Consider the following 56,570-nt stretch of genomic DNA (forward strand, 5'->3'; position numbering starts at 1 on the left):
CGCCGTACTACCCGTATCAGCCGCCCGGCGGGTACCCGCCTCCCTACCCGTATCAGTACGGTGCGCCGGTGCCCCCGCCCGCCCCAAAGAATGGTCTCGGGGTAGGCGCGCTGGTGGTGGGCATCATCGCCGTTCTGTTCTCCTGCACAGTCTTTGGCGGGTTTATCGGCGGCCTTGTTGCGGTGATCCTCGGGATCGTCGGCGTGCGAAGGGTCACGCGCGGGGAAGCCAACAATCGCGGTGTGGCGATCTCCGGCATCGTGCTCGGAACCCTTGCCGTGCTGTTGTCCACGGCGATCCTGGTGTTCACGCTGGTTTTCATGAAGTCAGCCGGTCTGACCGACTTCCTCACGTGCGTCTCCAATGCCCAGGGTGACCAAGTCAAGGCAACCCAATGCCAGAACGACTTCGAGAAGCGGATGAATCAGAAGGCCGGTACTCCCGCGCCCTGACGTTTACCGCGCGGGTGGATCGGCGGGCAGCACGTGCTCGCCGACACGATCGGTGGCCAGGCTGAGCGAGGAGATGTACTGCTTCTCGCCGTCGGGACCGGGCTTGGCGGAGGCGAGCATATCGGGGCGCTCAAACTCGATTCCGCTGACGGCACAACGAAGTAACTCATCCGACGGGTTCCCGTACTCGTCGTACATCGGCAGGTCGATACCGTCGTCGGTGCGACGCAGGTAGTACTTTCCGCGTGTCGCGACCGCGAGAATGGGCGGCAACACGAAGGCGATGACGACGGCCACAATCGGCGAGTAGGGCCGGATCGCCTCGCCGAACACTCCGAAGAAGACCAGGATCGAGATGCCCGCCGACAGCAGCATCGAGACGAATCCGACCGGATTGACGTCGTAGAGCATGCCGCGCCGGAATTCCGGCTTCATGGGCGAGAGCTTCAGGACGTACTTGTTGATCGCGATATCGGTGGCCACCGTGACCACCCAGGCCATACCGCAGTTGGCGTAGAACCCGAGAATGGTATTGAGGAAGTCGAACATGTTGGCTTCCATCAGCACCAGGGCGATCACCAGGTTGAACAGCACGAAGACCAACCGGCCCGGGTAGTGCTTGGTGATACGGGTGAAAGAGTTCGTCCAGGCCAGCGAACCCGAGTAGGCGTTGGTGACATTGATCTTGATCTGGCTGATCACCACCAGAATCACGGCCAGCGTGATGGCGAGCCAGTGCGGCATCATGTTCTGGTAGATCTCCAGGAACTGGTGCACCGGCTGATTGGCCACGGCAGCGCCGCCGGCCACATTGGCGATCAGATACACCGCCAGGAACAGCCCGATCACCTGTTTGATGGCTCCGAACAGCACCCAGCCCGGCCCCGCCAGCAGCATCGCGGTCCACCAGCGGCGGCTGTTTTCGGGCGTCTTGGGCGGCATGAACCGCAGGTAGTCGATCTGCTCGGCGATCTGGGCGATCAGGGACAGGCACACGCCCGCGGCGAGCATGATCGACCCCAGATTGACGCCTTGTGCCTCCTTGCCACCGTAGGCGAAGAAGCTTCCGATCGAATCCGGGTGACGCACCACGAGATAGACGAACGGGATGACCATCATGACGAGCCACAGCGGAGTGGTCCAGACCTGCAGCACCGAGAGCGCCTTCATCCCGTAGATGACCAGCGGAATGATGATGATGGTGGAGGCCGCATATCCGATGGGTAGCGGCACGCCAAGCCCGAGCTTCAGGCCCTGGGCCATGATCGAGCCTTCGAGCGCGAAGAATATGAATGTGAACGTCGCGTAGATGATGTTCGTGACGATGCTGCCGTAGTAACCGAATCCGCTTCCGCGCGTGATCAAGTCGAGATCGATGTTGTAACGGGCGGCGTAGTACGAGACCGGGATTCCGGTCAGGATGATGATGACCGCGAACAACCCGATCCCCCACAGGGCATTTCCGGTGCCATAGGAGATTCCGATGTTGGCGCCGATCGCGAAGTCGGCCAGGTAGGCGATGCCACCCAGGGCGGTCACACCGACAACAGCCGGGCTCCACCGTCGAAATCGCCTGGGCGCAAATCGGAGGGTGTAGTCCTCCAAGGTCTCCCGCAGTGCCGCGCTTTCGGCGGCATCGTGGGTGGACGGAGCAGACGAAACGGGTGCGGATGCAGTCGTATCGAGAGTGTCGGTCACGCGGACAGCCTGTCGAGCGCCCAAGTCGTGCGCATTTTCCGGACGTTAATGTCCTGTTACGCAGGCGCTCCAGCCGGTGTTTTCGGGCGCAACCGTGGGGTGAACTCCAGGCTCAGCAACGCGAATGCGACCAGCGGCACCGTGGACATCTGCACAAGCACGTAGCGCCGATCCCCCAGCGCGTGGAATTTGCGCAGGTAACGGTACAAAGACTCTAGGGCGATCAGCGGATCGAGTACGTGAATCGCCGAGTAGCAGAGCTCCTGCACGCGAGTGCGGTCCTGCTCGGCGAAGATCTCCGGGAATGCCGCGAACGCCAGCGACAAGCGACGGGCGCCTTCGGTCTTGGCAAGTGCGATCATGTCGATGGTCAGTCGTTCGTCGATCCCGTTCGGTGCACCCGGGCGCCGCCACGGCACATCGAGAGAGACATCGGTGCCGCCCCCAGTGGTGGCGTAGCGGTGAAACCCTTGCACCACACCGCGATCATCCCGGGCGACGATCAGCCGAATGCCGGGATAGCGCCCGAGTAGCGCACCGTCGAGGATCATCGAGAATCCGCGCTCGAAGCGGCCTCCATGCGAAAGTTCCATCACCTGTTGCAGTTCGGCGCGCAGCCCGTCATCGAGACCGCGCTCGTCGACGATCTCTGTGGTGACCCCCGCGTTGTGGGTGCGCTGCATGCCCTGGCGCAGATTCCGATACTTGCGGCCCACCATGTCGAAGGCTTGCACATCGACCACGACATCACGACCCACCGCGATGGCGCGGAGTGAATGCCCCAGGGAATGCGGGTCACTCCACAGCGATAGCCGACGCTCGCTGCACCCCAATATCGCGATGCGCCAGCCATGCGAGCGACACATGGCCGCGAATTCCTGAACCAGGGACGGGAACCGGGATTCGTCACCGATCGGATCTCCACCAACCACGGCAAAACCGGCGCGTGTCCGGTACGCGATGGCTGCGGTGCGATCGGCGTTGAAGTAATACGACTTGAGCGAGTGCATCGCGAAGGCTGCCAACGGGTCGTCACCGGTTCTGTCCACCAGTGCACCGACCTCGGCCAGCGCCTCGGGCTGCGCCGGCGCCGATGTCGGCCACATGAGGATGAGCCCGGCCGCGACGACCAACGCATCGCCGGCGTGCTCGAACTGCAGGACTCCGGCCCCCAACGCGACCAGCACGGATACTCCCGCCCACGCCGCATGACCGTAGGTGACCGGTCGCCCCAGAAAGATTCCGCGAGCGATGAATCCGACGCACAACAGAACGGTGAGCGGCCAGAGGATTTCATCGAAATCGGGTTGCTTCGGGTATCCGGAGTGGGCGACCAACAACACCAGCCATCCCGCGACCACCAGCACCGCGGCGGCACTCACCAGCCGCGCGGGCCTCGAATCGCTGTGGACGGCAATGCGTTCGGCAATACGCACGTGGGTGGTTGCGGCCGATGGTTCCAGCATTCAGCCACCTCCCACGGTCTCCCAATACCGACCTTCAAGAATACTCCCGCAGCTACCAGCGGTCGGAGGGATCGCTCTTTCCGATCGCAAACCAGAGGATGGGACCGAAGATCGGGAAGACGAGCACGATGATGGCCCAGGGAAGCTTCTCGCCATTGGGCTTGACCGGGTCTTTGATGATGGAAATGATGGTGACGACAGTAAGAACCAGCACCAGTAGAGAAAGAATTCGAATCATGACCGCCCCGGGAAGTGTTTGACAATACCTTCCTGGATAGTACTGGCCAGCAACGCCCCTTCGCGATCGAAAAAACGCCCGGCCCCCGTTCCCCGGCCCGCCGAGGCAACCGGCGACTCGGTTGCGTAGAGCACCCAGTCATCGAAGCGCACCGGGCGATGAAACCAGACGCTGTGGTTGATGGTGGCGGCGAAAATCCGGTCGTAACCCCACGACAGGCCATGGGTGGTGATGATCGAATCCAGCACCGTGGTGTCCGATGCGTAAACCAGTGCCGCGCTGTGCAGAACCGGATCGTCGGGCAGTACGGAGTGGGTCTTCATCCACACCCGATTATGTTCCAGCCGTTCGGATTTCGCCTTGAGAACCCAGGCCGGATCGTTGTCGTAGCGCCATTCGATGGGTTTGAGGGCGGCCACGAACATCGGCACGGTCTCCTCGTAGCCGACCAGGTGCTCGTCGATGGTCGGCAGCGTTTCAGGATCGGCCACCGTCGGCGGTTTCACCGCATGTTCCAGCCCGGGTGAATCCTTCAGGTACGACACCAACGCGGAGGACAGCAACAGGTCACCCTGGACCGCGTCGACGCGGCGATTGGCGAAATTGCGCTCGTCCCGCAATCGCAGGACCCGGAACTCGATGTCTTGCTCGGGGTCGCCACCGTTGATGAAATGGGTGGAGACGGCCGCCAGCGAGAGCTTCTCGGACACGGTGCGCCCCGAGGCAACCACGGACTGTGCCATCAGCTGACCGCCGAAGGTCCGGGGCGGATTGACCGTCGGGTGACCGCCGATGAACAGGTCGGTCTCGGGGTTCTTCAGCTCCAGCAGCGCGAGTAGCTGTGCGAAATCAGGTGCGTTGCTGATGCTCGATCCTCGTCTCTAGTGGTCGTCCTCGCCGATCCGGTGTACGTGGATCAGATTGGTCGAGCCTACTGTCCCGGGTGGAGCGCCCGCGACGATCACCACCAGATCTCCCCGTTGATAGCGCTCCATAGCCAGCAACGCCGTATCCACTTGTTGGATCATGCCGTCGGTGGTGTCCATGACCGGGACGATGAAGGTTTCAGTTCCCCAGGTCAGCGCCAACTGGCTACGTACCTCGGGCAGCGGGGTGAAGGCCAGCACCGGCAGTGGAGTGTGCAACCGGGCCAGCCGTCGCACCGTGTCGCCCGACTGGGTGAACGCCACCAGGGCCTTGGCGTTGAGCCGTTCGCCGATATCGCGCGCCGCATACGAGATGACACCGCGTTTGGTTCGCGGCACGTGGGTCAGCGGCGGCGCGCTCACCGAATGGCTCTCGACCGCGGACACGATGCGGGCCATTGTCCGCACGGCCTCCATGGGGTACTTGCCCACCGAGGTCTCCCCCGACAACATCACGGCATCTGCCCCGTCCAGGACCGCGTTGGCGACATCCGAAGCCTCGGCGCGCGTCGGGCGTGAGTTTTCGATCATCGACTCGAGCATCTGAGTCGCCACGATGACCGGACGCGCGTTCTCACGCGCGATCTGGATAGCGCGCTTCTGCACAATCGGCACATCTTCGAGCGGAAGTTCGACCCCCAGATCGCCGCGAGCGACCATGATCGCGTCGAATGCGAGCACGATCGCCTCAAGGTTGGCGACCGCCTCGGGCTTCTCGAGCTTGGCGATCACCGGCACCCGACGTCCGACGCGGTCCATGATGGCGTGCACCAGTTCCACATCGCCGGGCGACCGCACAAACGACAGTGCGATGAGGTCCACCCCGAGGCGCAGTGCGAACTCGAGATCCGCGATGTCCTTTTCGGACAGGGCCGGCACCGAGACATTCATCCCCGGAAGGGAGAGCCCCTTGTTGTTGCTGACCGGACCTCCCTCGGTGACCCGGCAGACCACGTCGTTGCCTTCGATCGCCTCGACGGTCAAGCCGACCTTGCCGTCGTCCACCAGAAGCCTGTCGCCCACGGCAGCGTCGGTAGCCAACTGCTTGTATGTGGTCGACACCCGGTCCGGGGTTCCCACGACATCCTCGACGGTGATCCTGACCTGCTCGCCTGTCGCCCAATGGGTGGCCCCGGTGGCGAACCGGCCCAGCCGGATCTTGGGACCCTGCAGGTCCGCGAGCACGCCGACCGCGCGCCCGGTCTCGTCGGATGCCTTACGCACCCAGCGATAGTTCTGCTCATGGTCGGCGTGCTCGCCGTGGCTGAAGTTGAGTCGCGCGACGTCCATCCCGGATTCGACAAGCTCACGCACAAGCTCGGCGGAACCGGTCGCAGGACCAAGGGTACAAACAATCTTTCCGCGTCTCGTCACGACTTTTGAGCATAGTCGTGCTGATACCTACTCACGAGTCAGCGCGGACACGATTCACCAAGCGGTTACCTTCACCGGTTTGCGTTGTCAGGAGGCCAATTTCAGACCGATGATGCCGGCAACGATCAACCCCAGGCTCAATAGCCGCCAGGCGTTGGCCGAATCGCCGAACAGCACGATGCCCAGGATTGCGGTACCGACAGCACCAACACCCACCCAGATCGCGTAGGCGGTGCCGACCGGCAAGCTTTTCATCGCAATACCCAGCATCGCGATGCTGATGATCATCGATCCGACAGTGCCGACGGTCGGCCACAGCCGAGTGAATCCCTCGGTGTATTTCAGACCGATGGCCCAGCCCACCTCGAGCAGACCCGCAAGAAGAAGGACCAGCCAAACCATGAGAGATACCTCCACATTTCGGTGAGGCCGTCCCCTGGCGAAGAATTACCGGGTCGTCCCGGTCATCTTCATTGTCTCACATGTCAATCGCGAAGCTGCCGACCCGCTTTATCGCTGACCTTGCCGCCGAAGATCAGGACCGCATCGACGACCGCCCAGATGACAGCGACGATTCCGAACGTCACCAGGCCGATCAGCAGCTGGACAACGCCGAGCAGCGTCTGTCCCAGATAGATCCGACCGAAGCCCAGAAATCCGACCAGGCCCAACAGTTGCAGCAGGCCGGCGATCAGCTTCGACTTATCTGAGTACGGTGCCCCGGTGGCCGGGTCACGCCCGTACGGTGCGGCGGGGTCCACATATGGGGGTGGATACGGGACGCCTGGCGATGGCGGCACCGGCGGAGGTGTTCCGAAAGGAGGCGGCGTGCTCTCGGTCATTTCTCCACAATGCCAGAATTCTCACCGGTCTCGTCGGCCGATTTCTCAGCGGGGTCGTCCACCGGGACTTTCGTGACGTCTTCCTCCCCCGCGTCCGCGACATCAGTAGAGTCCGCGGGTTCCTGAGCGGCAGCCTCACCGTCCGCGCTCGCGGCCTCTTCGGTCTGCGCCGGGGTACCACCCAGGGTCGCCGGGTCCTCACGTCCCTTGGGGGCCAGCAGAATGTAGGCGATCGCACCGAGGAACACCAGTGTCGAAGTGAAGGAGTTGACGCGAATTCCACCAAACTGTGTGGCCGGGTCCACCCGCACCAATTCGACCCAGAAGCGTCCCACGCAGTACGCCGCGACGTACATCGCGAACAGGCGTCCGTGCCCGATCTTGAAGCGCCGATCGACAAAGATCAACAGCGCGAAAACAAGGACGTTCCACAACAATTCGTAGAGAAAGGTCGGGTGGACGACCTGTGCGACCTCTCCGGTGGACACACCGTTGAGATTGAGAACGTCTACCGTGCCGTCGGCCGAGCGCCGGTAGAACAGCTCTAGCCCCCACGGCAGCGTAGTGGGACCACCGGTGAGTTCCTGATTGAAGTAGTTGCCCAACCGGCCGATCGCCTGGGCCAGCACGATGCCGGGAGCGATCGCATCGCCGAAGGCGGGCAACGAAATACCTCGCCGGCGGCACGCGATCCAGGCGCCGACACCACCGAGGGCGACGGCTCCCCAGATACCGAGGCCGCCTTCCCAGACCGCGATCGCCTTGCCCAGACCCTTGCCGTGCGGGCCGAAGTACGTCTGCCAGTCGGTCATCACGTGGTAAAGACGTCCACCGACCAGTCCGAACGGCACCGCCCACAACGCGATGTCATAGATGACGCCGCGCTCGCCGCCGCGCTGCTCCCATCGACGATCGCCGATGACCAGCGCGACGATGATGCCCGCGATGATGCACAGTGCGTAGGCGCGGATCGGGATGGGCCCCAGATGCCAAACCCCTTGGGGCGGGCTGGGGATATATGCCAGATTCACGACTGTCACGGTGTTGTCCCTGCTTTTCCTGTCATCCCTGGGCTTAGGCCCTTCGGACTCCGGTCGCCAACTCTTCAGTCAGGCTACGCACGGCGGTTGCACCTTGGGGGGCGGCCGCCACCAGCGCCGAGCCCACGATGACGCCGTCGGCATATGCGGCGATCTCGGCTGCCTGAGCACCGGATCGCACGCCAAGACCGACCCCCACCGGGATATCGGAGACCTCGCGAACTCTGCTCACCAGTGCGGGAGCGGCATTCGACACCGCGTCGCGAGCGCCGGTGACACCCATGGTGGACGCCGCGTAGACGAAGCCCCGGCATGCACCGATCGTCTTTTCAAGTCTCTCCGGCGTGGATGAGGGCGCGACCAGGAAGATGCGATCGAGGTCATGAGCATCGGAGGCCGCGATCCAGTCTTCGGCCTCGTCGGGGATCAGATCGGGGGTGATGATTCCGAGACCTCCAGCCGCGGCGAGGTCACGTGAGAATGCGTCAACGCCATAGCGCAGCACCGGATTCCAGTACGACATCACGACGGCCTGTCCGCCGGCATCGGTGATGGCGCGGACTGTCGTGAAAACGTCAGCCACCCGAATCCCGTTACTCAGCGCGGTTTCCGCCGCCGCGGCGATCATCGGGCCGTCCATCATCGGATCCGAGTAGGCGATTCCGACTTCGATGATGTCGCACCCGCCCTGCACCAGCGTGGTCATCAGTTCGATCGAGGTGTCCAGGTCCGGATACCCGTTGGGCAGATAACCGATCAGCGCGGCACGCCCCTCGGCGCGGCACTTGTCGAAGACCTCGGTCAGGCGGCCTGACTGCGTCATGCCCCGGCCCCGTTCTGATCCGCGTCGTTCTTGTCCAAGAGGTCGAACCACTTGGCCGCGGTCTCGACGTCCTTGTCGCCGCGTCCGGACAGGTTGACCACGATCACCGCGCCTTCGCCCAGCTCCGTTCCGAGCTTGAGTGCGCCCGCGACGGCGTGTGCCGATTCGATGGCCGGGATGATGCCCTCGGCGCGAGAAAGCAGCAGGAAGGCGTCCATGGCCTCGCTGTCGGTCACCGGGCGGTAATCCGCGCGCCCGGTCTCACGCAGCCAGGCATGCTCGGGGCCCACTCCGGGGTAATCCAAACCCGCTGAGATTGAATGAGACTCGATAGTTTGACCATCTTCGTCCTGCAACAGATACGAGTAGGAGCCCTGGAAAGCCCCGGGCGTGCCACCGGTGAATGTGGCGGCGTGCCTTCCGGTTTCGACACCGTCGCCGGCGGCTTCGTACCCGACCAGCCGCACCTGTGGATCGTCGATGAACGCGTGGAAAATACCGATCGCGTTCGAGCCGCCGCCGACACAGGCCACCACCGCATCTGGCAATCTGCCGACCTGGTCCTGTACTTGAGCCCGCGCTTCCATACCGATGATGCGCTGAAAATCGCGAACCATCACCGGGAAGGGATGTGGGCCGGCAGCGGTACCGAAGCAGTAGTAGGTATTGTGCGCGTTGGTCACCCAGTCGCGCATGGCGTCGTTGATCGCGTCCTTGAGGGTCTTCGATCCCGATTCCACGGACACCACGGTCGATCCCAACAACCGCATTCGCGCGACATTGAGTGCCTGACGTGCTGTATCGACGGCGCCCATGTAGATGACGCACTCGAGCCCCAGAAGTGCACACGCGGTGGCAGTGGCGACTCCGTGCTGTCCCGCGCCGGTCTCCGCGATGACGCGTGTCTTGCCCATCCTCTTGGCCAGGAGGACCTGGCCAAGAACGTTGTTGATCTTGTGGGAACCAGTGTGGTTCAGGTCTTCTCGCTTGAGCAGCAGACGTGCACCGCCCGCGTGGGCACTGAGGCGCTCGGCCTCGTACAGCGGCGAGGGCCGGCCCACATAGTGCGTCTGCAACCGGTCGAGCTCGTCGAGGAAGGACCGGTCGGACCTGACCTTCTCGTACGCGGCGGTCACTTCTTCGATGACGGCCATCAGAGCCTCGGCCACATATCGGCCGCCGTAGGGACCAAAGTGCCCGCGGCCATCGGGATCATGCGCGGTTGGCTCGGCGATCGCAGCACTCATCTGCGGCAGGCCGGTGTTCTTCATAATTGTCTAGCGAGCCGGTTTGGGGCAGGACGGATGCGTGCCCGCGGTCACCAAATCGGCGACGGCTCCGCGCGGATCGCCACTGGTAACCAATCCCTCACCGACCAGTACGGCGTCGGCACCTGCACCGGCATACGCCAGCAGGTCGGCCGTCCCGCGAATGCCGGACTCGGCGATGCGGATGATGCCGCTGGGCAGCCCCGGCGCAATACGCGAGAAGCAATCGCGGTCGATTTCAAGAGTTTTCAGGTCGCGGGCATTGACACCGATAACGGATGCGCCGGCGGACAGCGCACGATCGGCTTCTTCCTCGGTGTGTACTTCCACCAGCGCGGTCATCCCGAGCGACTCGGTGCGGTCGAGCAGCGAGACGAGTGCGGTCTGTTCCAGCGCCGCAACGATCAGCAGGATCAGGTCGGCGCCATGTGCCCGCGCCTCGTGGATCTGGTACGGACTGATGACAAAGTCTTTGCGCAACACGGGAACTGATACGGCGGCGCGCACTGAGTCCAGATCGTCGAGACTTCCGTGGAATCGCCGGCCCTCGGTGAGCACGCTGATAATCCGTGCTCCCCCATCCTCGTAAGCCTTGGCAAGCTCTGCGGGATCGCTGATATCGGCCAGTGCACCACGCGATGGGCTGGCCCGCTTCACCTCGGCGATCACGGCGATTCCCGGTTCGCGCAGCGCGGCCATGACATCGAGTGGCTTGGGTGCTGCTTTGGCGGCCGCCTTCACGGTGGCCAGATCAACAACGGCTTCGCGAGCCGCGACATCAGCGCGCACGCCATCGAGGATCGAATCGAGTACGGTTCCCGAACTCATGACCTCGACGATTCCCTTCTTGCGACGCCCCCGCGCCTACACGCTCGAACTTCACAGAAGGGTAGCCGTTCGAGGCTCACACAAGAAAACCGGGTCAGGTAGGGCCCGACGAACGCTCGGGCGGACCGACGGTGGGGTCCTGTCCATCGTCCAGGCTGTCCCACATCACCCGCTCGCTCTGCGTCTTTTCTCCCAGATCCGCACTGTCTGAGCGTCGCGCGGCCGGAGTCTGATACTTGGTGTCCACGACACCCCGTGCGGCCCGCAGAAGCGTAATGGCGGCCAATACGACCACCACCGCGGCCACCACGGCGGTGGTGGCTCCATCGGAGAGCCGGTCGGCGCCGATCAGGGTGGACACCGGGACGTTCTTGACGTCCGCGGCGCGGGGCCCGACATCACGAACGGCCCATAGGCTGACCCCCAGATAGGCCGCGCCCGCTCCGATCACCGCGACGAGAACCGCCAGGATCCGCAGGGCCCATCCGCGGATGGCCAGAGTCGCGATCGCCGCCGCCACCAAGGCGACCGCCAACGGAACCAAGGCCGCCGACCAGTCGGCGCCGGAAACCAGAATCGTTCGCGGCTCACCCAAACCGTCGAAGGAACGCAGGCGCACCCACGTGAGCTTTGAGGCTCCCCACAGTCCACCCGCTGCGATCAGGAGCAATCCGGCGCCGGTGACCAGCCGCTTGCGGCCCGACTGCGGCGGAGCCGGATTAGACATCCGCGGCGCCCGTGAGGGTTTCGGCAGCGGCGATCGCATTGAGCACAGCGGTGGCCTTGTTCCTGGCCTCGTTGTACTCGTACTCGCCTGTGGAGTCGGCGACCACACCCCCACCGGCTTGCACGTAGGCACGCCCGTCTTTGAACAGCGCGGTTCGGATCGCGATGGCGAAATCGGCGTTTCCGGCGAAGTCCAGGTATCCCAGCACCCCCCCGTACAGTCCGCGACGAGTCAGCTCGACTTCCTCGATGAGTTCCATGGCACGTACCTTCGGCGCCCCCGACAGCGTTCCCGCGGGGAAACATGCGGTGATGGCGTCCAGCGCTGTCTTACCGTCCGCCAGCGATCCCGACACTGTCGAGACCAAGTGCATGACGTGGCTGTAGCGCTCGATATGGCTGTAATCGCTGACCCGCACCGTGCCGGGCGTACATACGCGTCCGAGATCGTTGCGGCCCAAATCAACCAGCATGAGGTGTTCGGAGAGCTCCTTCTCGTCGGCGAGTAGATCCTTGGCGAGCAAGGTGTCTTCCTCATCGGTGGCGCCCCGCCAGCGCGTTCCTGCGATCGGGTGGGTGGTGGCCACTCCGTCCTTGACGGTGACGAGCGCCTCCGGACTCGATCCCACGATCGAAAAAGCTGTCCCGCCATCGGCATCCGGCGCATGCAGTAAATACATGTACGGGCTCGGGTTGGTGACCCGCAGGATGCGGTACACCTCCAGCGGGTCGACATCGGTCTCCATTTCGAAGCGCATGCTCGGCACCACCTGAAATGCCTCGCCGGCTTCGATCTCGCCGACGAGTTTGTCGACGATCGCGCTGTATTCCTCCACCGTGCGCTGGCTGCGATACGCCGGTGCCGGGCGGTCGAAATGGGCAACAGTCGAGGGCAACGGTTGCCCCAGCGCCGCCGTCATCACGTCGAGTCGCGCGACCGCGCCGTCATAGGCCTCGGCCACACGCTCCGGGGTGTCATCCCAGTTCACCGCGTTGGCGATGAGCGTGATGGTGCCTTCGTGGTGATCGACGGCCGCCATATCGGTGGCGAGCAGGAGCAGCAGATCCGGCAGCCCCAGATCATCGACTGTCTGCTCTGGAAGGCGCTCCAGCCGCCGGACGATGTCATAGGACAGGAAACCGACCATGCCGCCGGACAGTGGCGGGAGGTCCGACAGCGCCTCGCCTGCCAGCAGGTCCATCGTGGCCCGCAATGCATCGAGCGGATCGCCCCCGCCGGGCGCCCCCTCCGGGGCAGCTCCGAGCCAGGCGGCATGGCCGTCGCGCACCGTCAGGGCAGAGGGCGATCCCGCGCCGATGAAGGACCAGCGCGACCACGACCGCCCATTCTCCGCCGATTCAAGCAGAAAGGTGCCGGGCCGGTTGGCGCCCAGCTTGCGGTAGGCGGAGAGCGGCGTCTCGCTGTCTGCCAACACTTTTCGGGTCACCGGCACCACCCGATGCACCGCCGCCAGGGCGTTGAACTCTTCCCTGGTCGTGGTCGCGGCGCCACTGACGGTGCTATGCATACGTGTCATTCTCCCAGACCCCCGCCAACGGATTCGGCCATGCCACCAGCGTCAGCGGTGCGAACCTAACCCTCGTATGCCTTGAGGGTCGCGACGAGTCGCTCCAGGCCCGCGACGACCGAGGCGCGCTCGTCCCCGAGTCCGGCCAGGGCCTCGGCCTCGATACGCAGCCTCTCGGGGAACAATTCGTCCACGACCGACCGCCCGCTGTCAGTCATGCTGATGATTGCGGCACGGCGGTCGTTGGCGTTGGCTTCCCGGCGTACGTATCCACGCTCCTCCAGCTTGCGCAGCATTCTGCTCACCCAGGCTTGCGATACACCGAGCTCTTCTGCGACATGGCGCGCGATCACCGGACCCTTGCGGTGCCGGAGCACCACCAGAACGTCGTGCTCGGGCTCGGCGATGGCCGCGGTCGCATAGAGAGGCTCGAGCAACCGGGCGAGCAATCCCGACGCGCGCTTCAGCGAGCCGATGACCTCCATCGGCGATGTGTCGAGCTCCGGCCTGTTCAGCGTCCAGTCACGGGTGGTGATCGAACTCTCGTGGACAGCCATCATGCCTCTCGGTCCAGGTGTGCCAGATAAACGCGGATCGGGCCCAGGCTATCGAAATCGGGGCGTCACCATCGGCGAGCTCGGCAACATGCGCCCGTGATGCGGCGATTTTATTCCTCAATGACTCGCACCAGCTGCTGAGACAAGGATCTCATCGGCGAGATCCACACCTAATACATAACTTGTATAGTATCTGTCACGCATGAGCGCGTTCCCCCACTCTCACCATCCGTCACATGGCCGGGACGAATCGAGCGCGAGGCTCATCGGCCGTCACTCGTGACGACCACGTTCCACACCGCTCGGCAGGCAATGAGGCAGGCCGATGCCCCCGGATGTTGCGGGTCCCCGCTGGTCTTGATCCTCGAAAGGTGCAGCCATGAGCATTTCCAGAAGCCGTCGTGTGGTCAGCAAGATCTGGTTACCCGCAGTAGCGATCGTCATACTTCTTGTCGCCGGGTTGGCCATCAAGTTCGCGCACGGGGTCTTCGGATCGCAGGACCGAACGCACAGCCCCGGGGGCAATTTCGCCGTTGTCCAGTTCAATCCCAAGAACATCGTTTACGAGGTGTACGGCGATTACGGCGGCTGGGCGCGGGTGAGCTATTGGGATACCGACAACAGACCCGTCGATATCGAACTCACCGGACTGCCCTGGACACACACCGAAACAACCGTCTTGACGACCGCGACCGGAGACATCACAGCGCAGGTCGCCGGGCGAAACGTGGGCTGCCGCATCACCGTTGACGGATTGGTGCGCTCGGAACACACCGCGACCGGTGAGCACGCTGGTGTCTGGTGCCAGGTGCTTTCCGCATGAGCGCACACTCCGCCCAGAAACCGCGCTTCGCCAAGGCAATTCGCAAGTACTCGATACTGGTCGTGCTCGCGTGGTTGGCGTTCACCATTGTGATCAATACGGTGGTGCCGCAACTCGAACCGGTAACCGACGCAAATCAGGGTCCGTTGGTGCCGCTCGATGCGCCGTCCTCCAGGGCCTTGATTCACATCGGGGAATCGTTCAAGGAATCCGACAGCAACAGCCTGGCGATGGTCATCCTGGAGGGTGATCACAAGCTGAATGACGACGACCACAAGTTCTACGACGTGCTGGCAAGCAAGCTGGAAAACGACAAAAAGCACGTCCAGTACGTCATGAATCTGTGGGGTCAGGGCACCACTGCCGCGGGTGTGCAGAGTTCCGACGGCCAGGCTGCGTACACGCTCGTGCGCGTCGCAGGTGATCAAGGTTCGACAGTCTCAGACGAATCGATCCGTGCGGTCCGCGAGTTGGTCGCCGAAGTCCAGCCCCCCGATGGGGTAAAGGTCTATGTGTCCGGTTCGGCCCCGTTGTCCACGGACATGCTCCAGGTGGGCAACCAAAGCATGATCCGCCTGATGTACGTGACCATCGTCATCATCACGGTGATGTTGCTCATCGTCTATCGTTCTGTCGCAACGGCTTTGCTGACGCTACTGATCGTGATGGTGGAACTGTCGTGCGGGCGAGGCGTTGTCGCTTTCCTCGCCTATCACAAGCTGATCGGCATCTCTGTGTTCGCGTCGAACATCCTGGTCTCGTTGATTCTGGGTGCCGGAACCGACTATGCAATCTTCCTGATCGGTAGATACCAGGAGGCGCGTCACGCCGGCGAGGATCGGGAGACCGCGTACTACTCCGCGGTCAGAGGCGTCTCCCACGTCATCCTGGGCTCGGGCCTGGCGATTGCCGGCGCGACGTTCTGCCTGCAATTCACCCGCCTCAATTACTTCAACACGATGGGCCTGCCGTGTGCGGCCGCAACTCTCGTGGCGGTCGCGGCATCCCTTACCTTCGGGCCCGCGGTGCTGGCACTGGGCAGCCGCTTCGGGGTATTCGAACCGAAAGTCAAGGCCAGCGCCGGCATTTGGCGCAAGGTGGGTACCGTCACCGTGCGGTGGCCCGGACGTATTCTCGTCGTGAGCAGTGTCGTGGTGATGATCGGTTCGATCACGCTTCCGTCGTATCGGCCCAACTACAACGACCGCATCTACATAGCCGACGACGTGCCGGCGAACCAGGGATATGCGGCCGCCGACCGGCATTTCCCGGTGAGCAAGCTCAACAGCGACATGCTCATGATCGAATCCGACCACGACATGCGCAATTCGACGGACATGATCGCCTTGGACAAGGTGGCGCGCGAGGTGTTCCACACGCCGGGCGTCGCGATGATCCAGAGTGTCACCAGGCCATTGGGCACACCACTGGAGCATTCGTCCTTCACCTACACGATGGGGACGATGGGAACCAAGATCAACGAGCTGATCCCGTTCCTTACCGATCTCACCGACCGGTTCACCCAGATGGCCGACATCACCGATCGCATGGCCGCCCTGATGCGCCAGCAGCAGGACCTGACTGGGCAGCAGGCCGATTCGGCGCATATCTCGCTCAAGGGCGCACAGGAGTTGAAGGACGTCACCGTCAATATGCGGGACACCCTGGCCAACTTCGACGACCAGTTCAGGCCGCTGCGGAACTACTTCTACTGGGAACCGCATTGCGCCGACATCCCGATGTGCTGGGCGATGAGATCGCTGTTCGACATGACCGACCAGGTCGATTCGATGACCGACGCGGTCGATGACAGCCTCAAAGCCGCGATGATCCAGGACGCCGTCACGCCACAGCTGGTCCAGGTCATCGGCAAGAGTGCCGCAGAACTGGACAACATGCGCAAAGTGGTGCTGACCGAGCAGAGCACCATGCGGCCGATGCTGACCCAGCTGAACGAGCTGGGCCGCCAGATGATGGATCTCGGGCACGCCTTCGACAGTTCCAAGAACGACGAGTTCTTCTACCTGCCGCCCGAAGCCTTCGATAATCCGTACTTCCAGATCGATCTGAAGTACTTCGTGTCACCGGACGGGAAGTCCGCGCGCTACATGATCTATCACGACGGTGAAGCGCTCAGCGAGGAAGGCATCGACCACGCTCAGGCCTACCTGCCGGCAGCCAAGGAAGCGCTGAAGGGAACGACGCTGGCCGGTTCGCGGGTTTATCTGGGGGGTGCGGCCGCAACGTACTGGGATATCCAGGACGCCACCAAGACCGACCTCCTGATCGCGGCGATCGCGGCATTCGCGCTGATCTTCCTGGTGATGCTGTTGATCACCCGCAGTGTGGTGGCGGCACTGGTCATCATCGGCACGGTCGCGTTCTCGTACTCGGGTGCCTTCGGCCTTTCGGTTCTGGTCTGGCAGCACTTCCTGGGCATACCGCTGAGCTGGTTGAACCTGCCCATCACCTTCATCATCCTGGTGGCCGTGGGATCGGACTACAACCTGCTACTCATCGCCCGCTATCTGGAGGAAAGCAAAGCCGGGCTGAATACAGGTTTGATCAGAGCGGTGGCCAACTCGGGCAAGGTGGTCACCACCGCGGGCATCGTGTTCGCAACGACGATGATGGCCATGCTCTCCAGCGACCTGTTGTCGGTCGGTCAGCTGGGGTCCATTATCGGGCTTGGCCTGCTGCTGGACACGCTCATCGTGCGATCGTTCATCACTCCCGCGATCGCCCGGCTTCTCGGTCCGCTGTTCTGGTGGCCGCGCATCATCCGTTCGCGTCCAGCACCTGCCCAGTACAGGGGAACGACTGTTGCCACTCATTGACCTGGCTCGCCGATACACGTTCCAGCTAATCTCCCACACCACACCACCGGGCAGGAACACCGTCACATTCTTCGATGGCATGCCGCACCTCATCACGTCGAAGGCATCCAAACCGTTCGACGGTATCGAACATACATTCGATACGTCAACGCCTTTAGCCTGAGGCGGTGGCCGATGAATGCTTGTTCTGCGGAATCGTCTCCGGTGTAGTTCCTGGTGTGCGCGTGGCAGAGGATGCCGACACATACGCCTTCATGGATATCAATCCGGGTTCGGACGGCCATCTGCTGGTCGTTCCGAAGCGGCACAGCAAGGACCTCCTCGAGATCCCGGCCGAGGATCTGAGTGCCGTCGCGGTGGCGGCCCAGCGGATAGCGAAAGCGGTCGTTTCCGAGCTCGGCGCCGACGGGGTGAATCTGCTGAATTGCTGCGGCGCCCACGCATGGCAGACGGAGTTCCACTTCCATCTGCACGTGATTCCACGGTATGTCGACAAGTCCAAAGACCGGCTCGGTCTGCCGTGGGCACCGGGCATCCGCGGTGACGCCTTGACCATCTCCGCCCTGGGAAACCGACTGTCCAACGCGCTGGCGTAGCGTTCGAGTCATGAAACCTGGTGATCGCGTCGCCGACTTCGAACTTCCGGACCAGACCGGCACAACCCGCAGCCTCTCGGCGCTCCTGGCCGACGGGCCCGTCGTGCTGTTCTTCTATCCCGCTGCCAATACCCCCGGCTGCACCGCCGAGGCGTGCCACTTCCGCGATCTGGCAAGCGAATTCAAGGAAGTCGGCGCCTCGCGCGTCGGCATCAGCGTCGACTCGGTAGACAAGCAGGCCGACTTCGCCGATAAGCGCAAGTTCGACTACCCGTTGCTCTCGGACACCGGCGGCAAGGTCTCGTCAGCGTTCGGGGTCAAGCGCGGTCTGTTGGGCAAGCTGGCTCCGGTCAAGCGGACCACGTTCATCATCGGCACCGACAAGACGATTCTCGAAGTCTTCGCGAGCGAGCTCAACATGAACGCGCACGCCGACAAGGCTCTAGAGTTCCTCCGCGCCCGCAAGTAACACGTCGGCGTCAAAGCAACTGTGCGCGCCGGTGTGGCACGCCGGCCCGGTCTGGTCGACTTCCAGCACTAGCGTGTCACCGTCGCAGTCGAGCCGCACCGCGTGCACGTACTGAGTGTGGCCGGATGTCTCGCCCTTGACCCATAGACGCTGCCGGGATCGCGAGAAGTATGTCCCGCGTCGGGTCGCCAGGGTCTGCGCCAACGCCTCGTCGTTCATCCACGCCACCATCAGCACCGTGCCGGTGCCGCGCTCTTGCACCACCGCGGTGATCAGGCCGGCCGCGTCGCGCTTGAGGCGACCGGCAATCCCTGGATCCAGCTCGCTCATCGCACCGTGATCCCTTCCACGGCCATCGCCGCCTTCACCTCGGCGATGGTCAGTTCCCGAAAGTGGAAGACACTGGCGGCCAGCACCGCGTCGGCGCCGGCCTTGACCGCGGGTGAGAAGTGCTCAACCGCACCGGCTCCGCCACTGGCGATCACGGGTACGTCAACCGCTGTACGCGCGGCGGCGATCATCGGAAGATCGAAGCCCGCCTTGGTGCCGTCCGCATCCATGGAATTGAGCAGGATCTCCCCCACACCCAATTCGGCTCCCCGCCTGGTCCATTCGATGGCATCGATCCCGGTGCCCTTGCGGCCACCATGGGTCGTGACCTCCCACCCGGACGGTGTCGGCGCGTCACCCTCACGGACCCGGCGCGCATCCACGCTCAGCACGATGCACTGTGAGCCGAACCGCTGTGCCAGCTCGGCCAACAACTCCGGACGCGCGATCGCCGCAGTATTGACGCCGACCTTGTCCGCGCCCGCTCGCAACAGCACATTGACGTCTTCCACCGATCGCACACCGCCGCCCACCGTCAACGGAATGAACACCTGCTCGGCCGTGCGTCGCACCACATCCAACATGGTTGCCCGACCCGCCGACGAGGCCGTGACATCGAGAAAGGTCAGTTCATCGACGCCCTCGGCGTCGTATGCGGCCGCGAGCTCGACCGGATCGCCTGCGTCACGAAGGTTTTCGAAGTTAACACCCTTGACCACGCGACCATCGTCGACGTCAAGGCAGGCGATGACACGGGTAGCAACACTCATCGGTAGTCCTCCGGATCCCCGACCTCAGCCAGCACTTCCAGGATCTGTTCGTGCACACCGGGCGCGGCCACCAATACCGATGGCGATTCGGGGGTCCAAAGATTGCCGCGCAGATCCGTCGCGTGACCGCCCGCGGCCTCAACCAGTGCGATACCTGCGGCGTGATCCCACACGTGCGCGCCGAAACTCACTGCGCCGCCGAGTATCCCGCCTGCCGTGAACGCCAGATCGATACCGGTGCTGCCGTGCATCCGCAGGCGCGAGGTGATGCGGCTCAGCTTCTCCACCACCGCCAGGCGGTAGCGACCCGGCACCCGCCCCTTCCAGTCGATGTTGAACGTGCCCAGGCCCACCGCAACATCCGCGAGATCGGCACGTGGCAACGGCGGCATCGCAACACCGTTGCGCACCAATGGACCACCTGCGACACCGGTGTACCTGTCCCCCATGAACGGCAGCCAGGTCAATCCGGCGACCGGCACCCCATCGGAGAGCAGTCCCAGCAGAATCGCAGCCATCGGAGAACCCGCCGCGTAGTTGACGGTTCCGTCAATGGGATCCACCACCCAAACCAGACCAGAATCCACTGCCGGACCACCGAATTCCTCGCCGTGCACACCGATTCCGGTGCGGTCGGTAAGCGCCTCCACCACCATCCGCTCGATGGCCAGGTCCTCTTCGGTGGCGAAGTCCTTACCACCCTTGAACACGACACCATCGGCACCGTGCCCGGCCACGAAGCGCTGCGCCGCCACGTCCAGAATCAAGGACGCCTCGGCTACTAGCGCATTCAGATCAGGCATGTCAGGAGACGGCAGCCAGTGCATCCGGCAGGGTGAAACGGCCCGCGTAGAGGGCCTTTCCGACGATCGCGCCCTCGATACCCGCCCCGGTCAGCTCCGCGATGGCCCGCAGGTCATCCAGGCTCGACACCCCGCCCGAGGCGATCACAGGTGCGTTCGCCACACCTGCGACCTGCGCAAGCAGCTCGAGGTTCGGACCGGTCAGAGTGCCATCCTTCGTCACATCGGTGACGACGTAGCGCGAACACCCCTGACCGCGCAGACGTTCCAGTACCTCCCAGAGATCGCCGCCGTCGCTGACCCAGCCGCGGCCCCGTAGCCGGTGCTCACCGTCCACGATCTGCACGTCAAGCCCTACGGCCACGCGCTCGCCGTGGCGCGCGATCGCGGAGGCACACCATTGCGGATCCTCCAGTGCGGCGGTACCGAGATTGACTCGGGCGCAGCCGGTCGCCAGGGCTGCCGTCAAAGACTCGTCATCGCGGATGCCACCCGAGAGCTCTACTTTCACATCGAGCTCGCCTACCACCTGTGCCAGCAGCTCGCGGTTGGAACCACGACCGAAGGCCGCATCCAGGTCCACCAGATGCACCCACTCGGCACCGTCGTTCTGCCACGCCAAAGCCGCATCGCGGGGTGAACCGTAGGTGGTTTCGCTGCCCGCCTTGCCCTGCACGAGGCGCACTGCCTGACCATCGGCGACGTCGACCGCCGGTAATAGAACGAGACTCAAGAGATTCCCTTCACCCAATTGCTCAACAACACGGCCCCCGCATCGCCACTCTTCTCCGGATGGAACTGAGTGGCAGCAAGTGCCCCATTCTCCACTGCCGCGACAAATGGCACGTGATGGGTCGCCCAGGTCACCAGCGGCTTCGCGATCGGTGAGTCGACGGGCGTTTCCAGCTCCCATTTCTGTACGGCGTACGAGTGCACGAAGTAAAAACGCGTGTCGGCGTCCAGACCTGCGAACAGATCCGATTCGGCCGGCGCATCGACGGTGTTCCAGCCCATATGCGGGATCACTGGTGCATCCAGGCGGCTGACCACGCCGGGCCACTGACCGCAGCCCTCGGCGTCGACACCGAATTCGATGCCGTGGCTGAACAGGATCTGCATGCCGACGCAGATGCCCAACACAGGGCGGCCCCCGGACAGTCGCACGTCGATGATCCGCTCACCGTCGATACCGCGCAGTCCCTCCATGCAGGCCGCGAAGGCGCCCACCCCGGGCACGACAAGACCGTCGGCGTTCAGCGCCGCGTTGGCATCGGCGGTCACCGTGACATCGGCACCGACCCGTTCCAGCGCGCGCTGTGCCGATCTCAGATTGCCCGAACCGTAGTCGAGGACAACGACTTTAGGTCCAGCACCGGTCACAGGCTGCCCTTGGTCGACGGCACTCCGGTAACCCGGGGATCGGGTTCCACCGCTTGGCGCAGCGCTCGGGCGACAGCCTTGTACTGCGCCTCGGTGATGTGATGCGGGTCGCGGCCGTACAGCGTGCGCACATGCAGCGCGATCCGGGCGTTGAGCGCCAACGACTCGAACACGTGCGCATTGATGACGGTGTGATAGGGAACCGAAGAACCTGCGATTGTGGTGTGCAGCAGATGATCCGGTTCGCCGGTGTGCACACAGTACGGTCGGCCGGAAACGTCCACCGCGGCGTGGGCCAGGGTTTCGTCCATCGGGATGAAGGCATCACCGAACCGGCGAATTCCCTTCTTGTCACCGAGCGCCTCGGCGAGCGCCTGGCCAAGAGTGATGGCGGTGTCCTCCACAGTGTGGTGCGCCTCGATCTCGGTGTCGCCCTTGGCCGTGATCGTCAGATCGAAACTGGCGTGGGTGCCGAGGGCCGTGAGCATGTGGTCGAAGAACGGCACGCCGGTGTCGATGTGCACCTGGCCGGTGCCGTCCAGGTTCAGTTCCACCACAATGTCCGACTCGCGGGTGGCGCGCGCCACGCGTGCCACCCGATTCCACGCCGATGCCGTCATGAGGGCGCACCTTTCTCTAGGTCCGTCGCGGCCAGATTGTCGCTGACCTTCAAGAACACGTCATTCTCGCTCGCCAACCCGATGGTGACGCGCAGAAATCCCGGAATGCCGACATCGCGGATGAGAACACCCGCGTCGAGATAACGCTGCCAGCTCGCGGCCGAATCGGTGAATCGGCCGAACAGCACGAAGTTCGCGTCACTGGGAATGACCTTGAATCCGCTGGCCGATAACGCTTCCGATACCCGGATACGTTCGGCGACCAACGTCGCAACGCTGCCGAGGGTCTCGGAGCCATGTTTCACCGCGGCACGCGCGGCGGCCTGGGTGAGCACGGAGAGGTGGTACGGCAGTCGCACCAGCAGCAGCGCATCGATGACCGCCGGTGCCGCAGCGAGGTACCCCAGCCGCCCACCGGCGAAGGCGAAGGCCTTACTCATGGTGCGGCTCACGATCAGCTTCGCCGGATACTCGTCGATCAACGTGATTCCGCTTGGCGCTGAAGAGAACTCGCCGTATGCCTCGTCCAGGATCACGATGCCCGGTGCCTCGTCGAGGATCTGCCGCAAGTCCTGCAGCGGAACCGACTGTCCTGTTGGGTTGTTGGGACTCGTCACGAAGATGACATCGGGCTGACGCGCTCGAATCGCGTCGACCGCCGCACCGGCATCGAGCGAGAAGTCTTCCAGGCGCTGAGCCTGCATCCATTCCGTCTGGGTTCCATCGGAGATGATCGGGTGCATCGAGTACGACGGCGTGAAGCCCAGCGCGCTGCGCCCGGGCCCGCCGAAGGCCTGCAGCAGTTGCTGCAGTATCTCGTTGGAACCGTTTGCCGCCCAAACATTCTCGGCAGCGACGGGCACCCCGGTCTGCCCCGTCAGGTATGCCGCCAGATCCGTGCGCAGGGCCACCGCGTCCCGGTCTGGGTATCGGTGCAATTCCGCGGCCACCTCGCGAACCGACGCGGCGACGTCCTCGATCAGACCGTCCGATGGTTCGTGCGGATTCTCGTTTGTATTCAGCCGCACCGGCACGGTCAACTGCGGTGCGCCGTAGGGATTCTTGCCACGCAGGCTATCCCGCAGCGGCAAGTCTTCCAGCCGGGCCGCGCCTCCGATCAGATCGCTCATGATCGCTCGAACCTGCGCCGAACTGCCTCACCGTGCGCAGGCAGATTCTCAGCGTTGGCAAGCGTAATCACGTGCCCGGAAACCTCTTTGAGGGCGGCCTCGGTGTAATCCACGATGTGAATGCCGCGCAGGAAGGTCTGCACGGACAGCCCACTGGAGTGCCGTGCACACCCGGCGGTGGGCAGTACGTGATTGGATCCGGCGCAGTAGTCACCGAGGCTTACCGGCGACCACGGGCCCAGGAAGATCGCACCGGCACTGCGCACACGGGCGGCCACGGGCACGGGATCGGCAGTTTGAATTTCCAGGTGCTCGGCCGCATAGGCATTCACGACCTTGATTCCAGCGCTGAGATCGTCGACGAGCACGATTCCCGACTGGGGGCCGGTCAACGCCGCGGTGACACGTTCGGCATGCACGGTCGTCTCCAGCTGTGCGGCGGTCTCTTTCACCACCGCATCGGCCAGTTTTTCACTCGTGGTGACGAGCACGCTTGCCGCTAACACGTCGTGTTCAGCTTGGCTGATCAGGTCGGCGGCCACATGCACCGGATCTGCCGTCTCGTCGGCGAGGATGGCAATCTCGGTGGGGCCTGCCTCGGCATCGATGCCCACCAGCGACCTGCACAACCGCTTGGCCGCGGTCACGTAGATATTGCCGGGCCCGGTAATCATGTCGACCGGAGCAAGTTCGCCGCCATCGGTGTCGACGCCGCCATGGGCCAGTAGCGCGATTCCCTGCGCACCGCCGACCGCCCAGATCTCCTCAACTCCAAGCAACTGCGCCGCCGCGAGAATCGTCGGGTGGGGCAGCCCGCCGAACTGCGCCTGCGGCGGTGAAGCGATGACGAGGGAACCGACTCCGGCCGTCTGCGCCGGCACGACATTCATCACGACGCTCGACGGGTACACGGCGTTACCGCCGGGAACGTACAAGCCGACGCGTTCCACGGGCACCCATCGCTCGGTCACGGTGGCACCATCGGCGACGGTGGTCACCGTGTCCTGGCGGCGCTGATCGGCGTGCACCGCCCGCGCGCGCAGGATGGCCACCTCGAGTGCGTCGCGCACCGCGGGGTCCAGTTCAGCGAGGGCGCGCTCCCGCTCGGCCGCCGGCACGCGAACGGTCTCGGGGCGGACACCATCGAACTCGGCGCAGTACTGAAGTGCCGCCTCGGCGCCGCGGTCTCGGACCGCTTCGACGACCGGCCGCACCGTCGGGAGCACGGCGTCGACGTCGGTCCCGCCCCGCGGGAGGGCAGAGCGCAGATGGGACGGGGACAGGCTTGCACCACGCATGTCGATACGGCGAAGCAGCGTCGTGCCGCCTGCACCAAGAGCATCTGCTGGGGTGGGTCCGTCGATCACATCCGCCATTCTCCCAGAGCTGCTCAACACCATTTACCACGCAGTCACCGGTTGTGTGTGACGCACGTCTAACTAGACTCGTCCACGAAAAGCCGCACCGACCCACAACGATCGGATCATCGATGTCAGCAAACCATCAGCCCGGCGTGCCCATGCTTCTGCCTGACTGGCTTGAGCGAGCTCAGATCAAGTTCATTAACCCGATCATGGCCCCTATCGCACGCTTTCTGCCTTCATTCGCCACCGTTACGCACTTCGGCCGCACCTCGGGCGCCAAGTACGAAACCACTGTGAATGCATTCCGCAAAGGCAATGTCCTCTCCATCGGACTGATTCACGGCAAGACCAACTGGACGAAGAACGTGATCGCCGCCGGCGGTGCCGACATCACGCTCTTCCGCGGTAAGCAGATTCATGTGATCAACCCGCGCATCGTGGAGCAAGGCCAAGGGGATCCGGGACTGACCCGGGCGACCCGCCAGGTGAACAAGCGCGCGGGAGTGTTCGTCGCCGATATCGCCCAGTAGATATTCATCAGCTGTTGAATTTCTGGGCGAGTCGTGCCCATACTGAGGCGTGTCTGATTTCGAACAGCTGGTCCGTGACCGGTCCTCGATCCGTGATTTCTTGTCGACACCTGTCCCCCGGGATGTTCTGTTGGCTGCCCTGGAGACGGCACAGCACGCGCCATCGAACTCGAACATCCAGCCGTGGCGCGTCGTCATCGCCGAAGGCGCGATACGCGAGCGCCTGAGCGAGTCGTTGGTGGCCTGCGTGCGGAGCAACGGCCTGGGCCGCATGGAGCTTCCCGACGAATACAACGCTCGGCGGTTCGCTGTCGGAGTCCAGGTCTACGGGGCGCTCGGTGTCCAGCGCGGCGATGCCGAGGCACGTTTGGAGGCCGGGCTGCGGAACTTCAGGTTCTTCGGTGCACCCACCGCCGCCATTGTCGGGGTGGACTCACGGCTTGGCCCGGCCGATATCGCCGGAGTCGGCATGTACCTGCAGACTCTTGCCCTGGCCCTGCAGTCGCGCGGGATCGGTTCGTGCATGCAGGTCGCTCCCGCCATGTTTCCCGAAGCGATCCGCCCGGTACTCAAGCTGCCCGAGAGTCTGAATCTGGTCTGCGCGGTGTCCATTGGCTACGCGAATCCCGATGCCCCGGTGAATGCTGTACGCGCCCCGCGCGACCCGGTCAGTGCCAATGTCACGTTCCTGGAATGAGGAACTCCTGCTCGGGACGGCCGGTGGTGCCGTACCGCAACCGCATCTGCAATTCTGAACTTCCCACCAGTGAGGCCAGGTAGCGCTGCGCGGTCGCACGTGAGATACCCACCGCCACAGCTACTTCCGCCGACGACATGGGCGAGCGCGCATCCCGAATCGCATGCAGGACGATCTGCTTGGTCGGCGACGCCGCGGCCGCGGCGCGCGGCACGCCGACACTGGGCCGCAGGGACTCCAGAGCGGCGTCCACCTCGGCGGGGCTGAGCTCGTCACTGTGCAGGATCTTGCGGTACCGGGCGTACGCAGTCAGCCGCGCCACCAGCGAGGCGTTGGCGAATGGCTTCACCAGATAGCTCGCAGCACCGGCGATCAATGCATGCCGGATCGTGGCGCCGTCGACCGCCGCCGACAGGACCATGGCATCGCAGCGCAACTCGCGCACGAAGTCGATCCCGGACCCGTCGGGAAGGTACACGTCGACCAGTGCGAGATCGACGTCGGTCGACCTCGTCACCTCGTGAGCGGCACCGATGCTGTTCGCAGTCGCCACAACCGTGAATCCCGGTACCGCATCGACAATCCCGGCATGCAAGTTGGCCACCCGGAAGTCATCGTCGACGATCAGCACCTTGATCGTGGTTTCGTTCATCCCGGGTCCTTCCCGTCGGTCTCGGTCATCACCGATGGCATCCGCGCACTGAATTCCGCACCCGCAAGCCCGGGGCCTGTCCCCGCTGCCGTCGCCAGCCATACATCGCCGCCCAGCCCCCGGGCGATCTGGCGCGACAATGCCAGGCCCACTCCGCGGCCACCCGGCACTGCGGCATGCTCCTTGGTCGAGATCCCTTCTGCGAAAAGATCATCCGCCACGCATTCGGCAACGCCGTCACCGCTGTCGGCGACACTGATATGCAGCGTAGAACCATCCTGAACCACACCGACCTCGACCCGACGGTGCGGGTCAGCCCCGGTACGTGCCGCATCGATCGCATTGTCGATCAAATTGCCCAGCACAGTCGTGACATCAACGGGATGCACGAGAGTGCCAGATACCCAGGTGTTGTCGCCCAGTGTCAGAGTGACGCCTGCCTCGCGCGCGTTCGCGGTCTTCGCCGCCACAAAGGCCTGAAGATAGGGATCGCCCAACGTCTCGATATCCGGAAGTGCCGCACCCAGCGGCCCGGTACCGAGCAACTCGTCCAGGAGCCGGGCAGCCTCCTGCGTCCGATTTCCATGCACCAGCCCGCTCAGCAGGTGCAAGCGGTTAGCGAACTCATGCCGCTGCGCCCGCAGTACGGCGCTCATCGACTGGACCGCATCCAACTGCCGAGTCAGGGATTCGACGTCCGTTCGATCGCGCACGGTGAGCACCGCACCAAGCTCACGCCCAGCCCGGGTCACTTGCCGTGCGGTCACCACCACAACCCGGTCACCTACCGTTGCCAGAACCGGCGCCGCCGACTTCTCCCGAAGCACCCCGAGAATCCTTGGCGTCAAGCCGATATCGCTATCCGGCTGCCCGGTCACCTCATCCAGCCCCAGCAGACGTTTCGCCTCATCGTTGACGACTGTCGTGCGCCCCTCGACATCCACGGCGAGGACCCCTTCGCCGATGCCGTGGAGAACCGCCGCTTGTTCTCTGACCAACTCGGCCAACTCGGCGGGCTCCAGGCCCAGAGTGAGGCTTCGCCACCGGCGAGCCAACAACACCGAGCCGCCGATTCCGAACAGAAATGCCACACCGACAACGCATCCCGCGATCCTCAGATCCGAGAACAATCTGTCGCGCACAGCGGTGGTCGATACGCCGACACTGACCTCCCCCACCACGGTTGACGAACCAGGCTGCCGGACCGGCACTTTGGCCCGTACGGAGCCTCCCAGCGTCCCCGTCTCCTCGACGACCACATCTCGTCCGGAAAGAGCGCCCGACGGATCGGTGCTGACGGGGTGGCCCAGTCGCTCCTGCGTGGGGTGCGCCAGCCGGAGCCCATGCTCATCGGTGATCACCACGAACAGCGCGTCGCTGCGCTCCAGCACCGCAGCAGCGATGTGTTGCAGCGGCCCATCGGAGAGCTCATCGGTGAGGCCCTGTCCCGGAATGAGCGTGCCCTGCGCATACTCGGTAACCCGTGCCCGTACCTCCGGCATGGCCGCCACCGTTCCCGCGATCGCCAGCGCCCGCTGGCCGTACTCGGAGGAAAGCCGCCGATCGCCCACCGCGGCGAGCACCGCGAACGCCAAACCCAATGCCAGAAAAATCACGGCGACCTGCAGAAGAAGCACCTGCGTGCGCAATCGCAGCACGATGCGCTTCCCGGAACCCATGTGCCCGAGCCTAGGCAGGCCGTGCGCAGAATGCGCAAAACTGACGAAATCCACGATTTGCGCGGGTAGTGCGCACAAGCAGAAATCTGTGACGCCCACCACTTATGTTCAGTCTCCGTCGGCTAGCGAAGGAGAAGGCAATGACGCTTCCACTCATCGAACTTCAGGGCGCAACCAAACGGTTCCCCTCCAATCGAGGCGACGGTATCCACACCGCGGTCCGAGATCTGAACATCGACATCGGCGCCGGGGAATTCGTCGCCGTCGTCGGCCCCACCGGATGCGGTAAGTCAACCACCTTGTCCCTCGTGTCCGGACTTGAACCGCCATCGGCCGGCCGTGTTCTGGTGCGCGGCGAGGACGTATCCGATATCCCCGCAGGGGTGGGCTATATGTTCCAGCAGGATGCGGTCCTGCCGTGGAAGAACGTGATCGACAACGTCGCCCTGGGTCCGATCTATCGCGGCGCGAGCAAGGACGCGGCCCGTGAGAGGGCAGCGACCTGGGTCCGGACCGTGGGCCTGGCCGGGTTCGAGAAGTACTACCCGCATCAGCTCTCGGGCGGGATGCGCAAGCGTGTAGCGCTGGCCCAGACCCTGGTCAACGAACCCGAGATTCTGCTCATGGATGAGCCATTCAGCGCCCTCGATGTACAGACCCGCCAGCTCATGCAGGACGAACTGCTGCGGGTGTGGTCAGGCACCGGAGCGGCGGTCATCTTCGTCACCCACGACCTCGAGGAGGCGATCGTGCTGGCCGACCGAGTGGTGGTGATGACCGCAAGCCCTGCCACCGTCTGTGGTGACTTTCCTGTCACCCTCCCGCGTCCCCGCGATGTCGAAGAGGTGAGACTCACCGACGAATTCCGGACGATCTACCGCGAAATCTGGGAAACACTGCGCGATCAGGTCGAGGCCGCTCGCGCGAAGGGAGAGTCTCGTGTCGCATAGTCTGCTCATTCGTCCGGTGTCCGAAAGCGACGAGGACATCCTCGAGCGCGCCCGTCGCAACAAGCGTCGCAGCCAGATTCGCGTCTGGGGGTTGCGGACCCTGCTGGTGGTGGTGTGGCTGGCCTCGTGGGAGTTGGCCGCCACGCTATGGCTGGATCCCTTCTTCTACTCGAAGCCCTCACTGATCTGGGGCCGATTGATTGAGTGGTTCACCGTCGGCACCCAGTTCGGCTCGATATGGCTGCAGATCTTCACCACTGTGCAAGAGGCCGTTCTGGGGTTCCTGATCGGTACCGTCGCGGGAGTGACATTGGGTGTGCTGCTGGGCCGCAGCCGCTATTGGTCGGAGGTGTTGGCACCGTTCATCAAGGCGCTCAACGCTGTTCCGCGCATCGTATTGGCATCACTGTTCATCATCTGGTTTGGTCTGGGGCTGAGTTCCAAGGTGGCCACCGTGGTGGTTCTGGTCTTCTTCGCGGTGTTCTTCAACGCGTTCACCGGTGCCCGTGAGGTAGATGGAAACGTGATCAACAATGCCCGGATTCTCGGTGCCAGCCCTACCCGCATCCTCACCTCGATCGTGCTACCCAGCGCGACAAGCTGGATTCTGTCGAGCCTGCATACCGCGTTCGGATTCGCCCTGATCGGCGCCGTCGTCGGTGAATATGCGGGCGCTAGCAAGGGATTGGGCCTTTTGATCAGCAACGCCCAGGGCACATTCGACTCTGCGGGCATCTACGCCGGCATGATCATCATCACGGTAGTCGCCCTGCTCGCCGAATGGCTCATCGGTATCGCCGAATCCCGGCTGCTGAAATGGCGTCCCACACAATCCAGTTCGGGTCACGGAGTGTAGTGATGAGAAGACACGTACTCACCTTCGTTCTCATCACCGCTGTGCTGTTGACCGCTGGATGCCGGGACTCCCGGCACATCCCGATGGCCAATGGCAGACCGCAGGTCACCATCATGGTGGGCGGCCTGGAGAAGATCATCTATCTACCGGCGATGCTCACCCAGCAGCTCGGCCACTTCAGGAACAACGACATCGACGTGACACTGCTCAGTGAGCAGTCGGGCGCCACCGCGGAGACCGCGTTGCTCACCGGCGATGTGCAGGCGGTTGTCGGCTTCTATGACCACACCATCGACCTGCAGGCCAAGGAGCAATGCATTACCTCGGTGGTTCAGATGGCAGACGTTCCGGGTGAGGTGGAGCTGGTATCCGCCAGGGACACCGCGACCGTCTCGTCTCCTGCCGACTTCCGTGGCAAGAACCTCGGTGTCACTTCGCTGGGGTCATCCACAGACTTCCTGACGCAGGCCCTGGCAGGGCAGGCCGGACTGAACACCGCCGACTACAACCGGGTCAAGGTCGGTGCGGGACAGACATTCATCGCCGGAATGAACCATGACGGCATCGACGCCGGTATGACCACGGATCCGACGGTGGCGCAGATGGTGAACGCGGGCCAGGCCAAGGTCCTCGTCGACATGCGCACCGAGGCGGGAACACGCCAGGCTCTCGGCGGTCTGTATCCGTCGACCGCGCTCTACATGCGGTGCGACACGGTGAAGGCGCATCCCGAGATCGTGCAGAAGCTCGTCACGGCATTCGTCCAGACGCTGCGGTGGATCAAAGAGCACTCCCCCGCACAGATCGCGGACAAGATGCCACCTCAATATGCGGGCGGAAACAAGGACCTGTACCTGCAGTCGATCGCCGATTCCATCGGAATGTTCAACGGTGACGGGTTGATGAAAACCGAAGGCGCACAGAATGCCTTACGCATCCTCGGGATGTATTCCAAGAATGTGGCGCCCGTGAAGCAGCGTATCGACATCACCGCCACCTACACGACCGAGTTCGCACGGGCCGCACTTCGGGATTGACGCTACATATCCAAACCGATGTCGAGCACTCGGGCCGAGTGCGTCAACGCACCCACCGCAAGATAGTCGACACCCGTCTTGGCGTACGCGGCCGCCGTTTCCAGCGAAAGCCCCCCGGAGGACTCCAGCTTGAGTTGCGGAGCGCGTGCATCACGACGCTGCGCGGCCACCTGGGTCTGCCAGACAGGAAAGTTGTCGAGAAGGACGAGTTCTGCCCCCTCGGCGATGACCTCGTCGAGCTGTTCGAGAGAGTCGACTTCGACCTCACACTCGATGTTCGGAGCGGCCGCGCGGACCGCCCGCAACGCGGCCACCACCGAACCGGCGGCCACCACGTGATTGTCCTTGATGAGTGCGGCGTCGCCGAGGCCGAGGCGGTGGTTCACACCACCGCCGGCACGCACCGCATACTTCTGCAGGAGTCGCAGTCCCGGAAGGGTTTTGCGGGTATCGCGGATCTGCGCGCCGGTTCCGTCGACAGCATCCACCCAGGCAGCGGTGGTGGTCGCGATTCCGGAGAGGTGACACACCAGATTCAGCATGGTGCGCTCGGCAGTAAGCAGATCGCGAGTGGGGGCGGTGACGGTGAGCAGCGGCGTTCCGGTACCCACGCGCGTGCCGTCGGTGAGGCGATTCTCGACGCGATAATTCCCTGCGCCGACAACCTCGTCGAGAACGATGAGGGCAATGTCAATGCCGGCAACGACTCCCCCCGAACGTGTCACCATCGAGGCGCTGCACTCCGCGTTGGCGGGCACAGTTGCCTGGCTCGTGATGTCGGGGCCATAGCGGAGGTCTTCTTCAAGAGCACGCTTAACTGCCGAACGCGCCTCGGCGAGTTCGGTTTCCGTCAATGTTTCGGTCAACATGGCACCCCCGACGGTAGCGCAACTTCGCATCCGTCTGCGTCGCGGCGCACCGGAAGACTCACGGCAAACTCGGGATCGGTGTCCGGCCAATCCGAGCGGGCATGGCAGCCTCGGGATTCGGCGCGGGCAGCGGCCGCACTGACCACAGCGGCGGCGGTCAGGGTGAGCGCGGCGTCCTCCACATCACGTGGATTCATACCGCTGGAATCGGACGATGTTGGGACGCATGAGCGCAACTGCTCGTCCAGTAGCTTGAGCCCGTCCGCATCACGCAGCACTGACGCCCAGCGAGTCATCGCTGCCTGAAGTCGTCGACGTTCGAGGTGTGTCTGCGCACGATCACGATCTGCGGCAATGGCCGACCGGCCAACTACCCGGGCGGCGGCCTCGCCCGCACGCCTGCCCACCACGAGTCCTTCCAACAAGCTGTTGGAGGCCAGCCTGTTTGCCCCATGCATGCCGGTACGAGCGACCTCTCCGGCGGCGAATAATCCGGCAATCTCCGTCTGGCCGTAGGGATCGGTGACAACGCCGCCGCAGCTGTAATGCGCCCCTGGAACCACGGGGATGAGCTGGACCGCGGGATCGATGCCCGCCGCGACGCATGCAGCGGTGATGGTCGGGAATCGGCCCGCGAAGTTGCCGATCGCGCGTGCGTCGAGGTAGACGCATGGATCTCCGGTCTCGCGCAGCCGCCGGGCGATGGCCCCGGCCACCACATCGCGTGGTGCCAGATCGCCCATCGGATGTACCCCGGCGGTCACCGAATCTCCCTGTTTATCAACAAGAACGGCACCTTCGCCGCGGACTGCCTCACTGATGAGAGGACGGCAGCCGGTGGCCCCGGGACTATGCAGCATGGTCGGGTGAAACTGGATGAACTCGATATCGGCCACCGGAGCACCCGTACGCAGGGCCAGTGCGATCCCGTCGCCGGTGGAGCCCGCTGGATTGGTGGTCGCCGAATACAGATGTCCGAGACCGCCGGTGGCGAGAATCACGGCCCCGGTGCGGATCGCGCCCAGACCGTCGCCGTTCTTGACGAGCACACCGCCCACACCGTCGGGCCCCGTGAGAACGTCGTGCACCACGTGACTGCGCCGGATGTCTAGCGTCGCCGCGGCGTGATCGAGTGCTCGCTGCACCTCCGCGCCGGTGGCATCGCCGCCGGCGTGAATGATCCGACGGGTGCTGTGTCCGCCTTCACGCGTCAATGCCCATTGCCCGGAACGTGTTTCGTCGAATCGGGCACCGTCTTCCACCAGATCACGCACTGCGCGGTAGCCGTCCGACACGATGGAGCGCACCGCGTCGACGTCACACAGACCGGCCCCGGCGGTCAGTGTGTCCTGGACGTGCGCCTGGACCGAATCGTCCGTATCGGGAAGCACCACGGCGATACCGCCCTGGGCGAAATGCGTCGCCGTGGCTCCGACCTTGCTGAGCACCACGACCTTTCGGCCGAGGCGGTGTGCTGCGAGCGCCGCCGCCAATCCGGCTACACCCGCGCCGACGACAACCACATCGGCCTCGGCCGACCAGGTGGTCCCCGCCGGTAGTGTCATTCTCCGCCGCCGGGCTGTCCGATCTCAATCATCCGCTGCACACTGCGCCGGGCCAGCCGCGCGGTGTCCAAGTCCACATGTACCTCATCGCGGCCCTCGACGAGGCAGCGCAGCATGGCCGCGGGGGTGATCATCTTCATGTACGTGCACGAGGCTCGGTCGTTGACCGCCAGGAAGTTCACGTCGGGAGCGGCCTTGCGCAGCTGGTGCAACATGCCGACTTCGGTGGCCACCAATACCTCTCGCGCCCGAGTCTCACGGGCCGCGTCGAGCATGCCGCCCGTGGACAGGATCTTCACCCGGTCGTCGGGGACGGCACCTTCTCCCGCCAGATAGAGAGCCGATGTCGCGCATCCGCATTCGGGATGCACGAACAGCTCGGCATCCGGATGTGAACGCGCCTGTCCGGCAAGTTCGTCGCCATTGATTCCGGCGTGCACATGGCACTCGCCCGCCCAGATCTGCATGTTCTGACGGCCTGTCACCCGCTTGACGTGTGCGCCGAGGAACTGGTCAGGACAAAACAACACCTCGCGGTCCGGGTCGATCGACGCGACGACGTCGACAGCGTTCGAGGACGTGCAGCAGATGTCGGTGAGCGCCTTCACGGCCGCGGTGGTGTTGACGTACGAGACCACCACGGCGTCGGGAAACTCGGCCTTCCAGTCGCGCAACTCCTCGGCGGTGATGGAGTCGGCCAGCGAGCACCCGGCCCGCTGATCCGGGATGAGCACCGTCTTGTCCGGACTGAGAATCTTGGCCGTCTCGGCCATGAAGTGAACACCGCAGAACACAATGGTGTCCTCGGGCGCCTCCGCGGCGATACGGGAGAGCGCCAGGGAGTCGCCGACATGGTCCGCGACGTCCTGGATGGCAGGAAGCTGGTAATTGTGCGCAAGCAATGTGGCACCGCGCTGCTTGGCCAGCCGACGCACTTGCTCGGCCCAACGGGCATCGCCCTCCACCCCGGTGTATCCACCGGGGCCGTCGATCACGCCGTCAAGTACGACGTCAGCTGCCGTCATGGCCGCCTCCTCGCGCCCTTGGGTCTCGGTCAGCCTTCGGGCTGCGTTTGGCCGACCGAGGTTTTCGACTTATGATCGAAAACATGGTCCATACTAGCACCGAGCACGAGGTGTTAGCCGTGGTGTTCCAAGTACGTCACTTCGAAGACACCGCAACCAGCGCAGATGCATCGACGCCCACTCCTGAACTTGCCGTGTTGCTCTGGCAGCGCGCGCTCGAACCGCACCGCGGCGCCTGGGCACTGCCGGGCGGCCGGGTCCGCGCCGACGAGGATCTCCCCTCCTCCATCCGCCGGCAGCTCGCCGAAAAGGTGGACGTGCGTGAGTTGGCACACCTCGAACAGCTGGCCGTGTTTTCTGCACCGGGGCGTGTTCCGGGTCCGCGCACCATCGCCTCGACCTTCCTCGGGCTCGTCCCCTTCCCTGCCACGCCCGAGCTTCCCGCCGACACCCAGTGGCACCGGGTGAGCAAGCTGCCCGCGATGGCCTTCGACCATCAGGTGATGGTCGAACACGCGCATACCCGCCTGATAGCCAAGATGTCGTATACCAACATCGGATTCGCCTTGGCGCCACAGGAATTCACGCTCTCGATGCTCCGCTACATCTACTGTGCGACGCTGGGGTATCCCGTCGACGCGACCAATCTGCAGCGCGTGTTGGTGCGGCGTGGTGTGCTCACTCCGACCGGGACCACCGTGCGATCGGGCCGCAGCGGCGGTCGGCCCGCCGCGCTCTACCGATTCACCGACGACCGGTACCGGGTCACCGATGAATTTGCCGCGCTACGCCCTCCCGGCTGACGGGGACTAGCCTCTTAGAGTCTTCTTAGGGTATGAATGCCGGGGACCTTGAAGGGAGCTCGGGCATGGCACCCCACGATCTGGCGATATCCGGTGACGTCAAGTGGATCGGCGAACCGCCTCATCAGGAGCTCGAGCGCGGCGCGCGCCCGCTGCTGCCCACCGAGGATCCGTTCTATCTGCCACCCCGCGGATTCGAACACGCCCTGCCTGGCACCGTGCTGCGCACCCGCGATGTCGAGATCGGGTTCCTGGGCGTGATACCGCAGCGATTCACCGCGACGCAGCTGCTGTACCGCAGCAATGACCTCAATCGCCGCCCTGAAACGGCGGTGACCACCGTTCTCACGCCCACCGGCACCGACCCGGCGGCATCCGTTCCGATCGTCTCCTACCAATGCGCCATCGACGCCGTCACCGACCGGTGCTTCCCCTCCTATGCCTTGCGCCGCGGTGCCCATGCGCTCGGCTCCTTCACGCAGCTCGAACTGCTCCTGATCGCGGCACTGCTCGCCCAGGGCTGGGCCGTCTCCATACCCGATCACGAGGGCGTCGACGGGACCTGGGGTGCGCCGGAGGAGCCCGGGTATCGGACGCTCGACGGAATTCGGGCGGCACTGGACTGTGAGCGCCTCGGGTTGTCCCGGCGTGCGCCCATCGGACTGTGGGGGTACTCCGGCGGAGGACTTGCCACCGCCTGGGCGGCGGAAGTCAGTGCCGAGTACGCACCCGAGCTCGATATTGCCGGTGCGGTCCTCGGTTCTCCGGTAGGCGACCTGGGGCACACCTTCCGTCGCCTCAACGGCGGGCTGTTCGCCGCGCTGCCCGGGCTGGTCGTCGCCGCCCTCTCGCACGTGTATCCGGGCCTCGAGCGGGTGATCGAGGAGCATGCGACGCCCCAGGGCAAGGAGTTCCTCGGTCGGCTCGAAGGCATGCCAACCTTGCGGGCGATCGTCGCCATGGCCTTCAAAGACATGGACGATCTGGTGGACCAGCCGCTGGATCAGCTCCTCGAGACCCCTGAGGTGCAGCATGTCTTCGAGAGCATCAAGCTCGGAAAGACCGTCCCCACTCCTCCGGTTCTCATCGTCCAGGCCGTGCACGACCAGATCATTTCGACGTCGTGCATCGACGAACTCGCCGAGACCTATCGCGGCGGTGGCGCCCACGTCGCCTACCACCGTGACCTGCTCAACGAGCACCTGCTGCTGCACCCGATGTCCGCACCCATGTCGATGGCATGGTTGCGCGCACGATTCGCCGGCGACGGCCTGGGCACGGAGCCGCGGCGTACGAGCTGGCCGCTGGCGTTGAAGCCCTCGACCTACCTGGGCCTGTTCAAGCTCGGCTGGGTGAGCGCCAAGGTGCTGGGCGGCCGTCCTCTCTAGAGAAGGGTCAGCTGTTCAACGCGGCAAGGGCGGCGTCCACGGCAGTCTTCTTGACCTGTGTACGTGTTCGGCCCGCGTACTCGATGGTGCAGTCCGACAATCCGCCGAGGGCCACTGTCGCCCGAATCATCTGTACCGGTGAGGGTTTGGTGCCCGCCAGAAGTGTGATCAGCTTGCGTCGCCATTCGATCATCCACTCTCCCAGCTCGATCTGTCCTAATGTAGCCAGGTCGCGCACGATGATGCCCAGCACCACGCGATGCGCCCACAGCACGTCGAAATAGTCCTCCAACAGTTGGCGCGCGTCCCGTGATCCGCCGGTGGCCAAAAACGCCTCCAGGTCGTCCACCATCGGCTGCACGATGCTCCGTACCAGATCGTCACGCGACGAAAAGTGGTAGTAGAGAGCGGGCTTGGTGATATCCAGCCGGGCCGCTATGTCCCGCAGGCTGGTGTTGCGCAGCCCCTGCTCGGCGAAGAGATCTCGCGCGACCGCTTGGATGCGCTCCCTGGTGTTGATCGCGACGGGCGCTTCGGGGGTCATCGTCCGATAATAGTCACTGACTTTCCGGTCGGTAAGCAGTATGCTCGATTTACTTACCGATCGTTAAGTAAGGAGGCGGACATGCGGGTGCTCATTTCTGGCGCGAGCGTCGCCGGCCCCACGCTGGCTTACTGGCTGGCGCACTATGGATTTGACGTCACAGTGGTCGAACGCTCACCTGCTCCACGCAAATCAGGGGGCCATGCCGTCGATTTGTTCAAACCCGCGATGGACATCGTGGAGAAGATGGGCGCTCTCGAGAGGATCGAGGCTCGTAAGGTCGGCACCGACCTGCTGTCCATCCATCGCGAGGGTAAGCCTGACCTGGTGGATCTTCCCGAGGCGCTCATCTTCTCGGCCGTCTCGCAGCGCCACGTCGAGATCATGCGCGACGATCTCAGCGAGATCCTGTATGACACCAGCTCCTGCACCGCCGAGTACATCTTCGGCGACTCGATCACCACGCTTACCGAGGACGGCACCGGCGTTGACGCCACTTTCGAGACGGGCCCCGAACGCCGCTTCGAACTCGTCATCGGCGCGGACGGATTGCACTCGAATGTTCGCAACCTGGTATTCGGTCCCGAGGCAGGCTATTCGCATTGGCTGGGCGAATATCTCGCGGTCGCATCGATACCCAACTACCTAGAGCTGGACGACCGCGCTCTGATGTTCCCGCGGGTCGATCGGATGGCGGGCATCTACAGCGCCGCGCTACTCCCGGATGCGCGCGCGTTCTTCCTGTTCCGCCCGCCGGCACCACTTGAGTACCACCACCGCGATGTACCACGGCAGAAGGAGCTATTGCGCGAGGCGTTCGCAGACTTCGGCTGGGAAGTGCCACGGATGTTGGCGCAGGTGGACGCGACCGACGCGTTCTACATGGACTCCATCACCCAGCTGCGGATGGACACCTGGTCAAAGGGCCGGATCACGCTCGTCGGTGACGCCGGATACTGCCCGGGTCCGGCGGTGGGCGGAAGCACCAGTCTGGCCGTGGTCGGGGCATATGTGCTCGCCGGGGAAATCGCGGCCGCGGCAGGCGATCACACTCGCGCCTACCCCGCCTGCGAAGCAGCCCTGGGTGAGTATGTGCGCCGGAGCCGTCAACTGGCCCTGACCGCTTCGGACACCTTGGTGCCCAGGAACCGTTTCGGACTGTGGACTCTTGTTCACGGCGCACGAATCCTTGGTCATTTGCCGCCGTCATTGGCACGCGTCGCCTCCCGGCTTGTCGCGGCACGCGCGCTGAGCATCCACGATACCTTCGCCATCCGCGACTACCAGGGAATGATCCGCCCATAGCACATCGACCACGGTCCGGATCAGGAAGCGCCAGAACGTCATTGGCGATGACGATTAGCGCGTTGCTAGCCGACACCACCTCATTGCGGTGGCCAATTCACGCGTGAGCACCCCGTACGCTGACATCCGGGTCGCTTCGAACCAGACAGAGGAGTGAGATGGACCGGACCGCCAATCCCTTGTTCAAGGCGGGTATGGCCGCTATCACCGCAACCGCCATGGTTGTCGCGCCAACGGCCGTTCCGCGCACGCCGCAAGCCATCTCGCTCCCCGACATCCGATCAGCCGCAGTTCGTCTGAGCTCATTCGCATTCACGCCACAAGCCGACAACGGCCCGCTGGGCACGCTGACCGGGCTGAAGTTCCCGCTGCCGTCGAGCGCACCCGGGGCATCCGACGCACCGGCCGGGCCGCTCCCGCTCGCTCCGATCACCAGCGCCAGTCTCCTGGCGCAGCCGCGTGCGGCGGCAGCCTCGCCTGCCGCCCCCTCCGTCGCGCCGTCTCGGTCCAGTGCTCCCGTGGCCGCGGCTGCGGGTCCCGCCGTCGCGAACTCCATCACCAATGGCATCGATCAGGCCTATCAGTTCATCCAGTACTGGGTGGATTACGGCGTAGACCTGGCGCAGTGGGGTGCGGGGTTTGTTCCCGTCATCGGCGGCCTCGTCAGCGCGCAGATCGGCATCGTCTACGACAATCTTGTTCGGCCCATCGCCAACAGCTTTGTCTACAACCTCGTCGACCCGATCATCAACGACCCCAGCTTCTCCAACATCGTCAACTCGTTCGGACGATTCGGCAGTGACATCGTCAACTCCGTCATCAATTTCGCGTGGGCGGAGGCACGCTACTTCCTGCCACCACTGCCGCCGCTGCCCGGTTTGGCCCTGCAAGCGACGGCCGATTCGGTCGGTGCGACGCCCACTTCCATTCACGAGGCATTGGCGCCGTTCACCAAGGCCTTCAAGGACGCCCAGGCGCATTTCGCAGAGACTCTGGGCCTGACGAAAGCCGATCAGAAACTCGCAAGTCTCGAAAAGACCGCCATCACAGCGGAAACCACCACAGACATCACCAACGGCGCTGCTAAGGAAGACGACAAGACCGCGGCAGCAACCACTGCGGATGTTGATAGCAAGGACATCAAGGACCGCACCGAGACCAAGACTCCGGGCAAGGACAAGGCCGCCACCGCGGCCGTCGACAAGGACGCGAAGACGGACGTGAAGGCAATCTCCGACACCACGGAGACCGCGCCCGGCGCCACCAATCAGTCGCCCAAGGACGCTCCTAAAGACGCCACGCCCGGCAGCGCTGCCGGCGGTACCCAGGGAGATTCCGGCGAGGCGCTCACGGGTACTAAGCCAGCCAAAGATGCAGAGAATCTGAAGGATTCGACTAAGGAAGATAAGGCACCCACCGCCGCGGTGATCAAGGACAACACCGACAAGCTGGCCAAACCGAAGGCTCCCGCCGCCAGCACCACCGAGCACGGCACCGTCAGCGCACAGGGCACCGTCCGCGGACCCATCTCGCAGTCGACCACCGGACACCCTGCGGGCTCCCAGAACCCGGCAGGCAAGACCTCCGATGCCCAGGCACAGGGTGCGGAGTCGAAATCTTCCGAGACAAAGACCTCGGAGACGAAGACTTCCCAGACCAAGACATCGGAAACCAAGTCATCGGTCACCAAGCCATCCGAGTCCAAGAGCTCCGGATCCAAGCCGCCGAGTACGTCGACGGCGCACGACTCGGCGAGCAAGTCCGCCGGATCGGCAAGCGGCTCGTCCAAGTCAGGTAGTGACGGGTCTAAGTCGAGCGGCGGCGGCCACGACTAAGCGGTCTCAGCGCTGTTGATGGCCGTCGGCGAGAAATTCTGCAGCAGAAAGTCATTCAGGCGCTGAGTAGATGCGGCACGGGTGGAGGTGCCCCACGCCAGCGCAATTGATCGGTGGTAGCCATCGCCGACCAGCGGTATCTCGCGGATACCTGGTGGTGTGCGGTCGTCATGCGGCAGCAGTGCGATGCCAAGCCCCCGGCTGATGAGTTCACGGATCGTGCCGAACTCGGTGACTTCGATGGCAATATTCGGGACGTAACCCGCCGCACGACACCAAGTCTCGGTGAGCTGCCGAAGGTTGTAGCTGGGCGGATTGGCGATGAATGTCTCGCCGGTCAGCTGGTCCAGGCGTAGCCCGGTCTCCCTGGCGAGCCGGTGATCCATGGGTACCGCGACCTGAATCCGCTGCGCACCGATCGTGGAGTGGTGCAGACGCTCTGGCGCGGGAATCACGACGGCGAGGTCGAGATTCCCGGTCATCAGCTCTGCACCGAGTTCTGTTCCGTGCGCCTGTTTGAGCAGTACCCGGATACCCGGGTGTCGGTGCCGGAACGCAGCGAGAAGATCGGGGATATGGCCCGACCCCATGGTGAGCGGGAACCCGAAACGCACCGTCCCATGCTCTGGGTCCGCATCTCCGGTGAGCTCTCCAAGAGTGCGATCGAGTTCGGCCAGGGGCTCACGCGCCCGGGCCGCGAGGCGACGCGCCTCAGGGGTTAGCCGAACCGTCCTTCCGTCACGAATGAGCAGTGGCACCCCCAGCGCCGTTTGCAGCGAGTGGATTCGCCGGCTCATTGACGACTGCGGAATATCCAGCGCCAGTGCCGCCTGCGTCATATGCCCGTCATGCGCGGACAACTCCACGAGCGCCCGCAGCTGGGGAGCCAGTTGAGATGTCCATTGATCCATTACCGGATGATACTTGCCCAATCATTCATTGGACGGAATGAATATCGGCGGCGGATGGTGGATGCCATGACAAACGTCCCGCGCACCTCCGGTGCCCATGACGATGCTGATGTGGTGTTGATCGGTGGCGGCATCATGTCGGCGACCTTGGGTTCGATGCTGTCAATCCTGGAGCCCGAATGGCGAATTGTGCTGCTGGAACGCGCCGATGCGCTCGCCACCGAGAGCAGCGGTCCCTGGAACAACGCCGGCACCGGGCACAGCGGATTCTGTGAACTCAACTACATGCCCGATCCCGCGGACGGCGCGAAAGCCACCGGGATCGCCCGGCAGTTCCATCTCAGCCGTCAGTGGTGGTCCTATCTCGCCGAGAACGGTCTGCTCGAGCCCGATGCGTTCATCCACCCGGCAGCACACATGGACGTGGTGTTCGGGCACCGGGATATCGACTATCTGCGGCGTCGATACGAAACACTTTCTGCCGAGCCGATGTTCACGGGAATTCGGTTCAGCGATTGCCCCACCACCATCGAGGACTGGGCGCCGCTGGTGATGCGTGGCCGCGCACCCGATGAACCCGTCGCCGCCACCCTGCATCCCGACGGGACCGATGTCGATTTTGGCGCCCTCACGCGTGCGCTGACACAGATGATCACCGATCGCGGTGCACAGGTGCGCCTGGAACATGAGGTGCGCGTACTCAACCGGGCCAGCGACGGCTCATGGATGGTGAATGGGCTAAATCCCCATGGCGACTTCACCATACGAGCCCGCAGCGTGTTCGTCGGCGCTGGCGGGCACGCGCTGAGGATACTGCAACGCGCCCGCCTTCCCGAGGTGCGTGGTTACGCTGTCCTTCCCGTTGGTGCCGCGTTCCTGCGATGCGGGGATCCCGGCGTGGCGAACCGGCACACGACCAAGGTCTACGGCCAGGCACCCGTCGGCGCACCGCCGATGTCGGTACCGCACCTGGACAAACGCCTGGTTGGCGGGCGGCCGTATCTGATGTTCGGCCCCTACGCGACATTCAGCACCAAGCTCCTCAAACACGGCCGATGGATCGATTTCTTCACCACGGTGCGCTGGCACAACATGCATGTGATCGCGGCCGCGCTCGTCCAGAATCTTTCACTGATCGGATACCTGATCACACAGCTGGTGGCGGGCCCCCGTCAACGATTCGCTCAGTTGCGCCGCTACTACCCCACCGCCGAACCGGGCGATTGGGCGCTTGTCCCGGCAGGTCAACGGGCACAACTCATCAGGCCCGATCGCCGGCGCGTGGGCGTACTCCAGCAAGGCACCGAACTGGTGGTCAACGCGGACCACACCATCGCGGGGCTACTGGGCGCCTCCCCCGGCGCCTCCACGGCGGTTCCGATCATGCTCGAGGCCCTCCAACGCTGCTTCCCGGAGCGCTGGCACACGTCGTGGCGCACAACGATGTTCACCGCGATCCCGGGTGCCGCGGGCCCCGTCTGGGATACGGCGGCCGTCACCGACTCCGTACGGGTCACCGCACGCGCGCTGGGCCTCGACGAAACTAGGCCGTCGAGTTGACGCCGTCGACCGGCGGGACGGTCACGGGCACCCGGTACAGCGGGCCAGTCACCGGTGGCCAGGCATCGAGATCGTCACGCACACAAGCCACTACACAGAACATGTACGTGACCGCCGCCAAACACGGAGCCAGCGCCAGGGTGACGGCGATCTGAGCGGGCGTGTGACCGTAGAAGACAGCGGGAGCCTCGACGACATACTTGATCCGATGTCCCTCGTCGAGCTGAGCACCGGCGATATCCAGCGCCCCGTAACGTAACCGGACCAGTGCGGCCCCGACACCGGCCGCGAGCGCCGAGCCTGCCAGGGCGCCCAAGGCGATCCCGCCCACCATCACCGGGCCACGATGCGCCCGCCACTGCCAGGCCGCGGCCGATACGACCACCGCAACCACCGCCGCCATCCCCGTCAGCAGCGTGGTCGCGATGAAGAAGTTGTCGGCCTGATTGCCCAGATGAACAAACACGCGGCCGTTGTCCCGGGTATCGGCGATGGCGCCGTGCACACCCGGTGCGATGACGCTCCACAGCGCCCCCACCAATACCCCTGCAACGCCCAGGACACCGAAAACCACCGTGGCCGCCTTGACGTGTGAAAAACGCGGCGCGACAGCCTGATCCACGACCGCCGAGGTGACAGTCGCGGGCTCTTCGCCGACGCTCATCGCTACCCGTGGCTCTTCGCCGGCGCTCATCGCTGCTCGAGCTGCTTGGAGTCCGCCTCACCATGACGTGAACACTTCGCGTGCCAACCATCCGGGCGCACCTGCACGATCATCCGCCGCCCGCACGCCGCACAGAATCGCGGCGGCTCCAAGCCCAGCTGTGCCGCCGTCGGCATGACCAGACCAGTCGACCCGTCCATTGATTCGCCGGTGTACACGTTGTACTTACCGGCGGCCACCGGTTCTGTACCCATCACGTACAGGCTATTGGTCACAGGCTGCTGTTGAGTGCCTTGATCGGCATCTGCAGATCGACGAGCAGCTCCAGGTCTGCCTCGGCCGGACGGCCCAGTGTCGTCAGGTAGTTGCCGACGATGACGGCGTTGATACCGCCCAGAATGCCCTGCTTGGCACCCAGATCACCGAGGGTGATCTCACGACCGCCGGCGAAGCGCAGCATGGTGCGCGGCAGCGCGAGACGGAACGCGGCAACGGCGCGCAGCGCGTCAGCGGCCGGGAGCACCTCTAGATCTCCGAAAGGCGTTCCGGGGCGCGGGTTCAGGAAGTTCAACGGAACCTCATCGGGTTCCAGCTCGGCCAGGTTGGCGGCGAATTCGGCGCGCTGCTCAAGGGTCTCACCCATACCGAGGATGCCGCCGCAGCAGACCTCCATGCCCGCCTCGCGAACCATCCGGAGGGTGTCCCAGCGCTCCTCCCAGCTGTGCGTGGTGACCACGTTCGGGAAGTGCGATTTGGCTGTTTCGAGATTGTGGTTGTAGCGGTGCACGCCCATTGCCGAGAGGCGATCCACCTGCTCCTGAGTCAGCATGCCCAGCGAGCAGGCGATCTGGATGTCGACCTCATTGCGAATGGCCTCGATACCGGCAGCGACCTGAGCCAGCAAGCGCTCGTCGGGGCCACGAACCGCGGCCACGATGCAGAACTCGGTGGCGCCGGACTTCGCGGTCTGCTTTGCGGCCTCGACCAGGCTCGGGATATCGAGCCATGCACTGCGTACCGGAGAAGCGAAGAGACCGGATTGCGAGCAGAAATGGCAGTCCTCGGGGCAGCCACCCGTCTTGAGGCTGATGATGCCCTCGACCTCAACCTCGGGGCCACACCACTGCATCCGGACCTCGTGCGCGAGTGCGAGCAGCTCCTCGAGGCGCTCGTCGGGAAGCTGGAGCACGCGCAGGACCTGATCCTGCGTCAGGCCCACCCCCTGCTCGAGCACCTGCTCACGGGCGGTAGCCAGTATGTCGCGATCCGTATCGCCCGCGGTGGTTGCTTCGGCTGCCTGAGTCACGCAGCGCTCCTCACTAGGTCCAAACCTGATACTCAATCCTGAACGGTGTTCAGGTTAGAGTATGGCCATCACCGAGCCAAACAAGGGGCGCGCCGCCCCGCTGAACCGATACGACCTGGTGCGCCGGGCCACCGCGATTCTCGACGACTACGGGATCGCGGATCTCACGATGCGCCGGCTGGCTCGTGAACTCGATATCGCGCCGAGCGCACTGTACTGGCACTTCGCGAACAAACAGCAGCTGCTCGGCGCGGTCGCCGATCACGTGCTGGCGCCCTTGGCCGAAACTGATTGTCGCGATGTGCCCTGGCAGCAGCGCATCGAATTCCTGTGTGCCGCCCTGCGTGACGCTCTGCTATCCCACAAGGACGGAGCGGAGCTGGTGTCGGCGAGCTTCGCCTCCGGCCAGACCTCCCACATGATCACGGTGGTGAACCGCTTGGCCGAGGCCGCCGTCACCTCCGGACTGAGCGCGGTACCGGCCGCCCTGGCCGCCCGCAGCATCGTCTACTACGTCTTGGGTTATGTCGCCGACGAGCAGTCCCGGCTGCAGTGGGATTCGGCCGGTGCGCTGCAAGACGGCCAGTCATTGCTCGCCGACGGCGCGGGGCTGACGGACCCCACCGCGCAGTTCGGATTTGGCGTGCGCCTTCTGGTGGACGGCATCGGCCAGCTGGCCCGCCAGTCCAGCCCGATCAGTTAGAGGCCACCAGCTCCTTGACCCACTGCGGGTCGAAGAGCGCGACGCTCATCTCGGCGAAGACCGCGGGCATCAGCCGTCCGGCCCCCTCGGGAATCACCGCACGCACCGGCGTCTGGAACTGGTTCGCCAGGTCCTCACGATTGAGCCGCTGCGCCAGATCCGGCTCTGCCGGGAAACTCCCCACCACCAGGCCGGCGCAGGGCACTGACTGCGCCGCCAGCGCCTCCAGCGTGAGAGCGGTGTGGTTGAGCGTGCCCAGGTCAGCGGTGGTTACCACCAGCACCGGCGCGTCCAGAACAATCGCCAGATCGCGCAGGGTCTTCCCCCCAGCGGCCAACTCCACCAGCAGGCCACCCGCGCCTTCGACCAGCGTCAGTGCTCCGGGCCGGTCGAGGGCGAATATCGCCGTGGCCATCTGCACGTGGTCCAGCAGGCGAAGGCCCGCCCGCGATGCCGCAGCCACCGGAGCAAGCGGTTCGGGATAACGCGCCAAGGTCTCGACGCGTGTCACCCCGGACAGCCGGGCAACCTCGTCGGCGTCACGGTCCTCGCCGGTTTGCACCGGCTTACACACCGTCACCTCAACGCCTTGGCTCACCGCGGCCGCGGCCAGCGCCGCGGTGGCCACCGTCTTCCCCACTCCCGTCGATGTTCCGGTGACCAGGAGGACCGTCATCGGCGGGCCAGCGCCAATACTCCGGCGAGCACCTCACGTACCCGATCCATATCGGCATCGGTGAGGGAAGCGCGCGCCGTCAGGCGCAGCAGTGACTGCCCTTCGGGGACCGACGGCGGACGGAAGCAGCCCACCCGGACACCCTGCTCCAGGCATGCCTTGGCGGCGTTGAATGCGACCGTGGGGTCTCCCAGCACCACCGGCACCACAGCGGACTCAGGTCTATCCGCCAAACCGCACCACTGACCGAGCGTGGCCGCGTGGTCAAGGACGGCGTGAACCCGTTCCGGCTCGGCAGCCATCAGGCGCAACGCCGCCAGCGCCGACCCGACCGCAGCTGGAGCGAGACCAGTGTCGAAGATAAACGGCCGCGCGGCGTCGACCAGATGTGCGCGAACAGCCTCCGAGCCCAACACCGCCCCACCCTGGCTACCCAGGGCCTTGGAAAGCGTGACGGTGACGACGAGGTCCTCACGTCCGGCAAGACCTACTTCGGCGACCAGCCCGCGACCACCGGCTCCGCGTACACCCAGCCCGTGCGCCTCATCGACCAACAGCACCGCTGCGTGACTGCGACAGACCCCGTACAGGTCGGTCAGTGGTGCGAGTGCGCCATCGGCACTGAAGACCGCATCGGTGAGGACAAGTGCGCGTTCCTCGGGGCGTTGCGCCAGGGCCGCGGCCACCGCCTGCGTATCGCGATAGGGCGTCACCACAACGCGCGCCCTCGACAGGCGGCAAGCATCGATCAGCGAGGCGTGCGTGCGCGCATCGGAGACAATGAGCGTTCCCGGACCGGAAAGTGCCACCACCGCACCGAGATTGGCGGTGTACCCCGAGGAGAAGACCAGTGCCGACTGTGTGCCCATGAGGTCGGCGAGCTCCCGCTCAAGCTCTTCATGCAGTTCGGTGTTGCCGGTGACAAGGCGCGAACCGGTGGAGCCCGCACCCCACACCCGCAAGGCTTCGACGCCGGCCTCGATCACCTCCGGGTGTCGCGCCAGGCCCAGGTAGTCGTTGGACGCCAGGTCGATCTCGGGCTCGGCGGCACTGCGGGTACGTAGCCGCCGACGCAGTCCTGCGGCTTCCCGTTGACGCTCCACCTCACCCAACCAGGCAAGCGGTGATGATGCCTCGACCACCGACGCCTCCTCTCCTGAACGGTGTTCAGGTTAGCGCACACGTGGAAGCCCCCGTCACGGCGTTCGGCCTGGCGACGCGGCCCCCACCGCCGCCGCCGCACGCACCATCGCATCGGCGATCCGCTGTATCTCGTCCTCGCTGCAGATGTACGGCGGCATCGTGTAGATCAAGGTCCGGAACGGCCGCAGCCACACCCCGGCGTCGAGCGCCGCATCGGTGGCGATGCGCATGCCCTGCTGACCCAAGGGCAGTTGCATGTCAATCACCCCGATGGCGCCGCACACCCGCACATCGGCAACTCCATCGAGATCAGCAGCGGGCGCCAGGCCGCTGCGCAGGCCCTCGGAGATCGCCGTAACCCGCGATTTCCAATCCCCTGATTGCAGCAGTTCTATCGAAGCGACCGCTACCGCGCAGGCCAACGGGTTGGCCATGAAGGTCGGTCCGTGCATGAGCGCGCCCGCCGCACCGTCACTGATGGTGCGCGCGATTTTCGCGGTACACAGCGTCGCGGCCAGGGTCAGATAGCCACCGGTCATCGCCTTACCCACACACATGATGTCGGGGCTGACCCCGGCATGGTCGGCTGCGAACAGCTCACCGGTGCGCCCGAAGCCCGTCGCGATCTCGTCGAAGATCAGCAGCACACCGTGCCGGTCGCACATGGCGCGCAGCTCTGCCAAATAGCGCGGATCGTGGAACCGCATTCCGCCGGCACCCTGAACCACCGGCTCGACGATGACGGCCGCCAGTTCGGCGGCATGCTCGGTCAGCTCCGCCTCAAAACGCCGCGTGTACTCGTCGTCGTACGCGTGGGGAACCTTCTCGGCGAAGACCTGCTCGACCAGCACATCGGTCCACAGCGAGTGCATGCCGCCTTCCGGATCGCACACGCTCATCGGGGCGAAGGTGTCGCCGTGATACCCCCCGCGCCAGGTCATCAGACGATGTTTGGCGGGCAGCCCCAGGCTGCGCCAGTACTGCAGCGCCATCTTGATCGCCACTTCCACCGATACCGATCCGGAGTCGCAGAAGAACACCGTCTCCAGACCGGCCGGAGTCAGCTCCACCAGCAGCTGGGCGAGGCGCGCGGCAGGTTCGTGGGTGAGCCCACCGAACATGACATGGCTCATCGAGGCCAACTGCTCGGTCACCGCACGGTCCAGAGCGGGATGGCCGTGGCCGTGGATGCACGACCACCATGAGCTCATCGCGTCGAGCACCTCGACCGATCGGCCATCACGCACCACCGTGATGTTCGGACCGCTCGCACTGGTCACCACCAGCGGCCGTTGCGCGGCATCGGGATCACCGATCCCGCTGTACGGATGCCACAGATGCGCAGCATCGACGGCTCCGACTTCATCGGGTGTCAACCTCGGCACAATCATCGAGCCTGTCACAAACCCTCGGCACGGAGCCATTCGCCTCGTGCGCACACGCCGTTGGCGCGCACCTGCGGAGACTCTCGGCAACCATGGGTACATTGGGGGCGAAAATGTTCTTCGTCTCAGCAACCAAACCCGTGACCGATCCCGAGGTGCCTCCCACCGCGGCGATGGACGCCACCCCAAAACCCAAGAGCAGCAAGGCGTTTTATCGGCACGACCTCGACGGATTGCGCGGAATCGCGATTTTTCTGGTCGCGGTGTTTCACGTCTGGTTCGGCAGGGTGTCGGGTGGAGTTGACGTTTTCTTAACCCTTTCGGGCTTCTTCTACGGCAGCAAGCTACTACGCACAGCGACTACACAGGGAGCCTCGCTCAACCCCGTACCGGTACTGAAGCGACTGGTCCGGCGCTTACTCCCCGCACTGGTTCTGGTGCTGGCGGCCTGTGCCGTACTCACCGTCTTAGTGCAACCCGAGACCCGGTGGGAGACGTTCGCCGAGCAGAGTCTGGCCAGCCTCGGCTACTACCAGAACTGGGAGCTGGCCAACACCGCCGCCGACTATCTGGCAGCCAGCGAGTCGGTCAGCCCACTCCAGCACCTCTGGTCGATGTCGGTTCAGGGCCAGTTCTACGTCGGTTTCCTGGCGTTGGTGTATCTGCTGGCGGTTCTGCTGCGCAAACCACTCGGCAGGCACATCCGCACCGTCCTGGTGGCCGTGATCGCAAGCCTGACCGCCGCATCGTTCGGGTACGCGATCTACGCGCATCTCGACTTCCAGTCGATTGCCTACTACAACACGTTCGCGCGGGCGTGGGAGTTGCTGCTCGGCGTGCTGGTGGGCGCGCTGGTGGCCGGAACCCGCTGGCCGATGTGGCTTCGCCAGGTCCTGAGCATCGCGGCGCTGGCGACGATCCTGTCCTGTGGCGCGCTCATTAACGGCGTGCGGGAGTTCCCGGGCCCGCTGGCCCTCGTACCCGTCGTCGCCACACTCGTCCTCATCTTGTCGGCGGCGAATCTGCCCACCGACACACCACAACCTGCGGCGAACCGGTTCCTGGCCACCAGGCCCCTGGTCGAGCTGGGATCACTGGCCTACTCCCTTTACCTATGGCACTGGCCGCTGCTGGTCTACTGGCTGGTCTATAGCGGTCAGCCCAAGGTCTCCTTGTGGGAAGGTGCCGCCATCCTCGGCATATCCCTGGCGTTGGCCTACCTGACCAACAAATACGTCGAGACTCCCCTGCGGTACCCCCGGCCGGTCGCCCAGCCCTCCACGCTATGGACCAGGCTGCGGCGCCCCACCTTGGCGCTCGGGACCTCCATCGTGTTGATGGCGGTCGCGCTGACCGCCACCTCATTCACCTGGCTCGAACATGTCACGGTGCAACGGTCCAACGGCAAGGAGCTCTCCGGCCTGCGTCCACGGGACTACCCCGGTGCCGGAGCCCTGCTCTACGGCGACCGCGTGCCCGACCTCCCGATGCGGCCCACCACCCTGGAGGCCTCCGACGACCTGCCCATCACCACCGAGCAGGACTGCATCAGCGACTTCCGCAATCGCGCGGTGATCACCTGTACCTACGGCAATCCGCACGCCACGCGAACCATCGCACTGGCCGGTGGGTCGCATGCCGAACACTGGATCACCGCCCTCGACATTCTGGGGCGCCAACACAACTTCAAGATCACCACCTATCTCAAGATGGGTTGCCCGCTCAGTACCGAAGAGGTCCCCCGCATCGCCGGGTCCAACGACCCATACCCCGATTGCAAGAAATGGGTCGACGAGGTGATGGCGCGGTTGATCAAGGAACACCCCGACTACGTCTTCACCACCACCACCCGTCCGCGCTCCGCGCTTGGCACCGGCGATGTGATGCCCGATAGCTACCTGGGCATCTGGTCGGCGTTCGACGAGGCGGGGATTCCTGTTCTCGGAATGCGCGACACGCCCTGGCTGATCGACAGGGACGGCACCACCTACACCGCCGCCGACTGCATTTCGGCGGGGGGAACCTCCGATTCGTGCGCCATGGATCGCAACCGCGCGCTCGATGACGTGAATCCCACGCTCGCCATCGCGAATCAGTTCCCACTGCTCAAGATTCTCGATATGACCAAGGCCGTCTGCCGCTCCGACAAATGTCGTGTAGTCGAAGGAAACGTGTTGGTGTATCACGATTCTCACCACATCTCGGCGACCTACATGCGCACCATGACCAAGGAGCTGGGACGCCAGATCGCGCTCGCGACCGGTTGGTGGCGGACCACCCCGCCGGGCAAGTGAGGCGCGCGATTCCGGTGTAGACCGATAGGGTCTATCACTATGACCCTGCCACCACTTCAGGTATGGCCGGGCAACCCGTATCCGCTGGGCGCCACCTATGACGGAGCCGGCACCAACTTCTCGTTGTTCTCCGAGGTCGCGACGGCCGTCGAACTGTGCCTGATCGCCAAGGACGGCACGGAAACCCGAGTGCCACTCGATGAGGTCGATGGGTACGTGTGGCACTGCTACCTGCCAACCGTCTCCCCCGGCCAGCGTTACGGATTCCGGGTACACGGTCCCTGGGAGCCTGAGGCGGGGCACCGCTGCGACCCCAACAAGCTGCTCCTCGACCCGTACGGCAAGGCCTTTCACGGCGAGTTCGGCTACACCCCCGAGGCGGATCCGCCGCTGCTCTCGTACCAGACTGATCCACTGGACACCGAGACACTCGTCGCACGCGACTCGCTGGGCCACACCATGACCTCTGTGGTCATCAACCCCTACTTCGACTGGGGTTCGGATCGTGGCCCACGCACTCCGTACCACGAGACGGTGATCTACGAGGCGCATGTCAAAGGCATGACTCAGACCCATCCCGGAATTCCCGAGGAACTTCGGGGCACCTACGCCGGTCTGGCGCATCCGGTCGTCATCGAGCACCTGCGTTCCCTCGGTGTCACCGCCATCGAACTGATGCCCGTGCACCAGTTCTTCCAAGACAGCCGGCTGATTGCCCTCGGGTTGCGAAACTATTGGGGGTACAACACCTTCGGATTCCTGGCTCCGCATGCGGGGTACGCGTCATCGCCGCACGCGGGCGGCGCCGTCGCCGAATTCAAGGCAATGGTTCGCGCTCTGCACGAGGCGGGTATCGAGGTCATCCTCGACGTCGTCTACAACCACACGGCCGAGGGCGATCACATCGGCCCCACCCTGAGTTTCCGCGGCATCGACAATCGCGCCTACTACAAACTCAACGACGACAACCTCGCGCGCTACACCGACTACACCGGAACGGGAAACAGTCTCAACGCTCGCCACCCGCACACGTTGCAGCTCATCATGGACTCGCTGCGCTACTGGGTCACCGAAATGCATGTCGACGGATTCCGGTTCGACCTGGCCTCCACCCTGGCCCGCGAGTTGCATGACGTCGATCGCCTGTCCGCCTTTTTCGACCTGGTGCAGCAAGACCCGATCGTCAGTCAGGTCAAACTGATCGCCGAACCCTGGGATATCGGCGAGGGCGGATACCAGGTGGGCAACTTCCCCGGCTTGTGGACCGAATGGAACGGGAAGTTCCGCGACACAGTCCGCGATTATTGGCGCGGAGAGCCCGCCACCCTCGGCGAATTCGCTTCGCGCCTCACCGGCTCCTCAGATCTCTACGAGGCGACCGGGCGCCGCCCCAGTGCGAGCATCAACTTCGTCACCGCGCATGACGGCTTCACACTCCGAGACCTGGTCTCGTACAACGAGAAACACAATGAGGCCAATGGTGAGGACAACCGGGACGGAGAAACTCACAACCGCTCGTGGAACTGCGGTGTGGAAGGTCCCACCGATGATCCGGAGATTCTGGCGCTGCGTGCCCGCCAGATGCGCAACATTTTCGCGACCCTGGTGCTGAGTCAGGGCACGCCGATGCTCTCGCACGGCGACGAGATCGGGCGCACCCAGCAGGGCAATAACAACGTGTACTGCCAGGATTCGACACTGTCCTGGATGGACTGGGAGCTGGCTGAGACAAATTCCGACCTGCTGCAGTTCGCCAGAACGGTGATCGCGCTGCGTAAACAGCACCCGGTGTTCCGCCGCCGCCGCTTCTTCGCCGGACGACCGATCCGCGAGGGCGAGGAGGTACGCGACATCGCGTGGCTGACACCCGCGGGCGAGGAAATGACCACCGCCGACTGGGACAGCGGTTTCGGCAAGAGTCTGGCCGTCTTCCTCAACGGCGATGCGATCCCCGAACCCAATGCCCGCGGCGAACGCGTGTCGGGCGACTCGTTCCTGCTGTGTTTCAACGCCTATGACGAACCGCTGGATTTCGTGACACCCGACGGCGACTATGCGACGCAGTGGACAGCCGTCCTCGACACTGCCGAACCCGACGGACAATGCTCGGCGATAGTCGACGCGGGCAAGGCCGTGCGCGTGCAGGACCGCGCCCTGGTCGTGCTGCGCAAGAGCGGATAGTCGGCGCTACGTCAGGTAGCGGAATGCCGCCGAATCCGGTTCCAGCCGTTCGATATCAAGGTCCGACGCGTACATGCGGTCCAGCAAGCCCGCGAGATCCTCGGCATTGCTGAGCTCGATGCCCACCAGGGCGGCACCCATCTCGCGGTTGTTCCGCTTGACGTACTCGAACAGCGTGATGTCGTCGTTGGGCCCGAGTATGTCGCCCAGGAATCGGCGCAACGCCCCCGGCTCCTGCGGGAAGTCGACCAGGAAGTAGTGCTTGAGCCCCAGGTGCACCAATGAGCGCTCCAGGATCTCGCCGTACCGCGAAACATCGTTGTTGCCACCGGAAATTAGGCAGACTACCGTCTCACCGGGGGCCAGATCCAGTTCTGACAGCGCGGCGACCGACAGGGCGCCGGCAGGCTCGGCGATGATGCCTTCGTTCTGGTACAGCTCGAGCATGGCCGTGCAAGCGGCACCTTCGTCGACAGTCATCAATGTCAATGTCTCTCCGGCCGCAGCCAGCAGCCGGTACGGAACCGCGCCGGCCACCTGTACTGCGCAGCCGTCGACGAACGGATCGACATGATCGAGTGGAACCGGGCCACCGGCCCGCATCGCGGCCGCCATACACGCCGCACCGGCCGGCTCGACACCGACGACCCGCACCTGAGGAGCCCGTTCCCGCAGGTACGTGACGATCCCGGAGATGCACCCGCCGCCACCGACCGGAACCACCACAACGTCCGGCCGGACATCGAGCTGGTCGAGGATCTCGGCGGCAATGGTGCCCTGCCCGGCAATGGTCCGCGGATCGTCGAACGCCGGGACAAGGGTGGCCCCAGTGCGTTCGGCGTCGGCCTTGGCCGCCGCGGCCGCCTCGTCATAGCCGTGCCCGACAGCGATGAGCTCAACGAACCCGTTGCCGTGATAGATGATCCGTTGCCGCTTCTGCTTCGGAGTCTTGCTAGGGATGTACACGCGCCCGTGTACACCCATCGAATTGCAGGCCAACGCAAACCCCTGGGCGTGGTTTCCGGCGCTGGAGCACACGACGCCCGCAGCCTTCTCCTCGTCGCTGAGCTGCATCAAGAGGTTGAACGCACCACGCAGTTTGTACGAGCGAACCGATTGCAGATCTTCACGCTTGAGATAGACGTTGGCCCCGGTGAGCGCCGACAGGCGATCGGCGTGCTGGACGGGAGTCGGGTGCACCACCTCGTCGATGCGCTTGGCCGCCGCGTCGATATCACTGGCGGTGACGGCCTGAGCCGTGCTCAAGAGACAGGTGTCAGCACGAAAACCGGGATCTGACGGTCGGTCTTGGTTTGGTATTCCGCGTACGGCGGGTAGGCCTCGACGGCGCGATCCCACCACTGTGCCTTCTCGTCGCCGACCACCTCGCGTGACTGGTAGTCCTTGGTGATGCTGCCGTCCTGCAGCTCGACGAGCGGGTTCTCTTTGACGTTGTAGTACCAGACGGGGTTCTTGGGTGCACCGCCCAGCGAGGCCACGATGGCGTACTCGCCGTTGTGCTCCACTCGCATCAGGGCGATCTTGCGCAGCTTGCCGGACTTCGCGCCCAGTGTCGTCAGCAGGATCACCGGCATGTCCGCAATGGTGATGCCGTCGGTGGTCCCACTCTCGATGATCTTGGCCACCTGCTTCTGCGACCAATCGAGTCCACTGGGTTCGTATTCACCGGTTAATGGCATGCCGCCAACTGTATCGCCCCAGGCATCGGGGAATCACGCCGATAATGCCGAACACCCGGGAGCCCTGCCCGCATCGGACACCCCGCGACTTTATTTTTAGAGCCCACGATGCGAGTGTTCGGTTGACCGAACTTCCCGATTAGGCATATCCTTCATTCATGACGACGTTCGAGCGCGCAGCACATGGAGTGCGGCCGATTGACGTCGCCGCCGTGCCCGCCTACAAGCTGCTGGCATTGGGAGTCGGCACGGCGGTGTTCGTGGTGGCGCTCTTGCTGGTGGCATCGCTGTCGACCGCGGTGCTCTCGGCCGCCGCTGTGGCCAGCATGGTCTGGCTGACCGGCTCGTTCATTCACTGAGCAGAACCATCCAACGGGGTGTAATACATCCCCATGTCTTCACCAAGCCAATCGGCCGCCGGGCATCCCGGTGAGCACCGCATGGAGCGGCTGGCCCACGAGGTGACCGATGACGTACTGGCCGCCGAGAAACATCTCCCTTCCTGGTTGCGCCCCGGCGCTCCGGAAAGCCGAATACCGGTTCTTATCGCTCTTGTGGCGGCGATCGGCCTTCAGCTGGCCATCCCCGCACAGTTCAATCTGACGCCGCGCTGGCCGCTCCCGGCCCTTGAGTCCGCGCTCCTCGTAGTCCTGGTGATCCTGAACCCGATAAAGTTCACGCGTTCAACAACTCTCGGGCGTTGGGCGACATATGTGCTGATCGCTGCGATCACCGCCGACAACACCATCTCGGCGGCGCTGCTGGATTACAAGATCGTCACCGGGCAGATGGGTGACAATCCGCGGGTACTCCTGGGCAGTGGCCTGGCCATCTTCATCACCAACATCATCGTGTTCGGCATGTGGTACTGGGAGTTCGACCGCGGTGGACCGTTCGCGCGCCACACCACCGAACGGCCGCACCCGGATTTCATGTTTCCGCAGATGGCCAATCCCGAACTCGCTCCGCCAGATTGGCGCCCGAAGTTCCCTGACTACCTCTACGTGAGCTTCACCAACGTCGTCGCGTTCTCCCCCACCGACACCATGCCCTTGTCGCGCTGGGCGAAGATGCTGATGACCTTGCAGTCGATGGTCGCGCTGTCCACAGTGGCGCTGGTGCTGGCCCGCGCCGTGAACATTCTGGGCTAGCGGTGATCCCGCAGGGCTCGGCCACGACATCGGAGGTCCCCGGGACTCTCAACCGGATTCTGCACCTGGCCACGATGCTCGCGGTGAACGCGATTCCCCTCACCGGCTGGTTCGTGGGCGGGTGGACCGCCGGCACGACGCTGGCGGTCTACTGGTTCGAGACCGTGGTGGCGTCCCTGTTCGTCGCACTCCGGGCACTTCTTCACAAGCGGTGGAGTCCGCGCCACGGGCACTTCCGGTACGAGGCACCGGGACCGGATCAGCGCTACTCC

General features: G+C 64.3%; 58 protein-coding genes (1 of these 58 running past the window's edge). 21 read left to right on the forward strand and 37 right to left on the reverse strand.

What is annotated here, in order from left to right:
* Positions 1-452: DUF4190 domain-containing protein (locus AOT87_RS05880; RefSeq protein WP_057980219.1), on the forward strand; the 452-nt coding region annotated here is incomplete at its 5' end.
* Positions 453-455: 3 nt separating this feature from the next.
* Here AOT87_RS05880 and AOT87_RS05885 read toward each other — a convergent pair.
* The 14 genes from AOT87_RS05885 to AOT87_RS05950 form a co-directional block, all read right to left on the reverse strand.
* A complete protein-coding gene (locus AOT87_RS05885) occupies positions 456-2,150 on the reverse strand; it encodes a hypothetical protein (RefSeq protein WP_057965859.1) in 1,695 nt (564 codons plus the stop codon).
* Positions 2,151-2,206: 56 nt separating this feature from the next.
* The gene (locus AOT87_RS05890) at positions 2,207-3,616 is read right to left on the reverse strand and encodes a phosphatidylglycerol lysyltransferase domain-containing protein (protein ID WP_057969041.1); all 1,410 of its coding nucleotides are present in this window, start codon (positions 3,614-3,616) and stop codon (positions 2,207-2,209) included.
* A gap of 52 nt (positions 3,617-3,668) precedes the next feature.
* On the reverse strand, positions 3,669-3,854 hold the full coding sequence (locus AOT87_RS05895) for a PLD nuclease N-terminal domain-containing protein (RefSeq protein ID WP_030097729.1): 186 nt from the start codon (positions 3,852-3,854) through the stop codon (positions 3,669-3,671).
* Complete coding sequence (locus AOT87_RS05900) at positions 3,851-4,720, reverse strand: acyl-CoA thioesterase II (protein ID WP_198528435.1); 870 nt, start codon at positions 4,718-4,720, stop codon at positions 3,851-3,853. The genes AOT87_RS05895 and AOT87_RS05900 overlap by 4 nt, the downstream gene beginning before the upstream one ends.
* 15 nt (positions 4,721-4,735) lie before the next feature.
* Positions 4,736-6,154, reverse strand: coding sequence for a pyruvate kinase (gene pyk / locus AOT87_RS05905; protein ID WP_075908546.1), 1,419 nt, complete (start codon positions 6,152-6,154; stop codon positions 4,736-4,738).
* Positions 6,155-6,241: 87 nt separating this feature from the next.
* Complete coding sequence (gene sugE / locus AOT87_RS05910) at positions 6,242-6,556, reverse strand: quaternary ammonium compound efflux SMR transporter SugE (RefSeq protein ID WP_030097726.1); 315 nt, start codon at positions 6,554-6,556, stop codon at positions 6,242-6,244.
* A gap of 83 nt (positions 6,557-6,639) precedes the next feature.
* The gene (locus AOT87_RS05915; RefSeq protein ID WP_046253764.1) at positions 6,640-6,996 is read right to left on the reverse strand and encodes an NINE protein; all 357 of its coding nucleotides are present in this window, start codon (positions 6,994-6,996) and stop codon (positions 6,640-6,642) included.
* Positions 6,993-8,036, reverse strand: coding sequence for a prolipoprotein diacylglyceryl transferase (gene lgt / locus AOT87_RS05920; protein ID WP_057969043.1), 1,044 nt, complete (start codon positions 8,034-8,036; stop codon positions 6,993-6,995). The genes AOT87_RS05915 and lgt overlap by 4 nt, the downstream gene beginning before the upstream one ends.
* Before the next feature lie 34 nt (positions 8,037-8,070).
* Positions 8,071-8,859 carry a tryptophan synthase subunit alpha gene (gene trpA, locus AOT87_RS05925; protein WP_057965863.1) on the reverse strand — a complete coding sequence of 263 codons (789 nt, stop codon included), beginning with the start codon at positions 8,857-8,859 and terminating at the stop codon, positions 8,071-8,073.
* On the reverse strand, positions 8,856-10,130 hold the full coding sequence (trpB, locus tag AOT87_RS05930; protein ID WP_057965864.1) for a tryptophan synthase subunit beta: 1,275 nt from the start codon (positions 10,128-10,130) through the stop codon (positions 8,856-8,858). The genes trpA and trpB overlap by 4 nt, the downstream gene beginning before the upstream one ends.
* A 6-nt stretch (positions 10,131-10,136) precedes the next feature.
* On the reverse strand, positions 10,137-10,955 hold the full coding sequence (gene trpC / locus AOT87_RS05935; RefSeq protein ID WP_030097721.1) for an indole-3-glycerol phosphate synthase TrpC: 819 nt from the start codon (positions 10,953-10,955) through the stop codon (positions 10,137-10,139).
* Between the two features lie 94 nt (positions 10,956-11,049).
* The gene (locus tag AOT87_RS05940) at positions 11,050-11,682 is read right to left on the reverse strand and encodes a TIGR02234 family membrane protein (protein WP_057969044.1); all 633 of its coding nucleotides are present in this window, start codon (positions 11,680-11,682) and stop codon (positions 11,050-11,052) included.
* On the reverse strand, positions 11,675-13,210 hold the full coding sequence (locus AOT87_RS05945; RefSeq protein ID WP_057969045.1) for an anthranilate synthase component I: 1,536 nt from the start codon (positions 13,208-13,210) through the stop codon (positions 11,675-11,677). The genes AOT87_RS05940 and AOT87_RS05945 overlap by 8 nt, the downstream gene beginning before the upstream one ends.
* Before the next feature lie 65 nt (positions 13,211-13,275).
* Positions 13,276-13,767 carry a MarR family transcriptional regulator gene (locus AOT87_RS05950; protein ID WP_057969098.1) on the reverse strand — a complete coding sequence of 164 codons (492 nt, stop codon included), beginning with the start codon at positions 13,765-13,767 and terminating at the stop codon, positions 13,276-13,278.
* Between the two features lie 379 nt (positions 13,768-14,146).
* Here AOT87_RS05950 and AOT87_RS05955 point away from each other — a divergent pair, with 379 nt between their 5' ends.
* The 4 genes from AOT87_RS05955 to AOT87_RS05970 all read left to right on the forward strand — a co-directional run bounded on the left by AOT87_RS05955 (position 14,147) and on the right by AOT87_RS05970 (position 18,492).
* A complete protein-coding gene (locus AOT87_RS05955) occupies positions 14,147-14,590 on the forward strand; it encodes an MmpS family transport accessory protein (protein ID WP_057969046.1) in 444 nt (147 codons plus the stop codon).
* Positions 14,587-17,427, forward strand: coding sequence for an RND family transporter (locus AOT87_RS05960; RefSeq protein WP_057969047.1), 2,841 nt, complete (start codon positions 14,587-14,589; stop codon positions 17,425-17,427). Before AOT87_RS05955 ends, AOT87_RS05960 begins: the two co-directional genes overlap by 4 nt.
* A gap of 167 nt (positions 17,428-17,594) precedes the next feature.
* Positions 17,595-18,023, forward strand: coding sequence for an HIT family protein (locus AOT87_RS05965; RefSeq protein ID WP_057965865.1), 429 nt, complete (start codon positions 17,595-17,597; stop codon positions 18,021-18,023).
* A 10-nt stretch (positions 18,024-18,033) separates the two neighbouring features.
* Positions 18,034-18,492, forward strand: coding sequence for a peroxiredoxin (locus tag AOT87_RS05970; RefSeq protein WP_030093379.1), 459 nt, complete (start codon positions 18,034-18,036; stop codon positions 18,490-18,492).
* Here the strand turns inward: AOT87_RS05970 and hisI are convergent.
* The 8 genes from hisI to hisD are packed head-to-tail and all read right to left on the reverse strand — an operon-like array spanning position 18,466 to position 24,823.
* The gene (gene hisI, locus AOT87_RS05975; RefSeq protein WP_030093380.1) at positions 18,466-18,822 is read right to left on the reverse strand and encodes a phosphoribosyl-AMP cyclohydrolase; all 357 of its coding nucleotides are present in this window, start codon (positions 18,820-18,822) and stop codon (positions 18,466-18,468) included. The genes AOT87_RS05970 and hisI overlap by 27 nt on opposite strands.
* On the reverse strand, positions 18,819-19,592 hold the full coding sequence (gene hisF, locus AOT87_RS05980) for an imidazole glycerol phosphate synthase subunit HisF (protein ID WP_057969048.1): 774 nt from the start codon (positions 19,590-19,592) through the stop codon (positions 18,819-18,821). Before hisF ends, hisI begins: the two co-directional genes overlap by 4 nt.
* Positions 19,589-20,395: an inositol monophosphatase gene (locus tag AOT87_RS05985; RefSeq protein ID WP_109398725.1), complete on the reverse strand. Its 807-nt coding sequence runs from the start codon at positions 20,393-20,395 to the stop codon at positions 19,589-19,591. The genes hisF and AOT87_RS05985 overlap by 4 nt, the downstream gene beginning before the upstream one ends.
* Position 20,396: 1 nt before the next feature.
* Positions 20,397-21,128, reverse strand: a complete 732-nt coding sequence (gene priA, locus AOT87_RS05990) for a bifunctional 1-(5-phosphoribosyl)-5-((5-phosphoribosylamino)methylideneamino)imidazole-4-carboxamide isomerase/phosphoribosylanthranilate isomerase PriA (RefSeq protein ID WP_030093383.1) — start codon at positions 21,126-21,128, stop codon at positions 20,397-20,399.
* Complete coding sequence (gene hisH, locus AOT87_RS05995) at positions 21,125-21,775, reverse strand: imidazole glycerol phosphate synthase subunit HisH (protein WP_046253774.1); 651 nt, start codon at positions 21,773-21,775, stop codon at positions 21,125-21,127. Before hisH ends, priA begins: the two co-directional genes overlap by 4 nt.
* Positions 21,772-22,395 carry an imidazoleglycerol-phosphate dehydratase HisB gene (hisB, locus tag AOT87_RS06000; protein WP_057969050.1) on the reverse strand — a complete coding sequence of 208 codons (624 nt, stop codon included), beginning with the start codon at positions 22,393-22,395 and terminating at the stop codon, positions 21,772-21,774. The genes hisH and hisB overlap by 4 nt, the downstream gene beginning before the upstream one ends.
* Complete coding sequence (locus tag AOT87_RS06005) at positions 22,392-23,525, reverse strand: histidinol-phosphate transaminase (protein WP_057969051.1); 1,134 nt, start codon at positions 23,523-23,525, stop codon at positions 22,392-22,394. Before AOT87_RS06005 ends, hisB begins: the two co-directional genes overlap by 4 nt.
* Positions 23,522-24,823, reverse strand: coding sequence for a histidinol dehydrogenase (gene hisD / locus AOT87_RS06010; protein ID WP_044104009.1), 1,302 nt, complete (start codon positions 24,821-24,823; stop codon positions 23,522-23,524). Before hisD ends, AOT87_RS06005 begins: the two co-directional genes overlap by 4 nt.
* Positions 24,824-25,044: 221 nt before the next feature.
* Here hisD and AOT87_RS06015 point away from each other — a divergent pair, with 221 nt between their 5' ends.
* Both AOT87_RS06015 and AOT87_RS06020 read left to right on the forward strand, forming a co-directional pair.
* Positions 25,045-25,419, forward strand: a complete 375-nt coding sequence (locus tag AOT87_RS06015; protein ID WP_057969052.1) for a nitroreductase family deazaflavin-dependent oxidoreductase — start codon at positions 25,045-25,047, stop codon at positions 25,417-25,419.
* Between the two features lie 49 nt (positions 25,420-25,468).
* Complete coding sequence (locus AOT87_RS06020) at positions 25,469-26,116, forward strand: nitroreductase (RefSeq protein ID WP_057969053.1); 648 nt, start codon at positions 25,469-25,471, stop codon at positions 26,114-26,116.
* On the opposite strand, the gene AOT87_RS06025 is transcribed toward AOT87_RS06020, so the two are convergent.
* The gene (locus AOT87_RS06025; RefSeq protein ID WP_057969054.1) at positions 26,100-26,768 is read right to left on the reverse strand and encodes a response regulator; all 669 of its coding nucleotides are present in this window, start codon (positions 26,766-26,768) and stop codon (positions 26,100-26,102) included. The genes AOT87_RS06020 and AOT87_RS06025 overlap by 17 nt on opposite strands.
* Positions 26,765-28,447, reverse strand: a complete 1,683-nt coding sequence (locus AOT87_RS06030; RefSeq protein ID WP_234795869.1) for a sensor histidine kinase — start codon at positions 28,445-28,447, stop codon at positions 26,765-26,767. The genes AOT87_RS06025 and AOT87_RS06030 overlap by 4 nt, the downstream gene beginning before the upstream one ends.
* A gap of 140 nt (positions 28,448-28,587) precedes the next feature.
* Here AOT87_RS06030 and AOT87_RS06035 point away from each other — a divergent pair, with 140 nt between their 5' ends.
* The 3 genes from AOT87_RS06035 to AOT87_RS06045 are packed head-to-tail and all read left to right on the forward strand — an operon-like array spanning position 28,588 to position 31,290.
* Entirely contained in the window at positions 28,588-29,397 is an 810-nt protein-coding gene (locus AOT87_RS06035; RefSeq protein WP_030093392.1) for an ABC transporter ATP-binding protein, read from the forward strand.
* Complete coding sequence (locus AOT87_RS06040) at positions 29,387-30,253, forward strand: ABC transporter permease (protein ID WP_030093393.1); 867 nt, start codon at positions 29,387-29,389, stop codon at positions 30,251-30,253. Before AOT87_RS06035 ends, AOT87_RS06040 begins: the two co-directional genes overlap by 11 nt.
* A gap of 2 nt (positions 30,254-30,255) precedes the next feature.
* On the forward strand, positions 30,256-31,290 hold the full coding sequence (locus tag AOT87_RS06045) for an ABC transporter substrate-binding protein (RefSeq protein WP_057969055.1): 1,035 nt from the start codon (positions 30,256-30,258) through the stop codon (positions 31,288-31,290).
* Between the two features lie 2 nt (positions 31,291-31,292).
* Here the strand turns inward: AOT87_RS06045 and nadC are convergent, their stop codons facing one another.
* From nadC to nadA, 3 genes are read right to left on the reverse strand one after another with little or no spacing between them, the layout of a single operon-like run.
* Positions 31,293-32,159: a carboxylating nicotinate-nucleotide diphosphorylase gene (nadC, locus tag AOT87_RS06050; protein ID WP_057969056.1), complete on the reverse strand. Its 867-nt coding sequence runs from the start codon at positions 32,157-32,159 to the stop codon at positions 31,293-31,295.
* A complete protein-coding gene (locus tag AOT87_RS06055) occupies positions 32,153-33,724 on the reverse strand; it encodes an L-aspartate oxidase (protein WP_057969057.1) in 1,572 nt (523 codons plus the stop codon). Before AOT87_RS06055 ends, nadC begins: the two co-directional genes overlap by 7 nt.
* Positions 33,721-34,749, reverse strand: coding sequence for a quinolinate synthase NadA (gene nadA / locus AOT87_RS06060; protein ID WP_046253784.1), 1,029 nt, complete (start codon positions 34,747-34,749; stop codon positions 33,721-33,723). The genes AOT87_RS06055 and nadA overlap by 4 nt, the downstream gene beginning before the upstream one ends.
* Positions 34,750-34,832: 83 nt before the next feature.
* On the opposite strand from nadA, the gene AOT87_RS06065 reads away from it, so the two are divergent.
* Both AOT87_RS06065 and AOT87_RS06070 read left to right on the forward strand, forming a co-directional pair.
* Positions 34,833-35,552 (forward strand): NUDIX domain-containing protein, encoded by a 720-nt coding sequence (locus tag AOT87_RS06065; protein WP_057969100.1) that lies wholly within the window; start codon positions 34,833-34,835, stop codon positions 35,550-35,552.
* Positions 35,553-35,617: 65 nt separating this feature from the next.
* Positions 35,618-36,940 carry a lipase family protein gene (locus tag AOT87_RS06070; RefSeq protein WP_057969058.1) on the forward strand — a complete coding sequence of 441 codons (1,323 nt, stop codon included), beginning with the start codon at positions 35,618-35,620 and terminating at the stop codon, positions 36,938-36,940.
* 7 nt (positions 36,941-36,947) lie between these two features.
* Here AOT87_RS06070 and AOT87_RS06075 read toward each other — a convergent pair whose 3' ends face one another.
* The gene (locus tag AOT87_RS06075; protein WP_030093400.1) at positions 36,948-37,484 is read right to left on the reverse strand and encodes a TetR/AcrR family transcriptional regulator; all 537 of its coding nucleotides are present in this window, start codon (positions 37,482-37,484) and stop codon (positions 36,948-36,950) included.
* Positions 37,485-37,565: 81 nt separating this feature from the next.
* Between AOT87_RS06075 and AOT87_RS06080 the strand changes: the two genes are divergently transcribed.
* On the forward strand, positions 37,566-38,789 hold the full coding sequence (locus tag AOT87_RS06080; protein ID WP_057969059.1) for an FAD-dependent monooxygenase: 1,224 nt from the start codon (positions 37,566-37,568) through the stop codon (positions 38,787-38,789).
* Between the two features lie 158 nt (positions 38,790-38,947).
* Positions 38,948-40,624, forward strand: a complete 1,677-nt coding sequence (locus AOT87_RS06085; protein WP_057969060.1) for a hypothetical protein — start codon at positions 38,948-38,950, stop codon at positions 40,622-40,624.
* Here the strand turns inward: AOT87_RS06085 and AOT87_RS06090 are convergent.
* On the reverse strand, positions 40,621-41,535 hold the full coding sequence (locus AOT87_RS06090; protein ID WP_057969061.1) for a LysR family transcriptional regulator: 915 nt from the start codon (positions 41,533-41,535) through the stop codon (positions 40,621-40,623). The two genes, AOT87_RS06085 and AOT87_RS06090, sit on opposite strands and share 4 nt — an antisense overlap.
* A 66-nt stretch (positions 41,536-41,601) precedes the next feature.
* On the opposite strand from AOT87_RS06090, the gene AOT87_RS06095 reads away from it, so the two are divergent.
* Entirely contained in the window at positions 41,602-43,095 is a 1,494-nt protein-coding gene (locus AOT87_RS06095; RefSeq protein ID WP_109398737.1) for a malate:quinone oxidoreductase, read from the forward strand.
* Here the strand turns inward: AOT87_RS06095 and AOT87_RS06100 are convergent.
* From AOT87_RS06100 to bioB, 3 genes are read right to left on the reverse strand one after another with little or no spacing between them, the layout of a single operon-like run.
* Positions 43,079-43,789 carry a DUF2567 domain-containing protein gene (locus AOT87_RS06100; RefSeq protein WP_057969063.1) on the reverse strand — a complete coding sequence of 237 codons (711 nt, stop codon included), beginning with the start codon at positions 43,787-43,789 and terminating at the stop codon, positions 43,079-43,081. The genes AOT87_RS06095 and AOT87_RS06100 overlap by 17 nt on opposite strands.
* The gene (locus AOT87_RS06105; RefSeq protein ID WP_057969064.1) at positions 43,786-44,034 is read right to left on the reverse strand and encodes a hypothetical protein; all 249 of its coding nucleotides are present in this window, start codon (positions 44,032-44,034) and stop codon (positions 43,786-43,788) included. Before AOT87_RS06105 ends, AOT87_RS06100 begins: the two co-directional genes overlap by 4 nt.
* Positions 44,031-45,065, reverse strand: a complete 1,035-nt coding sequence (gene bioB / locus AOT87_RS06110) for a biotin synthase BioB (RefSeq protein ID WP_030093407.1) — start codon at positions 45,063-45,065, stop codon at positions 44,031-44,033. The genes AOT87_RS06105 and bioB overlap by 4 nt, the downstream gene beginning before the upstream one ends.
* Before the next feature lie 61 nt (positions 45,066-45,126).
* On the opposite strand from bioB, the gene AOT87_RS06115 reads away from it, so the two are divergent.
* Positions 45,127-45,768: a TetR/AcrR family transcriptional regulator C-terminal domain-containing protein gene (locus AOT87_RS06115; RefSeq protein ID WP_057969065.1), complete on the forward strand. Its 642-nt coding sequence runs from the start codon at positions 45,127-45,129 to the stop codon at positions 45,766-45,768.
* On the opposite strand, the gene bioD is transcribed toward AOT87_RS06115, so the two are convergent.
* From bioD to AOT87_RS06130, 3 genes are read right to left on the reverse strand one after another with little or no spacing between them, the layout of a single operon-like run.
* On the reverse strand, positions 45,761-46,444 hold the full coding sequence (gene bioD / locus AOT87_RS06120) for a dethiobiotin synthase (RefSeq protein ID WP_057969066.1): 684 nt from the start codon (positions 46,442-46,444) through the stop codon (positions 45,761-45,763). The genes AOT87_RS06115 and bioD overlap by 8 nt on opposite strands.
* Positions 46,441-47,586 (reverse strand): 8-amino-7-oxononanoate synthase, encoded by a 1,146-nt coding sequence (locus AOT87_RS06125; RefSeq protein ID WP_057969067.1) that lies wholly within the window; start codon positions 47,584-47,586, stop codon positions 46,441-46,443. The genes bioD and AOT87_RS06125 overlap by 4 nt, the downstream gene beginning before the upstream one ends.
* 54 nt (positions 47,587-47,640) lie before the next feature.
* Entirely contained in the window at positions 47,641-48,963 is a 1,323-nt protein-coding gene (locus AOT87_RS06130; RefSeq protein WP_196326203.1) for an adenosylmethionine--8-amino-7-oxononanoate transaminase, read from the reverse strand.
* 122 nt (positions 48,964-49,085) lie between these two features.
* Between AOT87_RS06130 and AOT87_RS06135 the strand changes: the two genes are divergently transcribed.
* Entirely contained in the window at positions 49,086-51,266 is a 2,181-nt protein-coding gene (locus AOT87_RS06135; protein WP_057969068.1) for an acyltransferase family protein, read from the forward strand.
* A 39-nt stretch (positions 51,267-51,305) separates the two neighbouring features.
* Entirely contained in the window at positions 51,306-53,447 is a 2,142-nt protein-coding gene (gene glgX, locus AOT87_RS06140; protein ID WP_057965883.1) for a glycogen debranching protein GlgX, read from the forward strand.
* 6 nt (positions 53,448-53,453) lie between these two features.
* Here the strand turns inward: glgX and ilvA are convergent, their stop codons facing one another.
* Positions 53,454-54,713, reverse strand: coding sequence for a threonine ammonia-lyase IlvA (gene ilvA, locus AOT87_RS06145; protein WP_030093414.1), 1,260 nt, complete (start codon positions 54,711-54,713; stop codon positions 53,454-53,456).
* The gene (locus AOT87_RS06150) at positions 54,710-55,147 is read right to left on the reverse strand and encodes a nitroreductase family deazaflavin-dependent oxidoreductase (RefSeq protein ID WP_030093415.1); all 438 of its coding nucleotides are present in this window, start codon (positions 55,145-55,147) and stop codon (positions 54,710-54,712) included. The genes ilvA and AOT87_RS06150 overlap by 4 nt, the downstream gene beginning before the upstream one ends.
* Before the next feature lie 158 nt (positions 55,148-55,305).
* Here AOT87_RS06150 and AOT87_RS06155 point away from each other — a divergent pair, with 158 nt between their 5' ends.
* The 3 genes in view from AOT87_RS06155 to AOT87_RS06165 are tightly spaced (at most 33 nt apart) and all read left to right on the forward strand, a layout consistent with a single transcriptional unit that may run on beyond the window.
* Complete coding sequence (locus AOT87_RS06155) at positions 55,306-55,506, forward strand: hypothetical protein (protein ID WP_030093416.1); 201 nt, start codon at positions 55,306-55,308, stop codon at positions 55,504-55,506.
* 33 nt (positions 55,507-55,539) lie between these two features.
* Positions 55,540-56,298: a hypothetical protein gene (locus tag AOT87_RS06160; protein ID WP_030093417.1), complete on the forward strand. Its 759-nt coding sequence runs from the start codon at positions 55,540-55,542 to the stop codon at positions 56,296-56,298.
* Between the two features lie 5 nt (positions 56,299-56,303).
* Positions 56,304-56,570, forward strand: partial view of a DUF6498-containing protein gene (locus AOT87_RS06165; protein WP_256364547.1) — the beginning only. The gene runs 549 nt beyond the window's last position; only the first 267 of its 816 coding nucleotides appear in the window; the start codon lies at positions 56,304-56,306; its stop codon lies beyond the right edge, outside the window.

It is taken from the genome of Mycobacteroides sp. H003, from assembly GCF_001440135.1.
In the GTDB taxonomy this organism is placed as follows: Bacteria; Actinomycetota; Actinomycetes; order Mycobacteriales; family Mycobacteriaceae; genus Mycobacterium; species Mycobacterium gwanakae.

Excerpts from the sequence above, each read along its gene's own strand:
- AOT87_RS05890 (WP_057969041.1), bottom strand. The coding sequence starts at position 3,616 with ATGCTGGAACCATCGGCCGCAACCACCCACGTGCGTATTGCCGAACGC.
- AOT87_RS05895 (WP_030097729.1), bottom strand. The coding sequence starts at position 3,854 with ATGATTCGAATTCTTTCTCTACTGGTGCTGGTTCTTACTGTCGTCACC.
- sugE (WP_030097726.1), bottom strand. The coding sequence starts at position 6,556 with ATGGTTTGGCTGGTCCTTCTTCTTGCGGGTCTGCTCGAGGTGGGCTGG.
- AOT87_RS05915 (WP_046253764.1), bottom strand. The coding sequence starts at position 6,996 with ATGACCGAGAGCACGCCGCCTCCTTTCGGAACACCTCCGCCGGTGCCG.
- trpA (WP_057965863.1), bottom strand. The coding sequence starts at position 8,859 with ATGACGCAGTCAGGCCGCCTGACCGAGGTCTTCGACAAGTGCCGCGCC.
- trpB (WP_057965864.1), bottom strand. The coding sequence starts at position 10,130 with ATGAAGAACACCGGCCTGCCGCAGATGAGTGCTGCGATCGCCGAGCCA.
- trpC (WP_030097721.1), bottom strand. The coding sequence starts at position 10,955 with ATGAGTTCGGGAACCGTACTCGATTCGATCCTCGATGGCGTGCGCGCT.
- AOT87_RS05940 (WP_057969044.1), bottom strand. The coding sequence starts at position 11,682 with ATGTCTAATCCGGCTCCGCCGCAGTCGGGCCGCAAGCGGCTGGTCACC.
- AOT87_RS05945 (WP_057969045.1), bottom strand. The coding sequence starts at position 13,210 with ATGCATAGCACCGTCAGTGGCGCCGCGACCACGACCAGGGAAGAGTTC.
- AOT87_RS05950 (WP_057969098.1), bottom strand. The coding sequence starts at position 13,767 with ATGGCTGTCCACGAGAGTTCGATCACCACCCGTGACTGGACGCTGAAC.
- AOT87_RS05955 (WP_057969046.1), top strand. The coding sequence starts at position 14,147 with ATGAGCATTTCCAGAAGCCGTCGTGTGGTCAGCAAGATCTGGTTACCC.
- AOT87_RS05960 (WP_057969047.1), top strand. The coding sequence starts at position 14,587 with ATGAGCGCACACTCCGCCCAGAAACCGCGCTTCGCCAAGGCAATTCGC.
- AOT87_RS05970 (WP_030093379.1), top strand. The coding sequence starts at position 18,034 with ATGAAACCTGGTGATCGCGTCGCCGACTTCGAACTTCCGGACCAGACC.
- hisI (WP_030093380.1), bottom strand. The coding sequence starts at position 18,822 with ATGAGCGAGCTGGATCCAGGGATTGCCGGTCGCCTCAAGCGCGACGCG.
- hisF (WP_057969048.1), bottom strand. The coding sequence starts at position 19,592 with ATGAGTGTTGCTACCCGTGTCATCGCCTGCCTTGACGTCGACGATGGT.
- AOT87_RS05985 (WP_109398725.1), bottom strand. The coding sequence starts at position 20,395 with ATGCCTGATCTGAATGCGCTAGTAGCCGAGGCGTCCTTGATTCTGGAC.
- hisB (WP_057969050.1), bottom strand. The coding sequence starts at position 22,395 with ATGACGGCATCGGCGTGGAATCGGGTGGCACGCGTGGCGCGCGCCACC.
- AOT87_RS06005 (WP_057969051.1), bottom strand. The coding sequence starts at position 23,525 with ATGAGCGATCTGATCGGAGGCGCGGCCCGGCTGGAAGACTTGCCGCTG.
- hisD (WP_044104009.1), bottom strand. The coding sequence starts at position 24,823 with ATGCGTGGTGCAAGCCTGTCCCCGTCCCATCTGCGCTCTGCCCTCCCG.
- AOT87_RS06015 (WP_057969052.1), top strand. The coding sequence starts at position 25,045 with ATGCTTCTGCCTGACTGGCTTGAGCGAGCTCAGATCAAGTTCATTAAC.
- AOT87_RS06025 (WP_057969054.1), bottom strand. The coding sequence starts at position 26,768 with ATGAACGAAACCACGATCAAGGTGCTGATCGTCGACGATGACTTCCGG.
- AOT87_RS06030 (WP_234795869.1), bottom strand. The coding sequence starts at position 28,447 with ATGGGTTCCGGGAAGCGCATCGTGCTGCGATTGCGCACGCAGGTGCTT.
- AOT87_RS06035 (WP_030093392.1), top strand. The coding sequence starts at position 28,588 with ATGACGCTTCCACTCATCGAACTTCAGGGCGCAACCAAACGGTTCCCC.
- AOT87_RS06045 (WP_057969055.1), top strand. The coding sequence starts at position 30,256 with ATGAGAAGACACGTACTCACCTTCGTTCTCATCACCGCTGTGCTGTTG.
- nadC (WP_057969056.1), bottom strand. The coding sequence starts at position 32,159 with ATGTTGACCGAAACATTGACGGAAACCGAACTCGCCGAGGCGCGTTCG.
- AOT87_RS06055 (WP_057969057.1), bottom strand. The coding sequence starts at position 33,724 with ATGACACTACCGGCGGGGACCACCTGGTCGGCCGAGGCCGATGTGGTT.
- nadA (WP_046253784.1), bottom strand. The coding sequence starts at position 34,749 with ATGACGGCAGCTGACGTCGTACTTGACGGCGTGATCGACGGCCCCGGT.
- AOT87_RS06065 (WP_057969100.1), top strand. The coding sequence starts at position 34,833 with ATGGTCCATACTAGCACCGAGCACGAGGTGTTAGCCGTGGTGTTCCAA.
- AOT87_RS06070 (WP_057969058.1), top strand. The coding sequence starts at position 35,618 with ATGGCACCCCACGATCTGGCGATATCCGGTGACGTCAAGTGGATCGGC.
- AOT87_RS06075 (WP_030093400.1), bottom strand. The coding sequence starts at position 37,484 with ATGACCCCCGAAGCGCCCGTCGCGATCAACACCAGGGAGCGCATCCAA.
- AOT87_RS06080 (WP_057969059.1), top strand. The coding sequence starts at position 37,566 with ATGCGGGTGCTCATTTCTGGCGCGAGCGTCGCCGGCCCCACGCTGGCT.
- AOT87_RS06085 (WP_057969060.1), top strand. The coding sequence starts at position 38,948 with ATGGACCGGACCGCCAATCCCTTGTTCAAGGCGGGTATGGCCGCTATC.
- AOT87_RS06090 (WP_057969061.1), bottom strand. The coding sequence starts at position 41,535 with ATGGATCAATGGACATCTCAACTGGCTCCCCAGCTGCGGGCGCTCGTG.
- AOT87_RS06095 (WP_109398737.1), top strand. The coding sequence starts at position 41,602 with ATGACAAACGTCCCGCGCACCTCCGGTGCCCATGACGATGCTGATGTG.
- AOT87_RS06100 (WP_057969063.1), bottom strand. The coding sequence starts at position 43,789 with ATGAGCGCCGGCGAAGAGCCACGGGTAGCGATGAGCGTCGGCGAAGAG.
- AOT87_RS06115 (WP_057969065.1), top strand. The coding sequence starts at position 45,127 with ATGGCCATCACCGAGCCAAACAAGGGGCGCGCCGCCCCGCTGAACCGA.
- bioD (WP_057969066.1), bottom strand. The coding sequence starts at position 46,444 with ATGACGGTCCTCCTGGTCACCGGAACATCGACGGGAGTGGGGAAGACG.
- AOT87_RS06135 (WP_057969068.1), top strand. The coding sequence starts at position 49,086 with ATGTTCTTCGTCTCAGCAACCAAACCCGTGACCGATCCCGAGGTGCCT.
- glgX (WP_057965883.1), top strand. The coding sequence starts at position 51,306 with ATGACCCTGCCACCACTTCAGGTATGGCCGGGCAACCCGTATCCGCTG.
- AOT87_RS06150 (WP_030093415.1), bottom strand. The coding sequence starts at position 55,147 with ATGCCATTAACCGGTGAATACGAACCCAGTGGACTCGATTGGTCGCAG.
- AOT87_RS06155 (WP_030093416.1), top strand. The coding sequence starts at position 55,306 with ATGACGACGTTCGAGCGCGCAGCACATGGAGTGCGGCCGATTGACGTC.
- AOT87_RS06160 (WP_030093417.1), top strand. The coding sequence starts at position 55,540 with ATGTCTTCACCAAGCCAATCGGCCGCCGGGCATCCCGGTGAGCACCGC.